This is a genomic window from Serratia sp. 201, assembly GCF_037027545.1.
GTDB classification, from domain to species: Bacteria; Pseudomonadota; Gammaproteobacteria; order Enterobacterales; family Enterobacteriaceae; genus Serratia; species Serratia bockelmannii.
In genome coordinates, this window is record NZ_JAXCHC010000001.1 from 550,325 (window position 1) to 606,309 (window position 55,985).

The window sequence follows — 55,985 nt, forward strand, 5'->3', positions numbered from 1 at the left end:
GCTGGTGATCGGTTACGGCCTGGTCGGGCAGGGGACGGCAGCGGCGGCCAGGGCCTACGGCGGCCAGGTGATGGTGGCGGAAATCGATCCGGCGCGCGCGCTGCAGGCGCGTTATGACGGCTGGCAGGTGGTGGATCTGGCGAGCGCGATCGCGCAGGCGGACGTGATCGCCACCGCGACCGGCGCGAAAAACGTGCTCTCGGCGCAGCATCTGCAACAGGCGCAGGACGGCGTGTTTATCCTCAACGTCGGCCACGTGGCGGAAGAGATCGACGTCGGCTTCCTCAAGGGCTTGCCGCACCACGAGCCGATGCCTTATGTGAACGCTTACCAACTGAATGAAAAGACGGTCTATTTGCTGGCCAATGGCTCGATGTTCAACCTGACCGCCGGCTATGGCGACAGCCTCAACGCCTTCGACGTGACGCTGGCGGTGATGGCGGCCGGCATCGGCCATATCGTCGGCGCCGGGGCGCGGCAAACGCCGGGGCTGTACCTGCTGCCTCAGTCGGCCTGGCAGCCGGCGCTGTAACTTTTTCTACGCGGGCGTTCATCCCAGAGCGCCCGCGGGCTGCGTCGTTTTTCGGCCGACAGAATTTGTCACAAATCCGCCATACAATCCCAGTGCCAAGCGCTGAACCCTCACATATAATTCGCTGAGTTCAAGCCCCCATTTCAGAGTAATGCCTGTGAAAATACGTGTTTTGGTTCTGACCCTGCTCGCTTTGCAGGCGGGCGCAGGCTTTGCGCCGCGCGCGCTGGCCAGCGACAACGCCGCCGCCGTACACGCCACCCAGCCGGAGCTGGCCTCCGGCAGCGCGATGGTTGTCGATATGCAAACCCATAAGGTGATGTACGCGCGCAACCCGGATGAAGTGGTGCCGATCGCCTCGATCACCAAGCTGATGACCGCCATGGTCACGCTGGACGCGCACCTGCCGCTCGACGAGATGCTGTCAGTGGACATCCACCAGACGCCGGAGATGAAAGGGGTGTATTCGCGGGTACGGCTGAACAGCGAAATCAGCCGCAAGGACATGCTGCTGCTCGCGCTGATGTCGTCGGAAAACCGCGCGGCCGCCAGCCTGGCGCACCACTATCCAGGGGGCTACAACGCCTTCATCAAAGCGATGAACGCCAAGGCCAGGGCGCTCGGCATGACCAATACCCATTATGTGGAACCGACCGGGCTCTCTATTCATAACGTGTCGACGGCGCGCGATCTGACCAAGCTGCTGATCGCCACCAAACAATACCCGTTGATCGGCCAGCTCAGCACCACCACCGAGCGCATGGCCAGCTTCAAAGACCCGAACTACACGCTGCCGTTCCGCAACACCAACCACCTGGTGTACAACCCGAAATGGAACATCCAGCTGACCAAGACCGGCTTCACCAACCAGGCGGGCCACTGCCTGGCGATGCGCACCATGATCGGTAACCGCTCGGTGTCGCTGGTGGTGCTGGACGCCTTCGGCAAATATACCCACTTCGCCGACGCCAACCGGCTGCGCAGCTGGATCGAAACCGGCAAGGTGACGCCGATCCCGGCCGCCGCCCGCGACTATCGTCGCCAAAAAGACGCCAGCCTGGCGAAAAACGCCACCGAATGACCCGCCTGGCGGTCCGCCCGTTTGCGGCGGGCCGCTATCGGCCCTCGGGCCGTTTGATGACAAATCCCCGCTCGCGATCGCCGTCGAAGCCCGCTTTCAGGTAGAGCTGGTGCGCGCCGGTGCGTTGCTGCCCCGACAACAGCATCACCTTGTAACAGCCTTTTCGCCAGGCCAGCTGCAGCGCGTATTCGATCATGGCGAGCGCCACGCCGTGGCCGCGGTAGGGCTCCGCCGTCACCACGTGTTCGATGACGCCGAACGGCTGCGCCTGGTGCGCCAGCCCCGGGATCAGCGCCAGCATGCAGGTGGCGATCGGTTGTTCCTCGTCCGCTGCCACCACCAGACGGATCGCCGAATCGTCCAGCAGACGTTGCAGGGTGCGGCGCGCATCGTCGGTGCGCAGCGGCGCGTCCTGCGGGCGCAGCTCGCGATACAAGGCTAACAGGCCGTTGAGATCGTCCGGCTGCGCCAGGCGATGAATGATGCTCATGGTTGCTCCTTTCCGCCGCTTCAACGGTAATCCGCTATCCTCCATTAATACCACAACGTTTGCCGGAGGGGATGTTATGAGTCAGGTTTCGACCTTTGTCATGTTCCAGGGAGAGGCGCAGCGGGCGATCGATCTCTACAGCCAGGTGTTCGAGCGTTTTCGGCTCATGCAGGTACAGCATTACGACCCGACGCCGGACGGCCGGCGATTGATCAAGCATGCTGCCATCGATTTCGATCGGCAGAACCTGGTGTTTATCGACAGCCCGATCAGCCATGACTTTAGCTTTACCCCGGCGGTGTCGCTGTTCATCAACCTGTCTAATGAACAGGCGCTGGATCAGGCTTTCCACCGCCTGGCGGAGGGTGGCAAAGTGCTGATGCCGCTCGACGACTACGGCTTCAGCGCCCGCTTCGGCTGGCTCAACGATCGCTTTGGGCTCTCCTGGCAGCTCAATGTGCCGGCGGGCGATCTGCCCTGATACCAAGTGTAACGACTCGCGTTTGAAATCCCGCCGATTCGCATTTAACCGTTTTTTCGGCTCACATTAGTTGCAAATGAAAAATGCTGCTGGCCATTGTCATTACATGACAATGGCCAGCATTTATCCGCCGTCGCCCACAATAACTGCAAATCAAACTTTCTTCTGTGTTCGCAGCAGAAGCTGCCTTTCTCCTGAACAAGAATGCGACTCAATTAATACTTCGGTCATGATGATGGGGTTTTACGCCTGAAACCTCGAAAATTTTGTCGCTTTTAAACATCAGCCAAATGTTGGGGTTAAGGGAGTATCGGAACAGTAAATGCCGTTAAGTGATTTTTTTTAAAAAATTCAACTAAAATCAATAGATTACATTGTTTTTCCATAAGTCATCAGTTCTTCTTTCTTGTATCATTCACCACACATCAAATGATAGTGATTATCATTTGATATCAATTTCTAATGCGCTTAATTTACTGTTCATACATACAGTTTTTGTGTTTTTTGTCGACATCTTCGCCTTGAATTCACGGCGTCGTTAACTGTCTGTCAAGCGTTAGCATGCGCCATTTCCATGGCAGAAACTTATTAATAAACTGAGGAATTATCATGGCTGAACAAAAGAAAAATGCCCAGGTACAGAGTGGCGTCAACGACGACATCACCGAACTTAAATCACTCACCACCCTTCGCAAACGGGTCGTCAGCGACGGTGAAATCGTCTCAAAATCTGCCAACGGCTTTCGACTGGCCAACGGCAACACCGGCGTGATGTTGCGTAACGACGGCAAGGATTTTTATGCTCTGGTTACACCAACCGGGCAGGCGCAGGACGGGCAGTGGAACACGTTGCGCCCCTTCTCGTTCAATCTGGCTTCCGGTCGGGCGGCGTTGCGCAACGGCGTAGATATCTCCGGCGGAGCGATGGTGTCGCATAATGCCGGCATCTCCACCGCGACCACCGGTCCAGCCCCACTTATTAATGGGCAGGTCTATGATGCGGCTACCGTACATACCGACTTCACCAGCGGTAACGTCACTACGGCCATGCTGATGGGGTCGCGCGTGGTCGCCGGCAAAGAGGATTATGGCCTGCTCTCTTACCGCGACTGGCAGGGAAACTGGAACGAACTCCAGGTCAGGCCGAATGCCGAATTGTCAGTAGGACAACTGATTAAGCGTAATGTTAATGGATGGATTTGGGCGACCGGTAACCAGAATGTAAACAATAATGCAGACCGCATTACCAACGGGATGCATATACAGGGTGCTGGCGACCTGTCAGCCGATTTGTACCATTATGAGCGCATCGGCAAACATCACATGCTCGCGTTGCACGTGGCCAATGGCGGCGCTGATGGTTGGTATGAATTCCGCAATGATGGCCATGCCTACACCAATGGCGTCTGGAACAGCAGCTCAGATGTCCGCATGAAAACCGATATCACAACGATTGACGGCGCCCTAGACAAGCTGACCCATATCGGCGGTTACACCTATCTCAAACAGGGCGTGCCGGAAGCGGGCGTGATTGCACAGGAAGTGGAAGAAATTCTCCCCCAATCCGTGACCCAGACCGAGCTGAAACTTAATGACGGCAGCGTGCTGAAAGATGCCCGCAGCATCAATATCAATGGCGTAGTGGCGTTGCTGGTTGAAGCGCTTAAGGAAGAACGCTCACTGCGCGAAGCAGAACGAGAAACTTTTGAAACACGACTGGCTGCCTTGGAAAAAGGCATTGAACGCGCCTGATTAACAATATTGCAGTGGTTTGCACTGAATACCTCTCAGCGCCTTTACAGGCGAGTACCGCGCTTACAATACGATGACGAAAAGGAACTCAATGATGAATGGATTTAATTACGGTGATGGTAAAGGAAGGAAACGTCAAGGCGGTGTAAATGCAGAAGCTGCTTCCCGGTTCAGTAATGTCTGCGTTATTCGCAGCTCGGCAGCGCGTCGATTACATCGTTCTATTTGAAGAGGGATCGGATTATGACACGATATGAAGATACAACGCAGTATGAACGCGATGTAATGACTTCAATGGGATACAACTGGAATGGACATGGGTGGCAAAGAGGGTTTGACTTATCAGATAGCAATATGGTTGTAGAAGCATGGGTTGGCGAGGATTTACCTGATAGACAGAAGGAATTAAGTAGTATTACCCATATCTGGGATCAAAAAATTTCCGATATTAATAAACCGATAAGTGCTTTTGATCCTGAAGATGATGATATCAGGCCATTCAGCAATGAAGCGAAAGAGAGTTATCGTGAGGATTCGGACAAAGCCATTCAGTTTTACGCTAATAAAGTCAATGAAATTGACAACCAAATTAAAGAAATTCAAAAGGATATTGATGCATTAAGCAAGAAAGCTGAAAGCAGTCAACTTAGTGAATTCGAGAAAGCAAACCTAAAAGCAATTATTAGTAAGTTAAATGTAAGCAAAGAACGTCTTACCATTCTTCGAAACGAAGCTAATAAAAAAAGAGTACATCAGGAATATTTAAAGCTGAATAATGAAAGCTGGTTCTTCTCTAGAGAGAAACCTACACCTTGGGTTAGAGAACAGCAATCATTGACCAGAAAAGAGATGGGTAACAAACTGGAAGAAGAGAAGAGAATACAATTAGAAATTGACGCAGCTAAACAAAATATTGAACATTTAGAAAGTGAACAGCGCGAGAAGGAAGAGGATGTCCGCAACGCTGATGAGGCTCGTAAGGCTGAGGAAACGCGCAAAGCTGAGGAAGCCCGTCGCGCTGATGAAGCTCGCAAAGTTGAAGAGGCCCGTAAGGCTGAAGAAGCCCGCAAGGCTGAAGCAGCACGGAAAGCATTGTTCGCCAAAGCCGGCGTACTGGACGCCCCGGTCTATACACCCGACATGATAAAAGCGGCCAATGCCGCGTTGGCCACGGCCGGGATCATGGTGCTCAACCGCGCGGGCGGTATGGTACAATTATCGACATGGGGCAACAGTGTGATGACCACCGCCAGTGAGCTGGCCGGCTGGGTATCCAGTGCCGTGTGGCGCGGCGCCGTCGAAGTTTCCCGGGTTGCCACGCTCAGTGCGGTAGCTCCGGCAGTCGGCGCCTTCGTTGTCGGATTCTGGCCGGGGAAAGCCGGTGAAAGTCAGAGCGATATTGATAAATTGCTGGGCCGTGATTTGACACAGATGTTTACCGTTCCGGCCAGCCTGGTTGCCGCAGGGAAAACACAGATCCAGCCGGAAATGACCACGGTCGATTTGCCAGTGCGCGGGTTTATTCGCCGGGGGAATAGCCGTCAGCAAGAGGTAATACTGGTCAAAACCGGAACAGGCGGTATCTCCGCTACCGTGCCGGTGTATCGGCCGGTTCGCGATGAAAAAACCGGCCTGGACCGGATAACCTTGCCGGCGGTCGCCGGTGCGCCGGGGCGAATCATTTTGATAAACCCGGGCACCGCCCCGTCGGGTCCGTGGCATACCGGCAATCCTGCGCCTGCAGCGCCGGTAACGCCGGTGAATACCGGTACGGAGATAAAGCAGGCCGACAGTATCGTCACGACGACTTTCCCGGCAGACGACATGCCACTGCAGGATTTTATCTACTGGCAGCCGGACGCGACCGGGACGGGTGTAGAAGCAATTTATGTCATGGTGAGCAGTCCGCGTGACATGCCGGGTAAAGTGAGTGGTAAGGGAGAGCAAGTGGGTGAGGGCTGGTTGAACAAAGCGGGGCAGGAACTTGGCGCGCCAGTCCCCCGTCAGATTGCGGATACATTGCGTGGTCGTGAATTTGCGAACTTTGATTCGTTCCGAAAGGCATTCTGGCAGGAAGTGAGTAAAGATTCTGCATTAAGCAAGCAATTCATTGTTCCTAATCGTAGCCGTATGGCTGTAGGTAAGGCACCGAAAGCACGTAAATTGGATGCCGCCGGTAAGCGAACCTCTTTTGAAATTCATCATGTAAATGAGATATCCAAAGGTGGTGATGTTTACAATATAGACAATTTGCGAGTTATGACACCGAAACGGCATGTTGATATTCATAAAGGAGGTAAATGATGGACCTTAAGAATGATATTACTGAATACAGCGAAGCTGAATTTATTTCATTATTGAAAGAAATCTTCAAAGAGAATGTTGCTGAAACTGATGATCGTCTAGATATTCTTCTGGAACACTTCGAGAAGATTACAGAGCATCCAGAAGGAACGGATCTGATCTATTACGCACCATCGGATGCTGAAGCAACCCCTGAAGCAATAGCTAAGAGAATAAAAGAATGGCGCGCCAAAAACGGCAAGCCAGGTTTCAGGAAAGCCTGAACGCCAAAACCTCTCACTTTTTCAGCCCGGCTTAACGCCGGGCTTCTTTTTTTGGGCACCCAAAACGCGCAGTCTGGTGAGACTGTTTTTCTGTTTCATTTGGGCTGTTTTTGTCTCATCTTGGTTTTACGGTTTCATTCGCGCAGAAAGAAAAAGCCAGTGGCAGCAGCCGGGATGATCGGGCTGAATTGTAACTGTTACTGGATTTTCTGCAGCCAGGCGACACATTGATGGTCACTCGTGTCAATCGGTTGGCTCGCAGTATCAAGGATCTGTAGGATATCGTTCATACCTTGAATCAGAAAAGCATTACCCTCAAGGCAATAGATCGGCGGGATTTCAAACTCGGGTTGTTACAGGTAAGGAATTCTGCCGTGGGAAATACCGACAACATCATGGAAAGGTGCGCTTTGATTGATTTTGACCGCTATGTTGAGCAAGCGAAGTCTTACGGTGAGTGGCCGGGCGGGCATGTGGGCATGTCGTCCGGTCGTATAGATGGGTTGAGCTATCGTCTGTATCGGCACACTGCCGAGAGTGAAGACGTGATCCTGGTCTATCACGGCGGCGGGGTTAACAGCGCCGCCGGGTATGACGTCCTTGCGCGCCAGTTGGCGGCCGAGCCAACGCTCGCGGTGTGCCTGGTCGATATTCGCGGACATGGCGATTCCACGGGAGAGCGGGGAACGGTTGAGCGGCCTGAGCGTATTTGGCGCGATGTCGATGTCATCCTGGCGGAAATGCGCCTGCGTTTTCCGTTGGCGCGCAGGCACCTGCTTGGCCATTCCAGCGGCGCCGGGATGTTGCTCAACTACTTGACCCGTTATCCTTGCGAGCTGCAGGCGGACAGCCTGATCATGCTGGCGCCCGAACTGGGGCCATTTTCCGGCATAGCCCGCGATCTGACGGCGGCGGCCCGTTTTGCTCAGGTGCGCCAATGGCCCTTTGTGGCCAATGCGCTCAGCGGTGGGCGATGGTTCGGGCAATCTCGGGCGGTCAGCCTGAATTTTCCCCCAGCCGTGCTGGCCGCCGCCCCCGATTTTGTCTGTCAATACAGCGTCAATATGGCTAACGCGTTGACGCCTCGCGCCCCGGCCAAGCAACTGGCGGCGCTGCGATTACCGACTTTGCTGCTGGCGGCCGCGCAGGATGAGCTGTTCAGCGCGCAATCCTTGCAGCGTTTCGTCGAACAGCATGGCAGTGCGCATGTTGCCTTTGGCTTGCTTGAGGGCAGTACGCATTTATCGTGCGTTTTTGAGGCCCACGGTCATGTCCTGCGCTATCTCTCGGGCGTATTCGCTATCGCATCCGATTGAGACGTATGCGCGTAGCTGTTTGTTTATTAATCACTTCTTCTCCACCGCTAACTGGACGGAGGAGTGGTGATTAAGATCACGAAATTAGTTAATAAATCTTTATGAATTTGATTGCATAATGTTAACATCCTGCCGCTTTCATTAGGCTTGCTAATGATATTCTTATTGTCAAGGAATGCTCAGGATGGATTACCAAAACGTCTTTCAATTGACGGATCAGGAAAGAAACGAGTTATTTTCGGCATTAGATAAAATTGCTTACGATCCCGCCGGCGGTGATGCGTATATTCACGCCATACGTTCGGCCATGATCACCCACTTACCCCACAGATTAAGCGCCGCATTAGGCCAGCAAAAGGCGTCAATCAAACCACGGCCTTATCTTATTTTAAAAAATGTGCCGGTGGATAAAGAAGTGTTCTTTTCCCCTTGTCCGAACCAATATACGCCTTCGGCCAAATCAGGGAATATCAGTGAAAACCTGTTGGTCGGCATCTCTTCGCTAATTGGTGAACCCTATTCGATGTATTTCGAAGGGAAAGAACTGATTAATAATCTGATCCCCAAACGCGAAGCCAAAAAAGAATATACCGGTCTGGGGTTCGATGTTGAATTGGATTTCCATATTGAAAATGCGGCCCTGAAACACCTGGAGCAGTTCAACGTCTCGCCGATGGGGTTGCTGTTAGCCGGCGTGCGCCGCGATCCGCACAGCCCGATGACGCGTATCTCCGATTCGCGTTTGGCTATCGCTCAACTGAGCCGCGAGGACGTCGAAACGCTGGCCAGCCCGCTGTACAGCATCAAGCTGCCATACCGTTGGCGCCAGTCCACGCAGGCCGGGCGCGAAGAAACCGCGCTGGTGCCGCTGATTTCGCAAAACCATGTTCTGCCGGATGTGAGCGCCGTTTTCTATCCCGGCATGATTGCCGCCAGCACGCCGCGAGCGGAAGCCGCACTGGAGCGTTTCTACGGGCTGGTGAAAGAAAATGCCATCGGCATCGATATTTGCCCGGGCGATTTGGTGTATATCGATAACCGTTTTGCGCTGCATTCACGCGATAAATTCACGCCATCTTTCGATGAAAGAGATACGCCGTTGCGCTGGGTACAACGCGTCTTCATTTCGGCAAGCTTGTGGAATCACCGCAACCTCAATCAGGTTGAAGAGCGCATTTTCTCGATTTAAGGTTATTATTCATGCTGAACGTTTTTCTTTCTATATTACCGATTTTTTTGTTAATCGTGCTGGGCTATTTGTCAAAGCTCTATGTTAAAGACGTTGCCGTATTTTGGGGCTTTTCAGACAAATTCGTTTATTACCTGTTTTTTCCGGCGCTGTTGATATTGGATATCAGCGAGGCGGATTTTAGCGGCGCGGACAGCTTTTATCCCGTTGTGGCGACCATAGTTTCCACGCTGGCCATCGCGTTGATTATTTTCGTTGGCAAACTGTTTTTCAATACGTCGGCCGATCTGTTTACCTCTATTTTTCAGGGCGGAGTCAGATACAACTCTTATGTATTCATCGCGCTGTCGCAATCGCTGTTCGGCAGCGAGGGGGTGGCGCTGTCCGGTTTCTTCGTGGCCTATATGATCATTCTGACCAACATCATGAGCGTGTTGGTGATGAACCATTACGGCACCGGCAGCAAGAAAAGCCTGAGCGGCGCGCTGCTGGCGCTGACGAAAAACCCGCTGATCATCGGCGCGTTGTTCGGGGTGCTGATGAACCTGTGCAACCTGCACATCACTGGCGCGCTTAAACAGCTGTTCGTTTATCTCTCCAACGCCGCCACGCCGCTGAGCCTGATGTCGGTCGGCGCAGGGTTGATCGTCAGCATGCATATTCGCAAGCTGGTTTCCATCTCTTATGCGACCGTGCTGAAACTGGTGGCCATGCCGCTGATTACCATTGCGCTGGTGCACTATTTCGGCGCCACCGGCGTGCCGGCCAGCATCGCCATTCTCTACTCCGCCGTGCCTTGTGCCGGCAACGCCTATATTCTGGCGCGGCAAATGGGGGGCGATCATGAAGCGATGGCCTCCATCATCACCTGGACGACGCTGCTGTCGGTGATTACCGTCACCTTCATCCTGGGCAGCGTAGCGCTTTAACGTCGGCGCCGGGCGGCAATCGCCCGCCCGGCATTTTCCGAGATCCTCCCATATCCTTTCATGATGCTTTACCGCTATGCTAAACATAGAATGGCCCGTGAATATGAAAAGGATGAATCATTTTGGCAGGAAGTAGCTTACTTACCCTCATCGACGACATTGCCTCGTTGCTGGACGATGTCTCGTTAATGAGCAAGATGGCGGCGAAAAAAACCGCCGGGGTGCTGGGGGACGATCTGGCGCTCAACGCGCAGCAGGTCACCGGCGTTAAAGCCGACCGCGAGCTGCCGGTGGTGTGGAGCGTCGCCAAAGGCTCGCTGATCAACAAGGCGATCCTGGTGCCGCTGGCGCTGCTGATCAGCGCCTTCGCGCCCTGGGCGATTACGCCGCTGCTGATGGTGGGCGGCGCCTATCTGTGTTACGAAGGGTTCGAAAAGGTGTTTCACAGCCTGAGCCACGGCAAGGCGGCGCAGGAGGAAAAATCGGACGGGCCCGGCGTCAATGAGGACGCCGCGGCTTATGAGAAGCGCAAGGTGAAGGGGGCAATACGCACCGACTTCGTGCTGTCCGCCGAGATTATCGCCATTACCTTGGGCACCGTCGCCGGCGCCACCTTTAGCCAGCAGGTGATCGTCTTGTGCGGCATCGCCGTTGTGATGACGCTCGGCGTGTACGGCATCGTCGCCGGCATCGTTCGGCTGGACGATCTGGGGCTGTATCTGAGCCGCAAACGCAGCGCAGTGGCGCGTTCCCTCGGCGGCGGCATCGTGCGCGCCGCGCCTTATCTGATGAAAACGCTGTCGATCGTCGGCACTGTTGCCATGTTTATGGTCGGCGGCGGCATCCTGACCCACGGCCTGCCGCCGGTGCATCACCTGTTCGAAGACTGGGCCTCGTACACCACCGTGGTGCCGACGTTTGGCCATCTTTTGCAGGGTGTGGTTCCGGCACTGCTGAACGTGGCGTTCGGGCTGGTGGCCGGCGGCGTGGTGCTGGCGGTGGTGTCGGCGCTGGGCGCGGTACGCGCGCGTTTCAAGGCATGATGAAAAGTCTCGCCCCGGAAGGGGCGGGACGTATGAGACGGATTAAAAGATCAGTTTGAGAACGCCGGTAATCGTCAACAAACCCACGATGAAGATGATGGCGACAATCCACAGAATAATTTTCATTCACTTCTCCCTTACCGGTTAGATGGCGTGCGCGATTGGCGCTAACTCAATGAAATCCCTCTTCACTATAGACGCTAACTTCCTATCGTGCGTCGCCATGCATTCAAGGATGCCGATTGTCGCCGTCACCCAGCGCGCGCTGCATAATCTGCGTGTCACGCCATTCCCCCAGTTTGAACCCCACGGCCTTTAACGTTCCGGCGCTGGTAAAGCCGAGCGACTGGTGCAGCGCCAACGAACCGCGGTTGGCGGCGGAATCACCGACGATCGCCAGCATCTGGCGCCAGGGGCCTTGCTCGCAGCGGGCGATCAGCGCGCTCAGCAGCGCCTTGCCGACGCCTTTCCCCTGTTGCCCTTCGGCGATATACACCGAGTCTTCTACGGTAAAGCGATAGGCCGGCCGGGGGCGATATGGCGTGGCATAGCAGTAGCCCATAACACGGCCTTCGCTTTTCGCCACCAGCCAGGGCAACCCGGCTTCCCGCACCTTGCCTAGCCGCAGCTGCATTTCCGCCAAGGTCGGCGGCTGTTCTTCAAACGAGGCGGCACCGTACAGCACGTGGTGAGTGTAAATTTGCAGCACGGCGGCCATATCGTCCGGCGTGGCATCGAGGAGGCTGAGTACGGGAGCGGAGAGCGTCATGGTAATGCCTGTTTACCTTGGAAATCAGCGGATAAACGCCATTATGCGCGCCGCTCGCCGCCGGGATAAATTGGGTTTTCTTATGGTGAGATAAGAAAACCCTATGGGAACGTTCGCCGCGCATCGGTCAGGGTAGAAAGGCTGAGGGGGCAAGAGCGGAAAGATAAGAAATCGGTAGGCGCCAGAGAGGCAAAAGCCCAGCTGGATGGCTGGGCTTCGCAGGTCCCTGAAAGGGAGGGTATAGCATAAGGGCCTTTATCGGCTACGGCGACAATTTCACCTGATTTGTCTGTTTTGTCAACAACAGCGTACTGGTCAGAACAGCATATTTTTGGCATTGATCGACTTAATGACGGCGCGTTGTATGTCAGCAACAAGCTCGCGCGACAGACACTGGGTAAGAAAGCCTCTCTCTTTACGGGCTCTGTTCAGCCGTTGGCGGCTGACTTGCTGCACCAGATCGCCCTTTGCCCAGCGCGTTTGCGGATGAAGGAATCTCATATCTTCGATGAGTTCACGCGTGATTTCGATGTGCAATCCCAGTTCGATCTTGTTCGAATCTCTGGTGGTCGACAGCGGTACGATAATGCAGGCGTTGCCGTTAATTTTGCCGTTTAACACAACAACTAAACGGTTCTTCACCATTTCTGGTGGAATGTGGCCATCATAAAAGCCGGCTTCATGCGGTTGGCAGACTGATAGGGGATAGTTGCCATAGTTGCACTCGAGAATTTCCCCGACCTTGGGGGCAAATTTGATCGGCATCGATACACTCCTTTGTTGTGAACAATCCGTGTTATGGAGGAATGAGCATGCGGGCGTTTTGCTTTTAGAGAAAGGTGTGGCGTAAGGAAACGGGGAATGAAAGTGAAATATTGCGGATTCGTGCGCAGAATCCGCCTTGATGGTGGCTGAATTTACCAGCCTTTCACCGCGCCGCCGTTGAAGATTTTCTCGGCGGCTTTGGCGACTTCGTCCGACTCATAGGCCTTGATGAAGTTCTGTACGTTTGGCGCGTCCTTGTTGTCTTCGCGGGTGACGATGATGTTGGTGTACGGTGAGTCCTTATCCTCGATGAAGATGCCGTCTTTGGTCGGCGACAGGCCGGTCTGGTTGATGTAGGTGGTGCTGATGACGGCGACGGTGACTTTCGGATCGTCTAACACGTGCGGCAACTGCGCGCCTTCCAGCTCCATGATCTGGTAATGATGCGGGTTGGCGCTGATGTCCAGGGCGGTGGGCAGCAGCCCTTTACCTTGTTTCAGCGTAATCAATCCGGTTTTTTCCAGCAGCAGCAGGGCGCGCCCCAGGTTGGTCGGATCGAGCGGGATGGCGATCACCGCGCCGTCCGGCAGCTCTTTCAGCGATTTTATCTTTTTGGAGTAGCCGGCCATCGGGAACACGAAGGTATTGCCGACCGCCACCAGCTTATAGCCGTGATCTTTGTTTTGCTGTTCGAGGAACGGGCGGTGCTGAAACACGTTGGCGTCCAGTTCGCCTTTGTCGGTGGCGTCGTTCGGCAGCAGCGAACCGCTGAAGCCGACCAGCTCGACGTCCAGCCCGTATTTCTCTTTCGCCACCTGCCTGGCGACTTCCGCCACGTCCTGTTCCGCGCCGTTGATGACGCCGACTTTGATATGGTTTTGGTCGGTTTTTTGATCGCAGCCCTGAAGCGCCAATACGGCGGCGAAGGCCGCCGCCAGAGGGGTGATACGCCAGCGTAAGGTCATCGAAGTCTCCCTGAAAAAAACAATAAAATCAGTTGGTTTTTGTCCTTACAGCTAAGCCTGAACCGCCGGCGAAGTCAAACGCTCGTTCAGCATAAACGGCTATAGCTTATAGCCGTTATGCGGCGGTGATTATCGGCTGAGCGAACGCAGCACCACGATGCCCGGCGTAGCCATCACGTAATCCATAAAGGGTGAGTCGACGACCTGCATGTTGGCCTTGCGCGAGGAGGCGTTGCGCAGCACCGGGCCATGGTCGGTCATCACGAAGATGCCGGTGTGGGTCACGTCCAGCCCGGCGAGGTTGGTGTAAATACCGATGTAGTCGCCGGTGCGCAGCTGGGCCAGCACCTTGTCGTCGACGTTGTCGCTGGGAATGTAGGTGACGCTGCGCTGCACGTTGGGCAAGCCGGGCAGGTAGCTGCTGCCGTCCGCCTTTTGATTGAGGTTTTTCACGAGGCTGACGGCGTGCGGGCTGAGCTGGGCGGTGATGTCTTCGACCACTTTTTTCGGCCGCTGCGCCCAGTCGGTGAAGAAGTGTTTGCGCTGCGGGAAGGCGATGTTGCCGTCGACGTAGCGAATGTCTACCAGGCGCTGAACGAACTCGGCTTCGCTGCGGGCGGTGCTGAGCGCTTCCACATAATCGATGTAGGTGAAGCAATCCAGTCCGCGGAAGTCGATCACCAGCTGCTCGGGCGTGTTCTGCGAACCGATCAGACGGTTGGCGAGATACGGCGTGCCGAGAAACTCGCGCGAAATCAAATCGACGGTGCGACCATGCGGCTGCGCGGCGGGCCAACCGGCGCGCAGCGCGAGGATCTCACGCAGCTTGCTGCGGGTGCTGGCGTCCATCTCCGGCTGCACGCCCGGCGGCGAAACGGTGACGTCGGTCGGCGGCGTCGCGGGGGAGACGGCGGTGGAGCGTTCGGCGCATCCGCTCATAGCGATAGCTAACATCAGTAAAACAGCCTTGTTCTTGTTCATACGGCCCTCCATGGGTGTCGCTGGCTTATCAGAGTAAGTGATAACAGTTCTCATCCGATGGTAGGGGTTAAAAAGTAAACATCACCTCAATGGCAATCGATAAATCAGTAACCGATTTCGCTATTGAACGGCAAATACCAGAACAGCGCGATTTCGTGATCGGCGATCTCCGGTTCGGCGCGGTACAGCAAACGGTCGATGCCGCCGAGGATAAACCCGTAATGCTGGTAACAGCGGCAGGCCGCCAGATTGTTGTTCTGCGTTTCGAGCATCATACCTGAGGTTTCCTGCTGCCGCGCCCACCGTTTGGCGCAGTCCAGCAGTGCCCCGGCGATGCCCTGACGGCGCGCATGAGCGCTGACGGCGATCTCGTCGATCAGGGTGTAACCGTTCCAGTTTTTGCTCAGCGTGATATGGCCAACGGCGTCGTTCTGACGATACGCCAGGAAGGTCACGCTGTCTTCGTTGGCGAACGGCGCCAGCGGATACCGTTTGCGAAATGGCGCCACCGGGCGGGTTGGCCAGCTGTCCACCGGGCTGTCGAACTGCGGCAGGGCGTAACAGGCGATGGTGAAGCTGAAATCGCCGCGGGCCAGATAATCGTCGGGCAACGCCTCAATGGCCGCGATGCGGATGGCCGGGTTCATTACGGCAGCTCCCGCAGCAGACGCGCCGGGTTGCCGGCGTAGATCCCCTTGCGGGTGATATCGCGGGTCACCACCGCCCCGGCGCCGATCACCGCGTCGTTGCAGATCTCTACCGCCAGGATCGTGGCGCCGGAGCCGATGGACACCCGATCGCCGATGCGCGTGCGCCCCCAACTGGCCGGATCGGCGTTGGGCGCGCCTTCCCGGAACAGATCGTTGGCGAAGGTAACGCCGTGGCCGACAAAGCACGCTTCGCCGAGGGTGACGTATTCGCAGATAAAGCTGTGCGACTGAATTTTACTGCGCGCGCCGATGCTGACGTGGCGCTGGATCTCGACGAACGGGCCGACGAAGACATCGTCGCCGAGCCGGCAGCCGTAAAGATTGCAGGGCTCGACAACGGTAACGTTGCGCCCGACGTCGACGTCGACGATCCCCGCCTGACGGGTGGTGATTACGGATGACATGACCTTCCTCGCAGCCTGGTTTTTATGGTGGGAGTATAAGACAAAGCGCTGCGGCGTTGCGCTTTCCGCACGTTTTTTCGCCGAAAGACTATAATTAGTACAGGGGAGAGAGCCCCGTGGCCGCAATCCTCGCACGGGTAGCAGTCCGTCGGAGGTGTGAAATTCGTTCGCCGATCGCGGCCTACGGCGAGATAGGAGGTGTCTCATGGTCAGTCATGTTTGGGGACTTCTGGCGCATCCCAGCGCCGAGTTCGAACAGATCAAAAGCGAGAATGAAAGCGTCTCGCACCTATACACCCATCACGTGTTGCTCTTGGCAGCCATCCCGGTGGTCTGCGCCTTTATCGGCACCACCCAGTTGGGCTGGCTCTCCGGCGAGGGACATGCCATCAGGCTCGACATGTTTACCGCGCTTTATACCGCCGTGGCGTTTTACCTGCTGATGCTGGCGGGCGTAGCGGCCATGGGGAAAGTCATTCACTGGATGGCGCGGCGTTATGAATCGCGCCCCAGCCTGCACCGCTGCATGGTGTTCGCCGGCTATGTGGCGACCCCGATGTTCCTCAGCGGGGTAGTGGCGCTCTATCCGGTCGTCTGGCTGTGTCTGTTTGTCGGCATTATCGGCCTGTGCTATTCGGGCTATCTGCTGAATCTGGGGATCCCGCACTTCCTGAATATCGACAGTAAGGAAGGGTTCATCTTCTCCAGCTCGACCTTCGCCATCGGCATTCTGTTGCTCGAGCTGCTGCTTGGGGTGACGGTGCTGCTGTGGGGGTACGGTTCCTGGTTGTTCTGAGTTAACGGCTGTTGTTGCCCCCGCGCCGGTGGAACGGCGCGGGGGCTTTTGCTTTATACGCGGCGGAAAACCAGCATCACGCCGAGCACGATGCCCGCCATGCCCAGCAGGCTCAGCGCGGCTAGCGCGTGGCCGAGCAGCAGGTAATCCAGCAGGGCGGTCACTGCCGGGATCAGGTAGAACAGGCTGGTCACCTGCACCAGATTGCCGCGCTGGATAAGGCGATACAGCAAGAACGTCGCCAGCACCGAGATCACCACCGCCATCCACAGCAGCGGCAGCACGAACGCCGGCCGCCATTCGACCCGCAGCGGCTCAAACGGCAGTGCCAGCGTACACATCAATAATCCGACGGCATACTGCAGCGGCAAGACCGCCAGCGGCGGCTGCGTCATGCCTTTTTGCAGCAGGGTGCCGGCGGTCATGCAGCCCAGCGCGATAAAGGCGAACAGCATGCCGCTCAGCGAGAAGTGGGCCACCATCAGGCTTTGGTACACCACCAGCGTCAGCCCGACCATCGCCAGCGCCAGGCCGAGTGCCCGCAGCCTGGTGCAACGCCGCTCGGTGATGAACTGGGTGAGGATCGGCTGTACGCCGAGCAGCGTCGCCAGCACGCCGGGCGTAATACCTTGTTCCAGCGCCAGCAGATAGCAGATTTGATAGCTGCCGATCATCAGCACGCCGATCAGCACGACGCGCCAGCGGGTGCCGGGGGCGGGGAGACACTGGCGCTGCCACAGGCCGATGACCAACAGCACCGCCAGCGCGATGGCGCAGCGGAAGAACAGAAAAGCGAAGGCGGAGGCGTGCTCCAACCCCCAACGGGAGAAGATCGCGCCGCTGCTCCAAAGCAGGACGAACAGCGTAGCCAGGCCGGCATTGGCCCAGAGAGAAGGTAATCGCATATCAATTTCACCTGTCGTGAAAATTACAGGCTCCGGCGCGCGCGGCGGTCTACGCCTGAACGCAACAGATCAATAAGCCGGAGGTAAAAGTCGGTGTGGCTTAGCGCACAACCACAATGCGTGGCGGGTAAGCGGCAACCGCTGAAACGACAGAGGAAACGGCGGGTGGGGCAGAGGAAGCACACAGCAAAACGACGGCCGGAGCGGTCGTAAGAGTCGGATCTGTGCTGTGCGCCAACGGAGTCATAGGGGGTCCTGCAAACCGGGAATAAAACTTATCGCTTCAAACATAACCAAGTTCAGCGGGGCGTGCAATCGGAAATCACAATGATTTAAATGATAATGTAAATCATTATCATTAATTAAAAGGTATGCTATGTTGCTTTTGCCGCGCAGTGTTGAAGCAGGGGGGCGCGGCTTGCTCCCTACCTCAGTTCACGCAGCGCGTGCGGCAAAAGAGGTTGCGATTCGCTTTTGCAGAAGGCGCGGAATCGTGGTAAAAATATTGATATGTTATAATATAACAATTGACGCATAATGAATTCAGTTCACGACATCCTCCGCGTTGATGGCGTTAGCCTGACCGGCCACGGCGGGGCATTGATACTCGACAACATCCATTTCGCGCTCCGTTCCAGTGAAAAGCTGGCGGTGATCGGCCCTAACGGCAGCGGCAAGTCCAGCCTGTTGCGTGCCCTGATCGGCGAAACGCGGCCGGACAGCGGCGGCATTTACTGGCGAGGGCGCGCCTTGTCCGAGTGGCCGGCGGCGGAACGCGCCAGAAGCATCGCCTTTCTGGCACAAAACGATCTGCCGGATTTGCGGCTGTCGGTTGAGGACTACGTGGCGTTGGGCCGTTTACCGCATGGCGAACGCTCTGCGACGGGAAAGCGCATTGTTGACGAGGCCATCGGGGAAACCGGGCTGGCGCCGCTCAGGCACCGCCCGTTGGGGCGGCTCTCGGGCGGTCAGCGTCAGCGTGCTGCACTGGCCCGGGCGTTGGCGCAGTCTCCCGATCTGTTGTTGCTGGATGAACCGACCAATCACCTCGATCCGCCCGGGCGCTCGGCGCTGCTGTCGTTAGTGAAAAATAAAGACATTGCCGTGATTGCAGTGCTGCACGATTTGCCCGTGGCAGAGGCGTTTGCCGATCGGATCCTGGTGCTCAACGAAAGCCGCCAGGTAGCCTGTGGTACGCCCGAGGCGGTGTTGCAGACCCCGGTGATTTTGCCGGTGTTCGGCATGAACAGTTTCAAGGTGGCGCACCCCGTCAGCGGGAAAACGCTGCGTATTTTTGACGTTCCCCATTGCGCTTGATAAACCAGAGAGAAACATGAACACACGCGTATTCCCCCTGCTCCTGCTGCTGGCCGGCGGGGCGGCGGCGGCCGAAAAATTTCCCGTCACCGTAGAAAGCTGCGGTACGCCGGTCACCTTCAACCAGGCGCCGCAACGCGCCGTCATCAACGACATCAATATGGCCGAGATGGCCTTTGCGCTCCATTTGCAGGATCGCATTGTCGGGCTGACCGGCATCACCGGCTGGTACAAACTGACGCCCGACTTCAAGGCCGCGATGGGCGCCATTCCCGAACTGGCGCCGAAATATCCTGCTCTGGAAACGCTGCTGGCAGTTCAGCCGGATTTCTTCTTCGCCGGCTGGAATTACGGCATGAAGATCGGCGGTGACGTCACACCGGAGACGCTCGCCCCGTTCGGCATCAAAACGCTGGTGCTGAGCGAGAGCTGCGTACAGGCCGGCGGGCGGCCGCAAAAGGCCGATATGAACCTGCTGTATGACGATGAGCTGAAGCTCGGCAAGATTTTCGGCAAGCAGCAAGAGGCCACCGCGCTGGTTGCGGGCTGGCAGCGCCGGTTGGCTGCGCTTCCCGCCAGGCCGGCGGGCCAGCCGCCGCTTAAAGTGTTCGTCTATGACTCGGGGGAGGAGAAGCCTTTCACCAGCGGCAGATACGCTATGCCGACGGCGATCGTCGAAGCGGCGGGCGGCCGCAACGTGATGGACGATTTGCCGGCGAGCTGGACGACGGCGTCCTGGGAAGCGGTGGCGGCGGCCGAGCCCGACGTCATTATTCTGCTGGATTACCAGACCGGGTCGGGCGCCGATACGCTGCGGCGCTTCCTCGAGTCTCACCCGTTGATGAAATTGACCCCCGCCGTACGGCACCACCGTTATCTGAAACTGCAGTATGCGGAGCTGACGCCGGGGCCGGCCAACATCGGCGCGGTGGAAAAGCTGGCGCGGGCGCTGTACGCGCCGGAGGCTGAATGAATTCGCCGACCCGGCGGTTTATGCTGCTCGCACCGCTGGCGCTGTCAGTGTTGTGCGGGCTAATGATCTGGAGCCTGCAGCTGGGCAGCGTCGCGTTGTCATGGCGACAGGCGTTTGCGGCGTTAGGGCTCGGTTCGGCGCCGCTTTCCGGCATGCTGGACACCATCGTCGTGCAACTGCGGGTGCCCAGGGCCTTGTTAGCGGCGTTAACCGGCGCCGGGCTGGCGATGACCGGCGCGCTGCTGCAGACCACCACCCGCAATGAGCTGGCCGATCCTTTTTTGTTTGGGCTCTCCTCCGGCGCCTCCGCCGGCGCGGTGCTGGTCATCACGCGCTTTGGCGATGCGCTGGGCGCGCTGACGTTGCCGCTGTCCGCTTTCGCCGGCGGTATTTTGTCGGCGATGGCGGTGATGATCCTGTTTCGCGTCAGCCGGGTCAGGCGCGCCGAGCAGCTGATCGTCTGCGGGCTGGCGGTCTCGTTTTTGTTCAGCGCGCTCACCAGCTACCTGGTGTTTTCCGGCGATCAGCGGGCGGCCGGTTCGGTGCTGTTCTGGTCGCTGGGCGGGCTGGGGTTGGCGCGTTGGGATAATCTGTTCATTCCGCTGGCGAGTTTTGTGCTGCTGGCCGGGTTTACGGCGCTGCGTTGGCGGGCGCTGGATGCGCTGCTGGCGGGCGAGCAAACCGCCCATTCGATGGGGGTCAATGTGGCGCGCCTGCGCACCGAGACCTTTCTGTGTTGCGCACTGTCCACGGCGTTTCTCGTTTCGTTGACGGGCGTGATTGGGTTTGTCGGGCTGATGGTGCCTTATCTGGCCCGGCGCCTGGTGGGCGTGCGCCATCGCTTGTCCGTGCCGATGTGCGGCCTGCTGGGGGCGATGCTGCTGACCGGCGGCGACATGCTCAGCCGCAGCCTGATCCCCCATCAGGAGCTGCCCATCGGCATCATTACGGCGGGGCTGGGGGGCGCGTTCATCGTTTCCTTGCTGCTGCGCGCGGAACGATGAACGCCGTCCTGTCTCAATAGAGTTCCAGGTGCAGGCGCTGCTGCTCGATCAGCGTCTGCCACAGATTTTCCGCCCCGCAGGCTTGCTCCAGCGCCGTCGCCACGGCATGTTCCAGATACTGACGATTGCCGCACAGGTAGACATGCGCGCCCCGCTGCAGCAGGCCGCTGACGACATCGGCGCGATCGTCGATGGCGTGTTGCACGTAATACTTGTCGGCGGCGTCGCGCGAGAATGCCGTGATGAGCCGTGTGAGTACGCCCGTCGCGTTCAGCGTGACCAACTCCTCGCCATACAGGAAGTCTTCATCGCGCCTTTTCTCACCGAAGATCAGGACGGTTTCACGCCGTTCGACCTGGGCGGCCATTTCGCGCAGTAAGCCAATCAACGGTGCGATGCCGGTACCGGTACCGATAAGCAGCACCGGCAAGGCGGTGTCGCGCGGCAGGTAAAAGCCGGGGTTGGCGCGGCAGAAAAGGCGGAAAGGACCGGGATGCTTGAGCAGCCAGCCGGTTGCCGTGCCGCGCCGTGTGCGGTCGCCGCGTTCATAACGCACGTCGCGAACGCACAGATCGAGGCTCTCTTCCCGCGTTGCCGAAGCGATGGAGTAGGCGCGCGGTAGGCAAACGGGCAGCAGCGCCAACAGGTTCTCCAGCGTGATCGCGTGCGGCGGGCAAAAATCGTGCAGCACGTCCAGCAGATCGGCGCCGTACAGATAACTCTCCAGGGCTTTGCGCTGACGGATCTTCAGCAGGCCTTTGAGCTCTTCGCTGTCGGCCAACTGCGCCAGCTCGCGCAGCGTCGTTTTGCTGAGCTGGCGCAGCTCCCGGCGCCGCAGCGCGTCGACGGCCTCCGGCCTGCCGAGCCAGTCTGCCAGCCGGGACAATAATCCTTCGTCGTTCTCCGGCAACAGATAGACGGTATCTCCCGCCCGGTAAACGATGCCGCTTCCGGCGATATTCAGCCGCAGATGCCAGGCTTGCGGCGTGCGAGCGCTGAGCGGCCGTCGTTCGAGGAGGGCGGCGCTGAACGCATGGTCTTCACCGTAGGCGGTCACGCGCAGATGCAAGTCGCGACCCGCCTGGGCATCGCCGGCCAGCACCTTACCCAGCGTCGTCAGCCAGGTGGTGAAGAACGGTTCGAAGTTAACGTCGGCGTCGACGCGATTGACGATGGCGCGGGCGCCGTATTGCGTCAGGCGCGCATCCAGCGCCTGCGTGAAGCCGCAGAAATGCGGGTACGCGGTGTCGCCGAGACCAAAGATGGCGTAGCGCAACCGGGGGGGATCCGGCCATTGCGCCAGCGCGTCGGAAAAACGCTCGGCGTTGGCGGGCGGTTCGCCGTCGCCAAATGAGCTCGAGACGATCAACAGGATGTCACGCTCGCCCACATCAGCGGGCTGGATGGCGTTGAGTTCTTTAACCATGGGGCGGTAGGGTTGCAGGCTGCTTTGCTCGCCCAGGCGCATCGCCAGCGCCCGGGCGTTGCCCGACTCCGAACCGTAACCAATCAGGATGCGTTCGATGATGTCGGCCATAGCGGTTACTTGTCGTAGTGGTTGTCGAACTGTTCTTTGGCGAATTCCACCGATTCGAAGTCGGTCATCAGATCGTTGATCACGCGGCGGATGCTGATATAGGCCTCGATATTGCCCTGGGCGTCATACAGCGGCTGCACCGTGGTGTCGACCACGTACAGCACGCCGCCCTTGCCGACGTTCGGAATGATGCCGGTCCAGATACCGCCCGCCTTGATGGTGTCCCACATCGCTTTGTAAACGGCTTTCGGCACGGAAGGGTGGCGCACGATGCTGTGGGGCTGGCCCACCAGCTCTTCCCGGGAAAAGCCGGTCAGCTGACAAAAAAGATCGTTGACGTAGGTGATGGTGCCCTGCAGATCGGTGGTGGAGATCACCATCACTTTATCGAGCGCGGCCAGCAGCTGGGCGGAATCGAGGGTTTGACTCATGGTAGGTTCCTTCTCATTAACTTCGCGGTGAATGCCACGGCGGATGTCATGTATCCGTCATGACAGCTTTGTAATTAATTCTCATTTGCGATGATGGGTGAATGGTAATCGGGAATTTTATAAGTTGCAATAAAAATGCATCTTTAAAGGTGCAGAAAGATCGCGAGGAGGCAGGTAGGGCAGAGGGGGCCCGCGCCGGGTGCGGCGGCGGGCCGATCGTGCGGCGTTTAGCGGGGGTCTTCGGCCCAGCCTTTGCGTTTGCTGGTTTTGCCGATGCCGGGGTTGAAGCTGTTGGTTGGATCGGCGGTGCGGTAGAACGTTTGCAGATCCGGTTTGGCGTGGTACAGGTGGCCAACGTTATGCTCCGCCGGGTACTCGGCGCCGCGCCGGTTGAGGATCTCGAGCATCTTTTCTTTCAGCGCATGGCTGTCCACGCCTTTTTTCACCACGTAGTCCTGATGGAAGACGTGGCACATAAAGTGGCCGTAATACAGCTTATGCACCAGTTGGCTGTCGATTTCCGGCGGCAGCGTTTCAAACCAGTCGGTGTCGTTGCGGCGCAGGGCGATATCCAGCGCCAGAATATCCTCCACCTTGTCGGCGTGCACCGCGTGGTAGCGTACGGCGGCACCGGCGGCGGCGAAGCGGTGCAGGAAGGCCTTTTTGCCTTCGTCAGGCGTGCAGGCGAAGAAGGCGCCTTCGGCCTGGGCGAAATAGTCGGTCAGATAGCGCTGTGCTTCGTCTACGCCGGGGCCGGCCATCTTCAGCAGCAGGTGGTGTTCGAAACGTTCGCGGTATTCCTTCATGCGCTTCGGCAGGTGGCTCGGTGCCAGATGGCTCAGGCCCTGCATCAGCCGATCGGTCAGGTTGTGCGGCAGCAGCGGCAGCTTGTTGAGGCTGGCATCCATGCGGCCTTTCAGGGTGAAGAAGCGCGGCATCTGATCGGTGCCGAGCTTGTCGATCATCATGAAGGTGTCTTTGCCGTACACCTCGGCGATGTCGAAGATATCGCGGTGCATGTATTCACCGGCCACCGGCAGGTTTTCGAATTTGCTCAGCATGTGGCGGCGCAGTTCGGTCAGCACCGCGGTGTGGTTGGTGCCGATATAGAACACCTGCTCTTTGCCTTCTTTCTCGAAGGTGTCGAGCCGCACCGCGAACACCGCCAGCTTGCCGGCGCAGCCGGAAGCTTCGTACAGGCGGCGTTTGTCGGCGTTGAAGCGGGAAGGGGTGTCGGCATCGACGTCGCGCACCCGGCTGGCGTATTCGTTATCCGAGGCGCGCAACTCGCCGTACTCGACGTCTGTCGGGCGATAGTCGCCTTTTTCTAACCGGGTGAGGATCTCTTCCGGCGTGTCGCCAAGCCGGATGCCCAGATGGTTCACCAGGCGCAGCTGGCCGTCTTCCCCTAACTGGGCGTACAGCGCCATTTCGGTATAGGCCGGGCCGCGTTTCACCAGCGAGCCGCCGGAGTTGTTGCATACGCCGCCGATCACCGAGGCGCCGATGCAGGAGGAGCCGATCACCGAATGCGGTTCGCGGCCGTAGGGTTTGAGCAATTTCTCGAGGTGGTGCAGGGTGCTGCCGGGGAAGCCGACCACCTGCTTGCCGTTGTCCAGCACCTGAATATGATCGAGGCGCAGAGTGCTGACGATGACGATGTCGCGGTCATAGTCGTTGCCGCTGGGGGTTGACCCTTCGGTCAGGCCGGTATTGGCGGCCTGCATAATGACGATTTTGTCGGCAGCCACGCAGGCCTGCAAAATGCGCCACAGCTGCAGCAGGCTAGTGGGAAACACCACCGCCAGCGCCTGGCCTTCGCCGGAGCGGAACCCCTTGCGATACCGCTCGGTGTTGCGATCGCCGGTCAACAGTTGCGGGCCGCCGACGATGTCTTTGAGCTGATTGATAAACGTCTGATTGCCTGACTGCATACTGCCTGTCTCCCTGTCATCTCCGTCGCTTTAACCGCGGCGCCGGAGTGCCGCACATAAGCTAAGAGGTTATCAAGTGAATAACTTATTAAGCTATCAGCTTGTTAAGCTAATGGCTTGCGTATTTAGTAGCGTTCGGCGTAGCTGGCGCGGCGCTCTTCGTCGCGCAGCGTCAGAATCTCCACGCCGTCGGCGGTGACCGCCACGGTATGTTCCCACTGCGCCGACAGTTTTTTGTCGCGCGTCACCACGGTCCAGCCGTCCTTCTTCTGCTTGATGCGGCGGTCGCCCTGGTTGATCATCGGCTCGATGGTGAACACCATGCCCTCTTGCAGCACCAGACCGCTGCCGGGTTGACCGTAGTGCAATACCGCCGGCTCTTCGTGCATGTCGCGGCCGATGCCGTGGCCGCAATACTCCCGCACGATGCTGTAGCCGGCCTGCTCGGCATGCCGCTGGATGGCGTGGCCGATATCACCCAGGGTGGCGCCCGGTTTCACCGCGCGAATGCCCTGCCACATCGATTCATAGACGTTGTTCACCAGCCGTTTGGCCAGCGGCGTCACCTGGCCGATGCAGTACATCTTGCTGGAGTCGGCGATGTAGCCGCCGTTTTCCAGCGTGATATCTACGTTGACAATCATACCGGAACGCAGGATTTTGCTGGCCGACGGCACCCCGTGGCACACCACGTCGTCGATTGAGGTGTTGAGCACATAGGGGAAATCATACTGCCCCTTGCTGGCCGGGCGCGATTTCAGTTCTTTGACGATAAACGCCTCGGCGCGGTCGTTGATCTCCATGGTGGAGATGCCTTCGACGATGACCTCATCGAGCATAGCAAACACTTTGGCCAGCAGGGCGCCGGAATGGCGCATTTTGGCAATCTCTTCCGGCGTTTTAATCACAATCTCTTTCACCCGACAATCTCCTTCAGCGTCAGCGCGTTATCTTTCATCATTTTTTTTACCAGTTGCGGGTAAGTCAGTTCCGGATGGAACTCCGCCAGCATGCCAATCTTGATCCAGTACTCGGCCTGCGCGTTGATCGAACGCGTCATGGTCAGGCTGGCAAGGCGCAGATCGTCATGCAGCGCGTCCGAAATTTTTACGATGCCCATCGGCGTCTCCATAAGTAAACAATATATGAAGTGTATACGTTTAGGATGGTCGCGATGTGGCATTCCGTGGCGTAAGAAGATTCTGGCAACAACGATTGCCGCCGCCAGGCAATGCGTTTATTGTGATGAACGACTTTTTTGCCATGATTTTTTCAGAAGGATTTAAGGCGTGACTAAACTACGTGTTGGGGTGATTTTTGGCGGTAAATCGGCGGAGCATGAGGTGTCGCTGCAGTCGGCCAAAAACATTGTGGATGCAATCGACAAAGAGAAGTTTGACGTCACGCTGCTGGGGATCGACAAACAGGGGCAGTGGCACATCAACGACGCCTCCAACTACCTGCTCAACGCCGAGAACCCGGCGCTGATCGCGCTGAACCGCTCGAACAAGAACGTGGCGCTGATCCCGGGCCAGGAAAAACAGCAGCTGATCGAAGCGGGCAGCGCCGGTGCGCTGGGCCAGCTCGACGTCATTTTCCCGATCGTACACGGCACGCTGGGGGAAGACGGCTCGCTGCAGGGGCTGCTGCGCATGGCCAATATGCCGTTCGTCGGCGCCGGCGTGCTCGGCTCGGCGGTCAGCATGGATAAAGACGTGACCAAGCGCCTGCTGCGCGACGCCGGGCTGGCGGTGGCGCCTTTCGTCACCCTGACCCGCGCCAACCGCGCCGGGTTCACATTTGAGCAACTGAGCGAGCGCCTCGGCCTGCCGCTGTTCGTCAAGCCGGCCAACCAGGGCTCGTCGGTCGGGGTCAGCAAGGTGGAAAACCGCGCCGAGTTTGACGCGGCGGTGGCACTGGCCTTCAGCTTCGATCACAAAGTGCTGGTGGAGTCGGCGATCGTCGGCCGCGAGATCGAGTGCGCGGTGCTGGGGAACGACGATCCGCAGGCCAGCGTGTGTGGCGAGATCGTGCTGAGCGACGCTTTCTACTCCTACGACACCAAATACATCAATGAGCAGGGTGCTCAGGTGGTGGTGCCGGCGGCGATCGCACCGGAAGTGAGCGACCACATCCGTGAGGTGGCGCTGAAGGCGTTCCGCGCGCTGGAGTGCTTCGGGCTGGCGCGGGTGGATGTGTTCCTGACGCCGGATAACCAGGTGGTAATCAACGAGATCAACACGCTGCCGGGCTTCACCAACATCAGCATGTATCCCAAGCTGTGGGCCGCGAGTGGCGTCAGCTACCAGGCGCTGATCACGCGCCTGATCGAATTGGCGCTGGAGCGCCACCAGCAGGATCGCGCGCTGAACAGTTCGGTGTTCGATCGCTAAACGCGGCAGGGGGCGGCGGTGCCGCCCCCGTCCATCACTTCACCGTCACGTCGATATCGCCGAAATACTTCTTCGACAGCGCCGCCACTGTGCCTTGCTGTTTCACTTTGGCGATGGCGGCATCCAGTTTCTTCTTCAGCGCCTCATCCCCTTTACGCAGGCCGAAGGCAATGCCTTCACCGAGGATCTTGTCGTCGCGCACCGCCTCGCCGACGAAGGCGAAGCCCTTGCCGTCCGGCTGCGACAGGAAGCCGCTTTGCCCCGACGGTGCCATCACCAGCGTGGCGTCGAGCCGACCGGCCGCCAGGTCAAGGTAAACCTGATTCTGATCCTGATAAGACACCACGTCCACGCCCGCCGGCGCCCAATGGGTTTTGGCGTAAATCTCCTGAATCGAGCCTTGCAGCACGCCCACGTGTTTGCCCGCCAGCGCTTTGGCGTCCGGCAGCAGGCCGCTGTCGGCCTTGGCGATCAGGCGGTTCGGCACCTGATAGATGGCGTCGGTAAAGGCGATCGCCTGGCGCCGTTGTTCGGTCACGTTCATCGCCGAGTTGATGGCGTCGAACTTGCGCGCCTGCAGCGCCGGGATCAGGCTGTCGAACGAGGTTTCCACCCAGCTGCATTTCAACTGTGCGGCGGCGCACACCGCGTCGCCCAGCTCGATGTCGAACCCTTCCAGTTTGCCGCTGGCGGATTTGGATTCGAACGGCGGATACAGCGCTTCCAGGCCGAAACGCAGGCTGTTTTCCGCCGCCAGAGAAGAGCCGGCGGCCAGCAGGCATCCGGCGGCGAACAGCGTTTTCAAAGCTTTCATAGGCAGTGCCCCTTTCCCATGGTCGGACAAAAAATTACACCTGGCTCAGGCGGCGCGCGCCTTCCAGCAGGGTCTCGTTATCTTTGGAAAAACTCAGCCGAATAAGGCCGGTATCGGTGCCGTCGCTGTAGAACGCCGACAGCGGGATCGTCGCCACCTTCGCTTCGCGGATCAAGCGCACGGCGAAATCATTGTCGCTTTCGTGGCTGAAGCCGCTAAAGCGGGCCAGCATGAAGAAGCTGCCGCGGCTGGGCAGCAGCTCAAAGCGCGAATCCTGCAGGGCGCTGGCCAGCAGATCGCGCTTTTGTTGGTAAAACGCCGCCAGCCCCAGGTAGCTCTGCGGATTGGCGAGCGCGGCGGCGAAGGCGTGCTGCATCGGCGTATCGGCGGAGAACACCATGAACTGGTGCACCTTGCGGATCTCGCCCATCAACGCCGCCGGCGCCAGGCAATAGCCAACGCGCCAGCCGGTGACGTGGTAGGTTTTGCCGAACGACGACACGATCACGCTGCGTTCGGCCAGCTGCGGATAGCGCGCCATGCTGTGGTGAATATCGCCGTCGAACACCACATGCTCGTAGACCTCGTCGGACAAGATCACGATATCGGTGTCGCGGGTCAGGGCGGTCAGGCGGTCGATATCCTGCGCGTCGAACACGGCGCCGGTCGGGTTGTGCGGCGTGTTGACGATGATCATGCGCGTTTTGCCGTTGATGGCGGCGGCCACTTCGTCCCAGTCGACGCGAAAGTCCTGCAGCGACAGTTTGATCGCCACCGGCGTGGCGCCCTGCAGGCGCACGATCGGCGCATAGCTGTCGAACGCCGGTTCGAAATAGATCACCTCGTCGCCGGGATGCACCAGCGCGCTGATCGCCGAGTACAACCCTTCGCTGGCGCTGGCGATCACCGTGATTTCTTCGTCGGCGTCATAGCGCGCGCCATACAATCGTTCAGCTTTTTCCGCCAGAGCAGCACGTAATGCCGCCACGCCGCTCATCGGCGCGTATTGGTTATGACCTGCGCGCATGGCTTGTGCCGTTGCCTCGATCAGCTGCGGGTCTCCGGCGAAATTGGGCGCGCCCTGCGACAGGTTGAGGGCCTGATGTTCGGCGCTGAGTTGGCCAATGACGGTGAAGATGGTGGTGCCGACGTCCGGCAGCTTCGAGCGGGGTGAGCAGGCGCTCTGCATGATGGGCTCCAGGCAAACAGGGAAGTGTTGAGCGATTAAGCATCAGCCGGCGTAGGCGGACAAGGGAAAGTTTGTCATACTTGCCATGCACTACGATCATACCTAATCGAGGCACGCTATGCCGATATCCCTGCCGTCGCTCGACGTGTTGAAAACCTTTGTGGTGGTGGCGCAACGCCTCAACTTTACCCATGCCGCCCGGCAGCTGCACCTGACGCAGGGGGCGGTCAGCCGGCAAATTCTCGGGCTGGAACAGCGTCTGGGCTATCCGCTGTTCAGCCGTCAGGCGCGCGGTTTGGCGCTGACGCCGCAGGGCGCGCAGCTGCTGGCGCCGGTGCAGCAAGCGCTGGGGCAGTTGGATGAAGCCCTGACGCGGGCCGCCGCCCCGCCAGGGGCGCTGCGCATCAAATGCCCGACCTGCGCCATGCGTTGGGTGCTGCCGCGCATTATTCGCCTGCAAAATGAACGGCCGGACATGCATATCGAGCTGACCGCTTCGGTGTCGCACGGCCTGGATTTCAGTACCGAGCAGTTTGACGCCGCGGTGGTATTCGGCCGGCCGCCGGGTAAAAAGCTGACCGCGCACCTGCTGTTCGATGAAATCCTCACGCCGGTCTGCACGCCGACATTTCTGCCGCCGACGCCTCGGCTGATGGACTTGACGGACAAAACTCTGCTGCACCCGACGCGCGATCGGCGCGACTGGCTGCGCTGGCTGAAGGCGGCGGGCGCCGATGCGTTGCCGTCCGGCAAGGCCCAGCATTTTGATACCCTCGATCTGGCGATGAGCGCCGCGCTGCAGGGGTTTGGCATCGCCATCGGCGATCTGTGCCTGCTGGAGGAGGATATTCAGGCGCAGCGTATCGTGACGCCGTTCCCGCTCTGCGTCAGCAGCGGCGCGGCCTATTATTTGGTCTATCCTGAACGCACGGTGGCGCCGCCGACGTTAACCGCGCTGGTCGATTTTCTGGCGGCGGAGGCCGCCGACAGCCGCGCCCGGCTACAGAATTACCTGCCGATGACCTGTAATGCTTTGTAAACATTAGCGATGCGAATTCCCTTGGCGATGAAACAGAGTGTGGCAAACTGTTTCTTCACTCCGATTAAACCCCGCGGCTTTAGCGGCGGAAACACGCCTGAGATAAAACAAGATGAAATGGCTTTGTGTGGTGAGTATGTTGTCCGGTCTGGCCCTCAGTCCGGCTTTTGCGCAGGAAACGCCGATAACGCAGGGCATTCACGCCCAGCAGCGCGACGCCTTCGTGTCCAATTTGATGAAGCAGATGACGCTGGAAGAGAAGATCGGCCAGCTGCGGCTGATCAGCGTCGGGCCGGATAACCCGAAAGAAGCGATCCGCGAGGGGATCCGCAAAGGGCAGATCGGCGCCATCTTCAATACCGTCACCCGGCCGGATATCCGGGTGATGCAAGATCAGGCGATGCAGCTCAGCCGCCTGAAAATCCCATTGTTCTTCGCCTATGACGTGGTGCACGGTCAGCGCACCGTGTTCCCGATCAGCCTGGGGCTGGCGGCCAGCTTCGATCTGGAAGCCATCGCGCTCAGCGCCAGGGTCGCGGCACAAGAGGCCAGCGACGACGGCCTGAACATGACCTTCGCGCCGATGGTCGATATCACCCGCGATCCGCGCTGGGGCCGGGTCTCCGAAGGCTTCGGCGAAGACACCTGGCTGGTCTCGAAAATCGCCAAGGTGATGGTCGACGGTTTCCAGAACGGCGATCCGGCCAAACCCGGTTCGGTGATGGCCAGCGTCAAGCACTTTGCATTGTACGGCGCCGTCGAAGGCGGCCGCGATTACAACACCGTCGACATGAGCCCGCTGCGCATGCATCAGGACTATCTGCCGCCTTACAAAGCGGCGGTGGACGCCGGCAGCGGCGGGGTGATGGTGTCGCTCAACTCGGTGAACGGCGTGCCGGCCACCGCCAACCCGTGGCTGCTGAAAGATCTGCTGCGCGAGCAGTGGGGCTTTAAAGGCATCACCATCAGCGACCACGGCGCGATTAAGGAACTGATTAAGCACGGCGTGGCCGCCGACGCGCGCGACGCGGTACGCCTGGCGATCACCTCCGGCGTCGACATGAGCATGAGCGACGAGTTCTACGACAAATACCTGCCGGGCTTGGTGAAAGACGGACTGGTGTCTGAAAGCGATATCGACCGCGCCTGCCGCGACGTGCTGAACACCAAATACGACATGGGGCTGTTCACCAATCCTTACGTGCATCTGGGCCCGGCGGGTTCCGATCCGCAGGACACCAACGCCGAAAGCCGCCTGCACCGCGCCGAAGCGCGGGTGGTGGCGCGCAAGACGATGGTGCTGCTGAAGAACGATAAGCAGACGCTGCCGCTGAGCAAGCAGGCGACCATCGCGCTGGTCGGGCCGATGGCCGACAGCCAGCGTGACGTGATGGGCAGTTGGTCGGCCGCCGGGGTGGTCAAGCAGTCGGTCACCCTGCGTGAGGGGTTGGAGCGGGCGGTGGGCGACAAGGCGCGCATTCTGTACGCCAAGGGCGCCAACGTCACGCAGGATAAAGGCATCATCGACTATTTGAACGAGTATGAGCCGGCGGTGGCGTTCGATACCCGTTCGCCGCAGCAAATGATCGACGAAGCGGTACAGGCGGCGAACAAGGCCGACGTGGTGGTGGCGGTGGTGGGGGAATCGCAGGGTATGGCGCACGAGGCCTCCAGCCGCGCCGACATCACGATCCCGCAGAGCCAGCGCGATCTGATTGCCGCGCTGAAAGCCACCGGCAAGCCGCTGGTGCTGGTGCTGATGAACGGCCGGCCGCTGGCGCTGAGCTGGGAGAGCGAGCAGGCGGACGCGATGCTGGAAACCTGGTACAGCGGCACCGAGGGCGGCAACGCAGTGGCGGACGTGCTGTTCGGCGATTACAACCCGTCGGGCAAGCTGCCGATGACCTTCCCGCGCTCGGTCGGCCAGATCCCAATGTACTACAACCACCTGAACACCGGCCGGCCGTTCGGCAAGGAGAATCCGGGCAAGTACACCTCGCGCTACTTCGATTCGCCGAACGGCCCGCTGTATCCGTTCGGCTACGGCCTGAGCTACACCACCTTCAGCCTGTCGGACCTGAAATTGTCCAGCCCGACGATGGCGCGCAACGGCAAGTTAACCGCCAGCGTCACGCTGAAGAATACCGGCAAGTACGACGGCGCCACGGTGGTGCAGCTGTATCTGCAGGACGTGACCGCCTCGGTCAGCCGCCCGGTGAAAGAGCTGCGCAACTTCAAGAAAGTGACGCTGAAGGCCGGTCAGTCGCAGCAGATTGAGCTGCCGATTAGCGAAGACGATCTGAAGTTCTACAACGCCAGCCTGAAATGGGGGGCGGAGCCGGGCAAATTCAACGTGTTCGTCGGCCTGGATTCCGACAACGTGCAGGCGCAAAGCTTTACGCTGAAGTAACCTTTTCCCCCTCTTTCACTGCGGTGGGAGGGGGGGCATCCATCCCTTTCCGCTAACGTCACCGGAGCTTGCCTCATGAAACGCTATCTGGACTGCAGCGCCAGCGATCTGGCCGATATCGGCAAAGCCGATCTGCTCTATGCCATCCGCGCCAGCGAAGGGCGCATCTTGGTCAGCGAAACCATCGCGGTCACTCAGCCGCTGCTCAATAACGTCACCAACGCCGAACTGGCGGCCAGCCAGGGCGCCGACCTGCTGCTGTTGAACCTGTTCGACGTCGATCGTCCGCATATCGCGGGCCTGCCCGCCGACGTGCCGCCGCAGGAGGCGCTGCGCACGCTGCAGCGCCTGACCGGGCGGGTGATCGGGGTGAACCTGGAGGCCGTCGATCCGGCTTTCGCCACCGAACATAACGACTTCTGGCAGATGACGGCGGGCCGCGCCGCCACCGCCGAGAATGCCCGCAAGCTGTATCAGCTCGGCGCGCGCATGCTGGTGCTGACCGGCAACCCGAACAACGGCGTCAGCAATCAGGCGATCGCCGCCGCGCTGAAAGCGATTCGCGATGAAGTGGGCGACGAGATGGTGCTGGTGACCGGCAAGATGCACGGCGCCGGCATTGTGCGCGAAAGCGGCAGCCAGCTGATCGGCGAGCAGGACATCGCGCTGTTTGTGGAAAACGGTGCCGACATCGTGCTGTTGCCGGCGCCGGGCACCATTCCCGGCATGTCGCAGGAAAAAGTGGCGGCGCTGATCGCCTATGCCCAGCGGCAGGGAGCGCTGGCGATGACGGCGATCGGCACCTCGCAAGAGGGGGCCGACGTGCAGACCGTGCGGCAGATTGCGCTGATGAGCAAAATGGCCGGCGCGGACCTGCACCATATCGGCGATACCGGCTATCTGGGGCTGGCGCTGCCGGAAAACATCTTCGCCTACAGCGTGGCGATTCGCGGCGTGCGCCACACCTACAGCCGCATGGCGCGTTCGGTGAACCGCTAAGCCTGGGTTTTTTGCGCCGTCACGATGCTGTAGTAGCCGAGCGACGGCAGTAATTGAGCAGGCCCGACGCCGACGTCGAGCAGTTGGTCGGCGATATCCAGCGCCGAGCGAGGGGGGGCAGCGCGGCCAAACGCTGGCCGATCCCACGCTCAGGCTGGGTATGGCGTGGGTAAAACGCCGCATTCTGTCGGCGTCGAGCGTATGCGCTTCGAACAGCTCCTGCTCGTCGTAGATCGGCGAGGTATTTTTTCTGATGGCGTTTTCCAGGTTTTTCAGCGAGAAAATCTCGCTGTTTTCAATCATCAAATCCCAAAAATAACCGAAGTAATGCGGGTTGTTTTTTAACAAAAAGGTTTCCGCTTCCGGCTAGAGAGAGAATGTATCGCCGTCTCTGGCGATCAATTTCAATGCCAATAGCGCCATGGCCAACGTTTCCGCTGGGCGTCTTTCCAGATTGGCCTGAGTGCATATATTGGCCAGGCTGCGGGGGGCTGAGCAATAAACTCAAAGATGCCCAAGCGGTACGCAATAAGCACCGCCGGATAAAGATATAAATTCATCGTGATATCGAGAAGGGTTTTATCGTCGCATTGCGGCGGCCGGACGGAAGGGTTCAAGCGAATCCCCTTCCACTATGGCATGGCGCGTCTTAACAGGCTATGCCACGCCGGGGCGGGTTGGCAAAGTGCGGAACGTGATTGACCGCGGGCCAACGATTTCGTTACGAATAATTCCATGATGAGACTATTTTAAATTTGAATTGAGCGCGGTCAATGTCGAACGTAAAAAACTGACGCCGGGAGGAAGTAATAACCCCACCATGCGTTTTTATTTTATTAGGCGCTAACTTAACCACAGTTATTAACGCGTTAGTGTTGTGTTAATCTAGGCCGCCGTTATATCGTAGCGGTATTCACATTTTTTTGTGAATAATTAAAAATTAACTACTTCATTATTAAAACGAGATAACAATGAAAAAGAGCATTCTGACCGGCATGATTGCCGCGACTCTGGGCCTGTTTAACACCGCCAATGCCGAAGGGATGGATCCTGCCGCGTTGAAGAACGTCTATGACATCACGCGTAATACCGCCGGGCTGATGTCCTACTGCGTCGATAAAGGTTTCCTGAAAGCGGAGAGCATCGACAATGCCAAGAAAATGGTGGCCTACGTGGCGGCTATTCCGGGCGGCGTTGATACCCGCGACGGCGACAAGCGTGAAGCGATGGGGCGTGAAGGCAATGTGCTGAACGACGACGGCAAAGTGGTCGCGTTGGAGAAGGAAGCACCGCAGGGGCTGCAGGCGTGGTGCCAGCAGGCTGACGAAGGGATCCGCCAGGGCCTGACGTCTATCGGCCAATAAGCGCTTTTCACGCGCTCGTTCTGGTGCTCAGGATCTGCCGGCGTTCCGGCGGATCCGTTTCTTTCCCATCGTTATCTCCTCGTTTTTCTTCCTGCATACATGGCATAGGGTTTGATCTCGCTGATTGTTTCGCCATGCTCATCGCTATATTATTAGATATATAACGATAATCAACCGGTCACTGCCATGTTTAACTTTCTCCCGCGCCTGATGCTGGCGCTCGCGTTGTTCTCTACCGCCGCCCTGGCGGATCGCCAGGTCACCGATCAGCTCAACCGTCAGGTCACGCTGCCCGATCACATTACCCGTGCCGTGGTGCTGCAACACCAGACGCTGAACCTATTGGTGCAGCTTGATGCGATGCCGCAGGTGGTCGGCGTGCTTAGCAGTTGGAAAAAGCAGCTGGGGCCAAACTACCTGCGGCTGGCACCGACGCTGGCAACCCTGCCGATGCCGGGCGATCTGACTTCGGTGAATATTGAAAGCCTGCTCGGCCTGCATCCACAGGTGGTGTTTGTGGCCAACTATGCGCCGCCGGAAATGATTGCACAGATCGAACGGGTGGGCATTCCGGTGGTGGCTATCTCGCTGCGCCGCGAGGCGGCCGATCAGGCGGGCAAAATGAACCCTCAACTGAGCGATGAAGATCGGGCCTATACGCTGGGGCTGCAGGACGGTATTCGGCTGATTGGCGAGGTGATGGAGCGTCAGCCTCAGGCCGAAGCGCTGATTAAGGACGTCACTCAGCAGCGTGCCCTGGTCGCCGAACGGCTGGGCACGCTGCCGGACGATCGGCGGGTGCGGGTGTATATGGCCAACCCCGATCTCACCACCTACGGTGCCGGCAAATATACCGGGTTGATGATGCGGCACGCGGGTGCGCTCAACGTGGCGGCGAAAGAGATCCAGGGGTTTAAACAGGTCTCTATCGAGGATGTCCTGAAGTGGGATCCGGCGGTGATTTTCGTGCAAGAACGCTACCCGGACGTGGTGAAACAGATCCTGACGTCACCGCAGTGGCAGCCGATTGACGCGGTGAAGAATAAGCGGGTCTACCTGATGCCGGAGTACGCCAAGGCCTGGGGATATCCGATGCCGGAGGCGATGGCGTTGGGTGAGTTGTGGATGGCGAAAAAACTTTACCCGCAGCGTTTTGCCGATATCCATCTGCAGCAGCGGGTCGATACTTACTATCAACGCTATTACCGCGCCACCTGTTGCCAGAGCGGGCAATGAAGCTGGGTTGGTTGGCGCTGCTGACGCTGTGCTGCGCGCTGTTTTCGCTCGGCGTTGGCCGCTTTCAGGTGCCGATTACGCACAGCCTGATGATTTTGCTGGAGCCATTCACCGGGCAGCATTATGCCGGCATCGATGCTGTCCAACGCCAGGTGATCCTGGGGGTGCGCTTGCCGCGGGTGCTGTTGGCGATGGGCGCCGGCGCGGCGCTGGCCCTGTGTGGCGCGGCTTTGCAAGGCGTCTTTCGCAATCCGCTGGTCGATCCGCATATTATCGGCGTGTCTTCCGGCGCGGCCTTTGGCGGTACGCTGGCTATCCTGCTCAGCCTGCCGTTGGCGGCGCTGCTGCTGTCGGCTTTTGTTTTCGGCATGGCGGCACTGCTGTTGATTTTCACCCTCACCAGCGCCATTGCACGGCGCAATATTCTCTCGTTGGTACTGGCGGGGGTGATCCTCAGCGGTTTTTTCTCCGCCTGCGTTAGCCTGATGCAATATCTGGCGGATACCGAAGAGAAGCTGCCGAGCATCGTGTTTTGGCTGCTCGGCAGCTTTGCCACCGCCGATCGGCAAAAGCTGCTGATGCTGTTTTTACCTTTACTGTTGGCCGGCGGTCTGCTGCTGGCGCTGCGCTGGCGCATCAATCTGCTGTCGTTAGGCGATGAAGATGCCGGTGCGCTCGGCATCAACGTTGAGCGTACCCGCTGGCTGATACTGACGCTGTGTGCCGCCATCGTGGCCGCTCAGGTGGCGGTCAGCGGCAGCATCGGGTGGGTCGGCTTGGTGATCCCGCACGTCGCAAGACGGCTGGTGGGGCCGGATCACCGGCGCCTGTTGCCGGCTTCGCTTTGCCTGGGCGCCCTGTACATGCTGTTGATCGACGATTTGGCGCGCACGTTGAGCAGCAGCGAAATCCCGCTGGGCATTTTGACTGCGCTGATTGGCGCGCCATTGTTCGCACTGCTGCTGCGCCGCGCGCAAGTGAGAGGCTGGCATGACTGACACGTTATTGGCCGCCAAGGGCGTGAGTTTTGCCTGGCCTGGCGGGCCCCCGCTGTTCCAACACCTGGATATTCAGCTGCGGCGCGGTGAAGTGCTGGCGGTATTGGGCCCGAATGGGCGCGGTAAAAGCACGCTGCTGCAGCTGCTGTTAGGCAGCCTGACGCCGCAATCCGGCGAGATTGAGCGCCGCGGCGAGATAGGCTTTGTCCCGCAGCACTTTTCGCCGCCGTTTGCCTATCGGGTGCTGGATATCGTGTTGATGGGGCGAGCACGCCATGTTGGCCTGTTCCGTTCACCGTCAGCCAAGGATCATCGGCTGGCCAGAGAAGCGTTGCAGTCGTTGGATTTACAGCACCTGGCAGAGCGTGAGTTTGGCAGCCTATCCGGCGGCCAACGCCAGTTGGTGATGATCGCCCGCGCATTGGCGATGCGCTGCGAGGTGTTGATTCTGGATGAACCGACTTCGGCGCTGGATCTGCACTACCAGGATCGGGTATTGAGTCTGATGGCGCGCCTGGCGCGGGAACAGCAGTTGGCGGTGGTGTTCTCCACGCATCAGCCCAACCATGCACATGCGGTGGCGGATCGGGCTTTGCTGCTGGGCAAGGAAGGGCGCAGCCAGCTCGGTGCCTGCCGCGAGGTGTTAACGGCACATTCCCTGTCACCCTTGTTCGGCCTAGCGATCGAACGGGTGCCGCTGACGGTGGCGGGCCGCCGCTACGCGACGCTGGTGCCGCTGTATCGCAGCCAATTGGAGCGACATGATGAGTGATATCCTGCTGTTTGCCGCCGGCAGCCTGCGGCTGGCGTTTACGCCGCTGCTGTCGGCATTTCAGCGCGACACCGGGCAAAAGGTTTCGGCGGAATTCGGCCCGGCGGGGTTGTTGCGCCAACGGATAGAGAACGGCGAGCGGCCACAGCTGTTCGCCTCGGCCAACGTGGCGCACCCGCAAAGGTTGGCGGATCTCGGGATGGCGGGGGCGGTGCAAGTTTTTGCGCGCAATCGGCTATGCGCCACGGTTCGCAACGTGCCGGCATTAACCGAGCGTCCGCTTCCTGAGGTATTGTGCGATCCGCGCTGGCGGCTGGCCACTTCGACACCGGGAGCGGATCCTTCCGGCGATTATGCGCTGCAGCTTTTTGAACGCTGCGAGCAATACTGGCCAGGGCAGGGGGAAGCGCTACGCCGGCGGGCGTTACCGTTAGTCGGCGGGATAGATTCTGCCCCGGTGCCGGCAGGCCGACTGGCGGCGGAATATCTGATAGCCGGCGGGCAGGCAGATATTTTTCTCGGCTACGCCAGCTATGCGCCGGCGTTGGCGGCCTACCCGGCGTTGGCGGTGCGGCCGCTGGCGCCACCGTTGGATATCGAGGCGGATTATGGTTTATGCCTGTTGGATGACGGTGCGCAGCGGTTGGCCGCATTTATCTTGAGCGAACAAGGGCAGGGCATACTGAGCCGACACGGATTTATGCGGCGTACGGAATGACTCGCCGGGCCTGGCGGCCCGGAGAATCTTACCAGAACAGCGGCGTGGTGTTTTCAGCCAGAAATGCCAGCAGCGTTTCGTTGACCGCCGCCGGGTTTTCCTTGTTACTGATATGCCCGGCGTTGGGGATCAGCACATGTTGGCAGCCGAGAAGATCCGCCATGCGCTGGCCCTCTGCCGGTGGGCGCGGCTTATCCTGTGCGCCGGTAATGACGATGCTGGCGGCGGTGATGTGTTCCAGCAGCGCCAGCTTGTCGGGGCGGCCAAAGATCATCCGGCCCAGCGGTACGATGCTCTCGCGCAGGCGATCGGCAGGCAGGCTCTGGAGCTGACACAACAGCGATTGCAATAAGGCATCGGGGACATCATCGGAATAAAACAGCGACGCGACATGTTCCAGCAGGGGCGACGTGATGGCGCCGGCCTGCTCCACGGCGGCCAACATGCCCATATAGCGCTGCCGCGCTTCTGGGGTTTCGTCGCCCAGGTAGCTGTCCAGCAGCGCCAGCACTTTCACCCGCTCCGGCGCCAGCGCCGCCAGTTCGGCGCCCCACATGCCGCCGACGGACAGGCCGACGATGCCGAACTCTTCGATATCCAAACGATCCATCAGCGCCAAATGGTCGGCGGCGATATCCGACAGGCTGTTTCGCCCGGGCGGCAGCGCCGGTGAATCGCCGTGGCCCCAGAGATCCGGCACGATCAGGCGGTAGCGTTTAGCCAGCGCTTCAAACTGCGGCGCCCACATATTCAGATCGAACAGATAGCTGTGGCCCAGCAGCAACGGAAAGCCCGACCCTACGTCGAGGTAATGGAGGGATTTGCCCATCGTTGGCATCTTATCGGTTCCTTATATAAAGAGAGTCCCGGCTGCTTATATCACACTCATATTCAACCTGCGGTATTAATTTACCTTAAATTACTCAGGTGGAGGCTTATTTTTAATTATCCATTGCTAACAAGACGTCAATGAAAGGTGACATTAAGGATAATATTCTGGTCGATGCCAGAGCCTTGGTTTATGCTGGCGCTCCTTTCGGTATGGAATAGATAAACAGGGCGTCGCGATGAAAAGACTTTTCAGACTATTAATTATTTTGCTTGTCATTTTGCTGCTGGCGGCGGTGCTGTGGTGGTTCTTCGGGCGCGGCAATCCGAATGCGCTGTGGCAAATCGTCAGCCAACAGTGCGTGCCCAATCAGCAGCAGAACCACGATCCGGCGCCCTGCTTAAAGGTTGATTTAACCGAGGATTATGTGCTGTTTAAGGACAGCAAAGGCCCCTATCACGATCTGGTGATGCCGACCGAAAAGGTCAGCGGCATCGAGAGCCCGATATTGCAAGCGGATCGGACGCCGCCTTATTTCTCCCAGGCCTGGAATAATAGGGAACATATATCCGGCGAGCTGGGTAAACCGTTAAAAGACGCATGGGTTTCTCTGGCGGTCAATTCGAAATATGGCCGCTCTCAAAATCAGCTGCATATTCACGTTGCCTGCTTGCGCCAGGATGTCTATAACGCGCTGGGGGAACAGGCGGAGCAATTAGATCAACAGTGGCGGCCGCTGGCGGTGAAATTAGTCGGCCATCACTATCTGGCCAGAAAATTGGCGGGCACCGATTTAACCCAGGAAGATCCTTTCCGCTTGTTGCAAAACTACGTGGTCGAGCAGGGCGACAGCATAGGCAATTACGGCCTGGCGCTGGCGGTCAGCCCGCAGGGCGAGATGCTGCTGTTGGCAAACCGTTTGAAGTTGACCGATCTCAACCTGGGCTCGGCCGGTGAAATTCAGGACTACCGGTGCGAGGTGGCGGGGAACTGAATTTTTCTTATCGCTCCCCGTCGTGGGGGAGCGTATGCCGTGCGATACGAACTAACCAAGTGTATTAACTCGTTTTTACTTTATTTTCCCTCATCTGCTTGATCCTGTTCTCATGTTCGATCTACTATTTGTTTGCACAAGCAAATAAATAATCGAGAGCAATCCGATATGCCACAACCACGTAAACTCCCTGCTGCGCTGGGCATCCATCTGGATGTGACCAATCGCCTGTGGCGCACGGCGATGGACCAGTCGGTGAAAATGACCAATCTGACGCGCCCGCATTGGCTGGCGCTGAGTGCGATTGCCGACTTGGGGGAGGGCTGCACGTTGAAAGACGTTTCGCAGCATTTGAACGCCGAAGTCTCGACGATGTCGCGCGCGCTGCTGTTTCTGGAAAAAAATCGGCTTATCGCTCGCGATGCTCTGTCCGAAGATAAGCGCGCCAAAGGCGTGAGAATGACCGAGGCCGGGCAGGAGATGCTGGCGCAGTTGGATCATTCCAGCCAACAGGCGCGGCAAAAGCTGCTTAGCGGTATTTCGGCCGACGATCTGGAGGCTTTTTACCGCGTATTGTTTGGCATCAAACATAACGCGATAGCGATGCTCGAACAGGACAATCTGTTGCCGGACGAGTTTGCGCTGTTGGCGGAGGAGCGAGCGGGGGCGATGAAGCCGGAAGGTGAAGCGTGAACGGCCGCTGGCGGAGAGCACAACAGCGGTGCGTTATCGCGTTGGGGATCTTCTCCTGCTCGGTCTTCGCCAGCCAGAATGACCAACAGGTCATCGCACGGGGAAAATACCTGGCTACCGCCGCAGATTGCGCGGCTTGTCACCGCGGCAGCGCCCAACAGGACGCCCCCTATGTCGGCGGTTATGCCATCGCTTCGCCGATGGGCGACATCATCGCCAGTAATATCACGCCCGCCAAAGGAACCGGCATTGGCGACTACAGTGAACCGGAGTTTCGCCGCGCCTTAACGCAGGGCATTCGGCGGGACGGTCAACCCTTGTATCCCGCCATGCCCTATACCGCTTATCAGGGGTTGAGCGATGACGATCTGCACGCGTTGTATCGCTATTTTATGGCCGGGGTCGCACCGGTCGATCGTGCGGTGCCTGAGACCCAACTGAGGTTCCCTTTTTCCTGGCGTTATGCGATCCACGGCTGGAACTGGCTGTTTCTGAAAAAAACGCCCGTCGATGCAGACGAGAAGAAGGCGCGTGGTCGCTATCTGGTGGATGTGTTGGGGCATTGCTCGGCGTGTCACAGCCCACGTAATGGGATGATGGCTGAACGCGACGATCGCTACCTGGCGGGCGGGGAGGCAGGCGGTTGGATCGCGCCGAATATCACCTCGGATCCCGTGAGCGGCATCGGCGGCTGGAGCCGGGAAGAATTGGTGCAGTATCTGCGTACCGGGCGCAATGACAAAGCCCAGGCGGCCGGCGGCATGGCGGAGGCGGTGGAGCATAGCCTGCGTTTCCTGAGTGACGACGATCTCGGCGCTATTGCCGATTGGCTTAAACAAACGCCGCCGATCGTCACCGTACAAGGAACGAAAGCGGCCTATCACTATCAGGGAGGCGGCCAAGACGACCCTGCTGGGCAGGCGCTGTATGCCGCTGCCTGCGCCAGCTGCCATCGCCTGGGCGGCGAGGGGGCTTACGACGGCCATTTCCCTTCTTTGACGCACAACTCCACCGTAGGCAGCGAGCAGGCCAATAACCTGATCATGGTGATGCTGCATGGCGTGCAGCGCCAGGGGGAGACGCTGCAGACCTGGATGCCGGGGTTCGCCGATAGCCTGGATGACCGGCAACTGGCCGAGTTGGGCAATTACGTATTGCAGCAATTCGGCAATCCGGCGGTCAGGATAACGCCGGAGCAAGTGGCTCTGCAGCGGGCGGGCGGTGAAAAACCGTTGTTGATTACGTCATTGCCTTATGTGTTCTGGGGCGGCGTATTGCTGGTATTGATCGTCATTGGGGCGTGGGTGAAACGTCGGGTGAAGCATTGATCCAAGAGAGGATGGCATGAAGTTCAATTTGAACGGCCAGGCGGTCGAATTTAACGGCGAGCCGGATACGCCGCTGCTGTGGGTGATCCGAGAACATTTTAAGTTAACCGGCACCAAGTTCGGCTGCGGTATTGGCGCCTGTGGCGCCTGTACGGTACATGTCGACGGTAAGGCAGTGCGTTCATGTTGCTATCCGCTGCAATTGGTGCGCGATCGGCAGGTGACCACCATCGAAGGGCTGTCCCTCGATCGCCGTCATCCGGTGCAGCAGGCCTGGATTGCGGAGGATGTGCCGCAGTGCGGCTACTGCCAATCAGGCATGATCATGGCGGTCAGCGCGCTGCTGGCGGAACACCCGAGGCCGGACGATCGGCAGATAGATGCGGGCCTGACCAATCTGTGCCGCTGCGCCACCTACCACCGGATCCGTGCGGCGGTGCACCGCGCCGCGGACAAGGGAGGATCTTGAGTATGGCGATCACCCGCAGAGCCTTGATAAAAGGCAGCGCGTTGGCAGTGGCCGCCATGCTGCTGCCGATATCGACGCGCAGCCTGGCGGCCGTGGTTTCACAGGACGTGGCGCCACCGGACGGTCAGCATGAATTGAACGATTGGATCTGGATCGATCGCGATGGGCGCATCGTTATCGGCGTGTCGCAATGTGAGGTCGGGCAGGGGATTTACACCGGCCTGGCCGAAGTGGTGGCGGCGGAGATGGATGCCGATTGGGCGCAGGTGACGGTGAAATTCGTCACCGGCCGTGACGCTTACCGTCAGGTTGCCGGGGGCGAGGCTTTCGCACAGTTTGTCGCCGCCTCAACCTCCATGACCAAATTTTATCAGCGTGCCCGGCTGGCCGGCGCACAGGCGAGAGATTTTTTTCTGCGGGCCGGCGCAAAACATTTCGCGCTTTCACCGGCGCAGTGCCGCACAGAGAAAGGCTGGGTGCTTGAGAAAGGCGGACAGCGCAAGGTCGCCTACGGCGATCTGGTGCGCTATGCCGCCGAGCTGCCGTTGGATCCGCAGCCTGGTTTAAAGAGTGAGGCGCAAGAGCGAGAGAGTGTCATTGGCAAGCCGCTGTTGCGGGTTGATACGCCGGAGAAAGTGGACGGCAGTGCGATTTACGGTATCGATATCGACTTGCCGGAGATGCTGATCGGCGTTCCCTGGATGGTGCCCGATCTCAGCGGAAAGCTGGTCGCCGTGCGCAATGAACGGCAGATTCGGGCCATGCCGGGCGTGGTGGATCTGGTGCTGACCCGGCAGTGGTCGATGAACAACATGGTCGGATTGGATCACGATATGTCGCTCAATACGGTGATCGTGGTGGCGGCGAGCTACTGGCAGGCCAAAAAGGCGGCGGATTTGCTGGAGGTCGACTGGCTGCCGGGCGTAGGAAAAGCGCTGACCGATAGCGCGATTGCGGCGGAGAATCTGGCGATGTTGGATGGCGATACGCTGGTGCCGGCGGTCGATCGCGGCGAGGCGTCGGCGTTGATTCGTGGCGCTGAACAAGGTTCACGCTTGCATGAGGCGCGTTACAGCGCACCTTATGTGGCGCACGCCACCCTGGAGCCTTGCAATGCCACCAGCCATTACGGCGAGGGCCGTATCGAAACCTGGGGCCCTTTCCAGGGCCAGGACATGGTACGCAACGTTCTGGCGAAAATGTTCGGGCTGAAGCCGACGGATGTGGTGGTGAATACGACCTATCTGGGGGGCAGCTTTGGGCGCAAATATCTGCCGGATGCCGTGATGCATGCTACCGCCGCCTCCCGGGCGGTGGGGAAACCGGTCAAAGTGATCTATCCGCGCGAGATCGACATGCGGCATGAATACTATCGTCCGGCCTGCATCAGCCATTATCGGGCGCTGTTGGATGAAAACGGCTACCCGCAGGCGCTGTGGGCGCGCTATGCCGGGCAGTCTCTCTTCTGGCAAATGCGGCGCGAAACGGTCAACGAGGCCGGGGGATGGGATGAAAGTATGGTGGAGTGCGTTTACAGCACGCCGTATCGCATCCCACACCTGAAGGTGGAGGCCGGCATCGTCGAACAGCCGATCTCCCTGAGCTATCTGCGCGGTGTCGGCAGCGTCGCCAGCCTGTTCTTTTTGGAAAGCTTTATCAGCGAACTCAGCCATAAGGCCAACCGGGACGAATATTCGTATCGGCGGCATCTGTTGCAAGACAGCCCGGAAGCGTTGCGCGTCCTGGACGCCACCGCGGCGGCGGCCGGTTGGCAGCATGAGCCGCCGCTGGGCGTTTATCGCGGTATGGCGTGCAATATTTGGGTCGGCCGCAATAACGCTTTCACCACCTACGTCGGTTTGGTGGTTGAAATCGCCATCCAGGGGGGGCGACTACGGGTGCTGCGCGCGGTATGTGCGATTGACTGTGGCAAGGTGATAAACCCGAACCTGGTGCGTGCCAACGTAGAGGGCGGCATCGGCTTTGCGCTGACCACCTGTCTGCACAGCGAGCTGCATTTTGAACGGGGCGGCGTGGTGGAAGGGAATTTCGATCGCTATCCGCTGCTCGCGATCGCCGAAATGCCCAAGGTGGAGGTCGTGGTGCTCGATAGCGCGCGTGCACCGCAGGGATGCGGGGAAGTATCGACTGCGGTGGTCGCCCCGGCGATAGCCAGCGCGCTGCATAAGGCCACCGGTAAAACCTATCGTACTATGCCGTTCCCACGCGAGTTCTCGTCGGTGTAACGGCAGCCGCCGGTTTGGCTAGCCGGCGGTTGTCCTGAGGTCAGAGCTTTTTCAGCAGCGCCAGCAGTTGCGCTTCGCTTTTCTCCGCCAATCCGTCGATCGCCAGTTTGATGATGTCGGAACGGGTGATGCGCACGATGCCGTTGCGCGCCGCCTGCACGATCACTTCATCGATAGCCTCAATGTGGTTGTCCGTCAGGCTGACGGAGATCGCCTTATAGGTGCGCTTGCGGCCGGCCGGTTTGGCTTCTGGCGCGGGCGCCGCGACCGGCAGCGTGTGCGAGGTGGCGCTGTTGATGAATTCGTCTTCCGACATGCGGTGGGTGGGGGTGCGTTTTTTCACAGGATCACCTCTTTCACCAGGCATTCAATTTCGCTCTGCGCCTTTTCGTTGTTCGCCTCGTGCACGGTGATGGCTTCACCCCAGGCGTCACGGTAAATCTTGCGGTCGCACAGGCGGTTGCTCACCAGGGTGAACTCCGGGTATTCGCTCAGCACCTGCGCCGCTTCGTTGGCTTCATTAATGAAGATATTGGTCGGGCACATGTTCAATACGATGTAGCCTTTGACCTTCTCGTTGTATTCCTGCGCGGTGGAGAACATCTCCGACAGATAGCCAATGGTGTCGAGATCCATCTGCGAAGGGCGCAGCGGCGAGAGGAACAGATCGGCGGCCAGCAGGCCGGAGCGCAGTTCGGCGCTGTCGCGGCCGGCGGTGTCGACGATCACGTAGTCGTAATGGCGATCGAGCTCCAGCAGCGTTTCCTTGATTTTACCCGACGCGGCCACCACCGGAATGTGCGGCAGCCCCTCGACGTTCTGACGGTCGTTGTACCAGGTCATGATCGACTTCTGGTCGTCGGCATCGACGATGATCGCCGTCTTGCCTTGCTTAAGAATCAGATACCCGGCGATGTTCACCGCTTTCGTCGACTTGCCGACGCCGCCTTTTTGCGAGCCAATCAGGACAATCATGCTGCCATCTCTCAAGTTATTAAGCTGATAACTTATTAAGTTAATATGCTTATTAGGTTGATAATCAAACAGGTTAACAAGAACAACTCGCGAACAATATGCACCAACTGCGGCGGCTTGCCAAGCCAGTATGTTGTTAACTGCGCAGCTTATTTTGCGGTGAATCGGCCGGGTGGGTAAGTAGGAATTCTCTGGGAAGTGGCGATGCGAAGGTGGGTTTTATTAATTTAACAGCTTAATAAGTTAGTGACCCATTAAGCTGTTGCCGACATTATTTCTTCATCATCGCCTTCAGGTTGGCGAACGGGTTGTGGGTGGCGACGCCGATATCTTTCTGAGCGTCTTCACCGGCCACCACCGTTGAACCGTATTGATCGGCCTCGGTGTATTTCGAGTGCTCGTGGTCGTGACAATACAGGCACAGCATTTCCCAGTTGCTGCCGTCTTCGGGGTTGTTGCTGTGATCGTGATCGATATGGTGCACCGTCAGTTCGCGCAGGTTGGAATAGACGAATTCGCGTGAGCAGCGCCCGCACACCCAGGGGAACAGTTTCAGCGCTTTTTCGCGGTAGCCGGTTTCCAGCTTCGCATAGTTTTTGGGGATATAGGCCATGGTGGTTGTCCGTCGTGAATCGCTATGTGGCAAATAATACCACACTGCGTGCGGCTACAACGTGCGGCTCATCTTGCCGTTGTCAAAAGTCTCCACCGCCCAGTCGATAAACGCCCGCAGCTTGCCGCTGAGGTGGCGATTGGACGGGTAGACCACGTACATTTGCTCCGGCGGCGGCTGCCAATCGTGCAGCAGACTGACCAGCTCGCCGCTGTCGAGGTGCGGCTGCGCCATAAACCGATAGATCTGGATGATGCCCAATCCGGCCAGGCTCGCCGCCAGCAGCGCGTTGCCCTCATTGATGCTGACCGGGGAGCGCTGTTGAATGGCGATCTCTTTGCCGTGTTCGGCATAGCGCTGCGGGTGGATGCGGTCGTTAAGCGGGTGGCGATAGTGCACCATCGGAAAACCCTGTTCCAGATCGCACGGGTGGCGCGGCGTACCGTGAAGCGCCAGGTAGGCTGGGGTGGCGCAGCTGACCCAGTCCAAATCGAACAGGCGCCGGGCGATCAGGCTGGAGTCGGCCAACGGACCGCTGCGGATCACGCAGTCGGTGCTGTCGCTGATCAGATCGATCACGCGGTCGCCGACGCTCAGATCGATCTGTATCTGCGGATAGCGTGCCAGAAAGTCGGGCAGTGCCGGCAGCAGTAAGCGACGTGCGGTGCCACCGCCGGTGTCGATACGCAGCACGCCCTGCGGAGAGCTTTGCGATTCGGTCAGGCAGCCTTCCATCTGCTCCAAATCCGCCAGCCATTTCACCGTATTCTGGTAATAGCATTCACCTTCGCGGGTGACCGACACGCTGCGGGTGGTGCGCTGGAACAGCTTGGTCTGCAGGTGATCCTCCAGATTCTGGATCAGCTTGGTGACCGTCGCTTTCGGCATGCCCAGCGACTCGGCGGCGCGGGTAAAGCCGCCGGTTTCCACCACGCGGTTAAATACCCGGATAGCGAGCAAATGATGGTCCATAGGTTCTCAACACCATGCCCCGGCGGTGGCCGGGGCATGTTTCTGCAGATAGATAATGATTAACACTGTTTAGCGCCAATCGCGCCGGAGCGCAAGCTGAGGCCGAACACCAGCGTGGCGGAGAGGATCAGCGCGCCGCCGAACAGCATCGCGCTGCTGACGCCCTGCCAGTCCACCACTTCACCGCCCAGCAGTGCGCCGGAGGCCAGCGCGATCTGGATGACGCACACCAACAGCGCCTGGCCGGCTTCCGGCGCCTGCGGCACGGCGGCGAACATCCAGTTGGTGGCGCACACCGGGACGGCGCCAAAGGCTAGCCCCCACACCAGCACCATCAGCGTGGCGCCGGCGAGGCCGCTGAGCAGCGGCGAAACGATCAAAATGCCCGCCAGCATGGCGGCGATCAGAATAAAGGTGGCGCGCAGGCTGTATTCCCCCAGACGCTCGCCGAGGAAAGTGCCCAGCAGGCCGATGGCGCCATAGGCCAACAGCTGCAGCGAGATCGCCGACGGGCTGAGCACGAACACCTGTTGCAGCAGCGGCCGCAGGTAGGTGTAGGCGGCGAAGTGGCCGATGAACAGCAGCACGATGGCGATCAGGCCGATGCGCGCCATCGGCAGGCGCAGCGGCAGCACCAGATCGCGCGGCGTGACCGGCCGGGAAGGCGGCACCGAGGTCAGCAAACGCAGCTGCGCCAACAGCACGCCGACCGCCAATGCCGCACCGCCGAAGAAGGCGGCGCGCCAGCCGAACAGATCGCCGATCAGCGCCCCGGCCGGCACGCCGCACACCGCGCCGACCGAGATGCCGCTGAGGATCAGCGCGGTGGCGCGGCCCTGGCTGGCTTCCGGCACCAGATGGCGGCCGTAGTTGGCGGCGAACGACCAGAAACCGCCGACGCAGATGCCCAGCAGCACGCGGCCCAGCAGCATCATCGGGAAGTTGACGGCCAGCGCCGCCACCAGGTTGGACACCATCAGCAGCAGCGACAGCCCCAGCATCAGTAAACGCCGATCCAGACGGCCGGAAATCAGGCTCAATGCGGGAGCGGCCACCGCCGCCACGATGCCGGGCATGGTGACCATCAGCCCGGCGGTGCCGGTGCTGACGCCAAGTGAAGGGGCGATGTTGGTCAGCAGGCCGATCGGCAAGAACTCGGTGGTGACCATGACAAAACAGGCGACCGTCAGCGAAAAGATCGCCGGCCACGGGGATGATGCAGAGTTATCTTTATTATTCAGCATAATGCCGCTCGTCTCAGGTGAATGCGCAGGCCGCGCTCGGGGCGCGGCGTGATCAAAGTCACAATCTACGGCAGGCCGAAGGCGCAGATAAATCCATCTGCGGTGGTTACACTGTTTCTGAAGGGAAACAATCGCGGCGGCGAGTGAAAACGCGGCTCGCGCCGCGCCTAAGAGAAAGGAATAAAACGGCATAAGGTTATGACCGAATGCCGCGTGGCGCTTATAGCCCCGGCGCTTTCCACAGCGAGGTGGTCAGGCCGTTGTCCACCAGCGTCAACTGATCGGCGTAGACCCGCCGCCAGGTTTCTTTCTGTTCCTGATACAGCGCGTGGTGGGTCATGTCCGGCTGATGCTCGCGCTCCCAGCGCACCAATCGCTCGCCGGTTTCGGCCAGCGACTCGTATAACCCGGCGCCGACGCCGGCGGCGATCGCGCAGCCCAGCGCGGTGGCCTCTTTCACCACCGGTACCCGCACCGTCAGCCCGGTGACGTCGCTGAGGATCTGACTCCACAGTTTGCCCTTGGCACCGCCGCCGGCGAACACCAGCGAGCGCGCCTGCACGCCGGAGAAGGCGGCGATCTGCTCCAGATTGCAGGCGGAGACGATGGCGGCATTTTCCTCCAGCGCGCGGAACAGCGTCTGTTTGTTGCAGCGCTCCGGATCGATAGACATGTTGATGAACGACGGCGCCGCGTGATACCAGGTTTTGAAATGCATGGCGTCGGAAAAGATGGGCATCACGCCGTAGGCGCCCGGCGGCACTCTGGCCGCCATCTCTTCCAGCAGGCTATAGGCATCGACGCCCAGCCGCTCCGCCAGCAGTTTCTCTTCGGCGCAGAACGCGTCGCGGAACCAGCGCATGGTCAGGCCGGTAAAGAAGCTGATGGATTCTGCCTGCGCCATGCCGGGAATGACGTGAGGGTTGATGCGGATGTTCATCTCCGGATCGATGGCCGGCTCCGGCAGGTTGACGATTTGCTGCCAGAAGGTGCCGCCGAGCACCGCCGTCTGCCCGGCGCGCACGATGCCAAGCCCCAGGCTGCCGAGCTGCACGTCGCCGCCGCCCATCACCACCGGGGTGCCGCGCAGCAGCCCGCTTTCCTGCGCCGCCTGTTCGGTGACGCACCCCAGCACGCTGCCGGTCTCTTTCACCGGCGACAGAATATCGGCGCGCAGCCCGGCCATATCGAGCAGCGCCGGCCGCCAGTCACGGCTGCTCAGATCCAGCATGCCGGTGGTGCCGGCGTTGGAAGGATCGACCGCCAGCTCGCCGCTCAGCATGTTGGCCAGCCAGTCGCTGATCATGGTCAGCGTCGCCGCCTGGCGATAGATGTCCGGGCGGTGGTGCGCCAGCCATAGCAGGCGCGGCATGGCGCTCAGCGCCAGCGTCTGGCCGGAGTATTGATACACCTCGCGTTCGAAGCCGTGGTTGTGCAGCTCTTTCAGTTCACTGACCTCATGGCTGGCGCGCGCATCGACGTTGGCACAGGCCCAGATCGGCACGCCGTTGCGATCGTACAGAACGATGCCTTCGCGCATCGAGCAGCAGGCCACCGCGCGGATCGCCTGAGCGCTCAATCCAGCGCGTTGCATTGCCTGGCGGATGCACTGGCAGGCCAGCTGCCAGTTGCGGTTGAGGTCAAACTCCATTGAGCCGGGTACGCCCGGCACCGCCAGGTGTTGCCACTCCGCCTGGCCGTGCGCGATCTGGTTACCCGCCAAATCGAAGATCACGGCGCGAATGCTGCCTGTTCCTGCATCCAGCGCCATCAAGTAGTTATCCATAGCCTATGCTCTCAGGGGGAGGAGTGTTAACTATAGATGCCGCCGTCTTCCCTCGCCGGGGGTGGGGTGGGCATCGCCGGTGCGATTTGTGAGCCAGGCGGCAAAATTGCCGTTGCGGCAGGGCAATCGACGGGAATGAACCTATGGTTGGAAAGCGCCATGCTACGGCGCGCCGTTCAAACAAGGAGCTGTCATGCACGTCACATTGGTAGAGATCAACGTTAAACAGGACAAAATCGACGAATTTATCGACGTTTTCCGCGCCAATCATCTGGGGGCGATCGAAGAGCCGGGCAACCTGCGCTTCGACGTGCTGCAGGATGAGCATATTCCGACGCGGTTTTACATCTACGAAGCCTATCGCGACGAGCAGGCGGTGGCGGCGCATAAGCAGACCCCGCATTACCTGCAGTGCGTGGAGAAGCTGGAAGCGCTGATGACCGGCCCGCGCAAGAAAACCACCTTTATCGGCCTGATGCCGGAATAAGCGCCGGCGTTTGCCGGTGTCCATGTCCCCGGTTTGGTTGTAATCTGCAAGGTAAAGCGAATTTTCAATGGGATAAGCGGGGCGAGGATGACATTGCGCGATCGGCTGTTGGCGCTGTTGGTGGTGGTGATCTGGGGTGTGAATTTCGTCGTCATCAAGTTCGGTTTACAGGGCATGCCCCCATTTCTGCTGGCTGGGATGCGCTTTTTGCTGGTGGCGTTGCCGGCGATCTTCTTTATTCCGCGCCCGACGATCCCGTGGAAATGGCTGTTGCTGTACGGCATGACCATGAGCTTCGCGCAGTTCGCGTTTTTGTTCGTCGCCATCAAGGTGGGCATGCCGGCGGGGCTGGCCTCGCTGGTGCTGCAGGCGCAGGTGTTTTTCACCCTGCTGTTGGGTGTCGTGCTGATGGGCGAAAAGCTGCGCGTCAACCATTTCGTCGGCATTGCTATCGCCAGCGGCGGCATGCTGGTGCTGGCGCAGGCCAGCCTGCATAAGCCGGGCAGCGGCGCGGTCCCCCTGGCGGGCCTGCTGCTGACCCTGGCGGCGGCGTTTTCCTGGGCGCTGGGCAACCTGACCAACAAGAAGATCCTGGCCGGTTTCCCGCAGCGCAACATTTTGTCGCTGGTGGTGTGGAGCGCGCCGATCCCGGTCGTGCCGTTCCTGGTCTGCAGCTGGCTGTTCGACGGCCCGCAGGTGGTGCTCGCCAGCCTGAGCCATGTGCAGGTCGGCACCTGGCTGGCGATTGCCTATCTGGCGTTCGCCGCCACGCTGTTCGGTTATTCTGTGTGGGGCAGCCTGCTGGGGCGCTACGAAACCTGGCGCGTCGCGCCGTTGACGCTGCTGGTACCGTTGGTCGGGCTGTTTGCCGCCTGGCTGCTGCTGGACGAAGCGCTGTCGCCGGCGCAGTTCGGCGGCGCATTGCTGGTGCTGGCCGGCATGGCGGTCAACACCTTTGGGCTGCCGCGCCGCCGGGCCGTCGCCGTGCGCTAAATTGAACAGGGCAATTCTGTTCAATACGTTGTCGGCGCGGCCCGGCACTCTGGCACCTGTGAATATTTTCTCAGGTGCCCATCATGAATATCTACCTTTCCATGGCCGCGTTCGCGCTGGCGGCCTCCATCACCCCCGGCCCGGTCAACATCGTCGCATTGAGCGCCGGGGCGCAATTCGGCTTTGGCGCGACCCAGCGTCACGTATTCGGCGCCACGCTGGGGTTTACCCTGTTGCTGTTACTGCTGGGATTGGGCATGCACCAGCTGCTGATCCTGTGGCCGGCGCTGACCCGCTTGATTCAGTGGGCCGGCGTGGCCTTCCTGCTGTTTATGGCCTACCGGCTGGCGTTTGACGACGGCAGGCTGGGCAACGGCGCGGCGCAGGCGCCTTCCTGTTGGTACGGCGCGCTGATGCAATGGCTGAATCCCAAGGCATGGTTGGCGTCGGTGGCCAGCCTCGGCGCTTTTGTCGGCGACGGCGACATCCGGCTGCTGTGGCAATTCGCCGGGCTCTACTTCGTGATTTGCTATGCCTCAGTGGCCTGCTGGGCCTATGTCGGTGCGATGCTGCGCGGCCTGCTCAGGCAGGCGCGCAACGTACAGCGTTTCAACCGCGTGATGGCGGCGTTGCTGGCGGCCAGCGCCTGCTATCTGTTGGCGGAGGGTTTTTGATACTGGCCGGGCGTGGCGGCCAGCAGCTGTTTGAAGGTGCGCTGAAAGTGCGCCTGATCGGCAAAGCCGCTTTCGCTGGCGGCCGCGGCGATCGGCAGGCCGCTTTTCAATAGCCGATGGCCGTGCTGCACGCGGCGGTTGACCAGATAGGCGTGCGGCGTCATGCCGTAACGCTGGCGGAAGGCGCGGATCAGGTAAGAGGGCGAGAGCGCGGCGGCGCGGCAAATATCGTCCAGCGTCAGCGGCCGGGTGCAGTGCGCGTCGATAAACGCCGCCGCCGCTTCCAGCCGGGCATGCGGCGGTGTCTCCGGCTGGCGGCCGCTGCCCAGCCCGAGCTGCAGGGCGCTGAAATACTCCACCATGGCGATCTGTTTTTCCAGCGCGCTGCACAGCGGATCCGTCAGCAGCGCATAAAGCCGATTCAGGCCGTGGAACAGCGCCGGATCGCGGCTGTGCGGCTGGCTGAAGGGAACAAAACGCTCGCCTTCGCCCCCGAGCAGCTCCTGCTGCAGCGCGCCGATCCAGGCGAGATCGAGATAGAACATGATGTATGACCAACAGCGGTCGGCGATCGGATTACAGGCGTGCGCCTGCTGCGGGTTGATGACAACCAGATCGCCGGCGCTAACCTGCATGCGCCGCTCGCCGTTGACATAGGTGCTGACGCCGCCGGTGATGGCACCGATGGAAAAGAATTCGTGGCTGTGCAGGCTGTAACACGCCTGGCGGCCATCCGCGATGGCGCGGGCTTCGACGAACGGCAACTGCGGATCGCGCCAGAACTGCGGCGTTTTTTCACTCATACGCTTTCCTTTTCACTGCGGTGGCATCACAGTGTTATAGCCTGAAAGCGACGAGAGGGGGAATGGCGGATGATGATTTTTAACGTGTTCGGCCGTCTGCTGGGCGTGAAGCGCATCGGGGATGAGTGGCGGCTGTTCCGCGTGACGCTGCCGGAGCGCAAGTATGCCCCCAGCCACGATATCGTGCTGCCGGCGGATCTGCACGAAGAGGAGATCGCCGGCTATCTGGGGGATATTTATCACGAGGCCGCGACGCCGCAGCGGCCGGACGTGTTTCGCGTCGAATAGCGCGGCGCGTTACTCTTCCGCGTTGCGCGCCATGATGCGGCGCTGGTGTTCCTCGCTGGCGGCCTGGATCTCTTCCAGCACCGAGCCGACATCGGCGCGCTTCTGGATTTCGCTGAACCGGCCGCTGAGGGCGCTGTCCGGCGTCAGATTGCCTTCCTGATACAGCGCCCAAATCTCTTTGGCGTATTGGCTGTCGCGCAGTTCCGGCGCGAATTGGCCATAATATTCCGCCAAATTGTTGATATCGCGCTCGAACATGCTTTTGGCGTGGTTGTTGGCGGCGGCGTCCACCACCTGCGGCAGATCGATGATCACCGGCCCGTCTTTATCCATCAGCACATTGAATTCCGACAGATCGCCGTGCACCAGCCCGGCGCACAGCATGCGCACCGCGTAGTTCATCATCAGGGCGTGATCGGCCCGCGCCTGTTCCGGCGTCAGGATGACATCGCTCAGGCGCGGCGCCACCAGACCTTCTTCGTCGGTAATTAGCTCCATCAGCAGCACGCCGTCCAGGCAGATATCCGGCTGCGGCACCCGCACCCCGGCCTTGGCCAGCAGATACAGCGCGTCCACTTCGGTGTTTTGCCAGGCTTCTTCCTGCTGCTGGCGGCCGAATTTGGAGCCTTTGCTCATGGCGCGCGCGTCGCGGCTATTGCGCACCTTGCGCCCTTCCTGATAGTGAACGGCCTGCTTGAAGTTGCGCTTCTCGGCCTCTTTGTACACTTTGGCGCAGCGGATCTCATCGCCGCAGCGCACGATAAACACGTCGGCTTCTTTGCCGCTTTTCAACCGGCGGATGACGTCGTCGATTAACCCGTCATCTACCAGCGGCTGGAGTCGTTTTGGAATTTTCATGCAGCCTTGTACCCTATTTAGGCTCCGGTGTGAATGGCTTGCGCAGTTGATAGCGTAAGTTAGACCCGAAAGGCAAACATTAGTTTTGCCGCCGCGTCATCATTGCGCGGCGGCGGGTACTCACAGGCTGGCGGCCGGCACCCAGACGCTGACGCTGCCGGCGTTGACCGGGAAATGGGCGCTGCCCTGGTCGTCGGTGGTGATTTCCTCCTGACGGTTGCCGAGGAAATCGCGCCAGGCGGTGTGCGCCAAATCGGCGCCCAGTGCGACGGTCTTGCCGCTCTCGCCGCCGTTGGTCAGCACCACCATGCAGCCGGGGGCCTCGGCGGTGCCGGCGCGGCTGAAGGCCACGCAGTGGCTGTCATCGAAGTAGTCGGTTTGCGGGCCGTTGGCGAAACGCTGGCGGGCGGCGATCAGCTTCTCCAGCTCCGGGATCGCCGGCATGTCAATCTGGTACTCGCCGCCGTCGCGCCCCTTGTCGCGGTAGCTGGCGCCATACAGGTCGGGGTAAAACACGCAGGGCACGCCCTGTTCGCGCAGCAGGATCAGCGCGTAGGCCAGCGGTTTGAACCAGGGTTCCACCGGCGCTTCCAGCGATTGCAGCGGCTGGGTATCGTGGTTGGCGACCAGCGTCACCGCGTGGGCCGGATCGGCGGCGGTCAGGGTATCGGTGAAGATCTGCGCCATGTCGAAGCCGTCGCCCTGTTTTGACGCCTGATGAAACTTCAGGTGCAGCGCCACGTCGAACAGCATCACCTTGCCGTCCACCAACTCGATGTATTGTTGCAGCGCGCCGAGGTCGTGCGACCAGTATTCGGCAACGATAAACAGATCGCGCTGCGCGCTGTCGCGCACGTGATCCGCCCACTCTTTGAAAAACCAGGCGGGGATGTGTTTGGCGGCGTCGAGGCGGAAGCCGTCGCACGGCAG

At 59.6% G+C, this 55,985-nt stretch carries 58 protein-coding genes and 1 pseudogene (2 of these 59 running past the window's edge); 33 read left to right on the forward strand and 26 right to left on the reverse strand.

The window, feature by feature from the left end; genetic code table 11:
* On the forward strand, positions 1-532 hold the final stretch of the coding sequence (locus tag WA302_RS03080) for an adenosylhomocysteinase (protein WP_025301950.1). 572 nt of this gene lie to the left of the window's left edge; 532 of the gene's 1,104 nt are visible here — the last part of the coding sequence; its start codon lies off the left edge, out of view; its stop codon occupies positions 530-532.
* A gap of 151 nt (positions 533-683) precedes the next feature.
* Entirely contained in the window at positions 684-1,613 is a 930-nt protein-coding gene (gene pbpG / locus WA302_RS03085; protein ID WP_025301951.1) for a D-alanyl-D-alanine endopeptidase, read from the forward strand.
* A gap of 34 nt (positions 1,614-1,647) precedes the next feature.
* Here the strand turns inward: pbpG and WA302_RS03090 are convergent, their stop codons facing one another.
* On the reverse strand, positions 1,648-2,103 hold the full coding sequence (locus WA302_RS03090) for a GNAT family N-acetyltransferase (protein WP_336062785.1): 456 nt from the start codon (positions 2,101-2,103) through the stop codon (positions 1,648-1,650).
* Positions 2,104-2,179: 76 nt separating this feature from the next.
* On the opposite strand from WA302_RS03090, the gene WA302_RS03095 reads away from it, so the two are divergent.
* The 9 genes and pseudogenes from WA302_RS03095 (at position 2,180) to WA302_RS03135 (ending at position 11,380) form a co-directional block, all read left to right on the forward strand.
* Positions 2,180-2,584: a VOC family protein gene (locus tag WA302_RS03095; protein ID WP_060432635.1), complete on the forward strand. Its 405-nt coding sequence runs from the start codon at positions 2,180-2,182 to the stop codon at positions 2,582-2,584.
* Positions 2,585-3,193: 609 nt separating this feature from the next.
* Positions 3,194-4,336 (forward strand): tail fiber domain-containing protein, encoded by a 1,143-nt coding sequence (locus WA302_RS03100; RefSeq protein ID WP_336062788.1) that lies wholly within the window; start codon positions 3,194-3,196, stop codon positions 4,334-4,336.
* A 243-nt stretch (positions 4,337-4,579) separates the two neighbouring features.
* Positions 4,580-6,640, forward strand: a complete 2,061-nt coding sequence (locus WA302_RS03105) for an S-type pyocin domain-containing protein (protein WP_336062789.1) — start codon at positions 4,580-4,582, stop codon at positions 6,638-6,640.
* The gene (locus tag WA302_RS03110) at positions 6,640-6,903 is read left to right on the forward strand and encodes a bacteriocin immunity protein (RefSeq protein ID WP_025301956.1); all 264 of its coding nucleotides are present in this window, start codon (positions 6,640-6,642) and stop codon (positions 6,901-6,903) included. Before WA302_RS03105 ends, WA302_RS03110 begins: the two co-directional genes overlap by 1 nt.
* A 149-nt stretch (positions 6,904-7,052) precedes the next feature.
* Positions 7,053-7,178 (forward strand): annotated as a pseudogene (locus WA302_RS03115) (recombinase family protein); the annotation flags it as partial.
* An 18-nt stretch (positions 7,179-7,196) separates the two neighbouring features.
* Positions 7,197-8,219, forward strand: coding sequence for an alpha/beta fold hydrolase (locus WA302_RS03120; RefSeq protein WP_336062791.1), 1,023 nt, complete (start codon positions 7,197-7,199; stop codon positions 8,217-8,219).
* A 184-nt stretch (positions 8,220-8,403) separates the two neighbouring features.
* Positions 8,404-9,408: a TauD/TfdA family dioxygenase gene (locus WA302_RS03125; protein WP_049208952.1), complete on the forward strand. Its 1,005-nt coding sequence runs from the start codon at positions 8,404-8,406 to the stop codon at positions 9,406-9,408.
* Positions 9,409-9,419: 11 nt separating this feature from the next.
* Complete coding sequence (locus WA302_RS03130; RefSeq protein WP_025301959.1) at positions 9,420-10,337, forward strand: AEC family transporter; 918 nt, start codon at positions 9,420-9,422, stop codon at positions 10,335-10,337.
* 122 nt (positions 10,338-10,459) lie between these two features.
* Positions 10,460-11,380, forward strand: a complete 921-nt coding sequence (locus WA302_RS03135; RefSeq protein ID WP_336062797.1) for a DUF808 domain-containing protein — start codon at positions 10,460-10,462, stop codon at positions 11,378-11,380.
* 42 nt (positions 11,381-11,422) lie between these two features.
* Here the strand turns inward: WA302_RS03135 and WA302_RS25305 are convergent, their stop codons facing one another.
* From WA302_RS25305 to WA302_RS03165, 7 genes are all read right to left on the reverse strand, one after another.
* Positions 11,423-11,506 carry a membrane protein gene (locus WA302_RS25305; protein ID WP_016928643.1) on the reverse strand — a complete coding sequence of 28 codons (84 nt, stop codon included), beginning with the start codon at positions 11,504-11,506 and terminating at the stop codon, positions 11,423-11,425.
* Between the two features lie 103 nt (positions 11,507-11,609).
* Entirely contained in the window at positions 11,610-12,149 is a 540-nt protein-coding gene (locus WA302_RS03140) for a GNAT family N-acetyltransferase (RefSeq protein WP_060432638.1), read from the reverse strand.
* Positions 12,150-12,464: 315 nt separating this feature from the next.
* The gene (locus tag WA302_RS03145; RefSeq protein WP_197827741.1) at positions 12,465-12,914 is read right to left on the reverse strand and encodes a type II toxin-antitoxin system PemK/MazF family toxin; all 450 of its coding nucleotides are present in this window, start codon (positions 12,912-12,914) and stop codon (positions 12,465-12,467) included.
* A 152-nt stretch (positions 12,915-13,066) separates the two neighbouring features.
* On the reverse strand, positions 13,067-13,879 hold the full coding sequence (locus tag WA302_RS03150) for a MetQ/NlpA family lipoprotein (protein WP_141970235.1): 813 nt from the start codon (positions 13,877-13,879) through the stop codon (positions 13,067-13,069).
* A gap of 129 nt (positions 13,880-14,008) precedes the next feature.
* Entirely contained in the window at positions 14,009-14,860 is an 852-nt protein-coding gene (locus tag WA302_RS03155; protein WP_336062802.1) for a DUF1460 domain-containing protein, read from the reverse strand.
* A gap of 104 nt (positions 14,861-14,964) precedes the next feature.
* Complete coding sequence (locus tag WA302_RS03160) at positions 14,965-15,507, reverse strand: GNAT family N-acetyltransferase (RefSeq protein WP_043136785.1); 543 nt, start codon at positions 15,505-15,507, stop codon at positions 14,965-14,967.
* Positions 15,507-15,974, reverse strand: a complete 468-nt coding sequence (locus tag WA302_RS03165) for an acyltransferase (RefSeq protein WP_336062805.1) — start codon at positions 15,972-15,974, stop codon at positions 15,507-15,509. The genes WA302_RS03160 and WA302_RS03165 overlap by 1 nt, the downstream gene beginning before the upstream one ends.
* 205 nt (positions 15,975-16,179) lie before the next feature.
* Between WA302_RS03165 and WA302_RS03170 the strand changes: the two genes are divergently transcribed.
* A complete protein-coding gene (locus WA302_RS03170; RefSeq protein WP_033633836.1) occupies positions 16,180-16,770 on the forward strand; it encodes a Yip1 family protein in 591 nt (196 codons plus the stop codon).
* Between the two features lie 53 nt (positions 16,771-16,823).
* Here the strand turns inward: WA302_RS03170 and WA302_RS03175 are convergent, their stop codons facing one another.
* Positions 16,824-17,675, reverse strand: a complete 852-nt coding sequence (locus WA302_RS03175; protein WP_336062809.1) for a DMT family transporter — start codon at positions 17,673-17,675, stop codon at positions 16,824-16,826.
* Positions 17,676-18,275: 600 nt separating this feature from the next.
* On the opposite strand from WA302_RS03175, the gene WA302_RS03180 reads away from it, so the two are divergent.
* Genes WA302_RS03180 through WA302_RS03190 form a run of 3 tightly spaced genes read left to right on the forward strand, consistent with a single transcriptional unit; the run spans position 18,276 to position 20,969 of the window.
* The gene (locus WA302_RS03180) at positions 18,276-18,992 is read left to right on the forward strand and encodes an ABC transporter ATP-binding protein (protein ID WP_049203840.1); all 717 of its coding nucleotides are present in this window, start codon (positions 18,276-18,278) and stop codon (positions 18,990-18,992) included.
* Between the two features lie 16 nt (positions 18,993-19,008).
* Entirely contained in the window at positions 19,009-19,965 is a 957-nt protein-coding gene (locus WA302_RS03185) for an ABC transporter substrate-binding protein (RefSeq protein WP_049208947.1), read from the forward strand.
* Positions 19,962-20,969 carry a FecCD family ABC transporter permease gene (locus tag WA302_RS03190; RefSeq protein ID WP_060432641.1) on the forward strand — a complete coding sequence of 336 codons (1,008 nt, stop codon included), beginning with the start codon at positions 19,962-19,964 and terminating at the stop codon, positions 20,967-20,969. Before WA302_RS03185 ends, WA302_RS03190 begins: the two co-directional genes overlap by 4 nt.
* Positions 20,970-20,982: 13 nt before the next feature.
* Here the strand turns inward: WA302_RS03190 and WA302_RS03195 are convergent, their stop codons facing one another.
* From WA302_RS03195 to WA302_RS03215, 5 genes are all read right to left on the reverse strand, one after another.
* Positions 20,983-22,506, reverse strand: coding sequence for a sulfite reductase flavoprotein subunit alpha (locus WA302_RS03195; protein ID WP_336062812.1), 1,524 nt, complete (start codon positions 22,504-22,506; stop codon positions 20,983-20,985).
* A 5-nt stretch (positions 22,507-22,511) separates the two neighbouring features.
* Positions 22,512-22,937 carry a PAS domain-containing protein gene (locus tag WA302_RS03200; RefSeq protein ID WP_023447580.1) on the reverse strand — a complete coding sequence of 142 codons (426 nt, stop codon included), beginning with the start codon at positions 22,935-22,937 and terminating at the stop codon, positions 22,512-22,514.
* Positions 22,938-23,164: 227 nt separating this feature from the next.
* Complete coding sequence (gene dld / locus WA302_RS03205) at positions 23,165-24,871, reverse strand: D-lactate dehydrogenase (protein ID WP_025301973.1); 1,707 nt, start codon at positions 24,869-24,871, stop codon at positions 23,165-23,167.
* Positions 24,872-24,996: 125 nt separating this feature from the next.
* On the reverse strand, positions 24,997-25,791 hold the full coding sequence (gene map / locus WA302_RS03210; protein WP_311271907.1) for a type I methionyl aminopeptidase: 795 nt from the start codon (positions 25,789-25,791) through the stop codon (positions 24,997-24,999).
* Complete coding sequence (locus tag WA302_RS03215; protein ID WP_006324220.1) at positions 25,788-25,991, reverse strand: ParD-like family protein; 204 nt, start codon at positions 25,989-25,991, stop codon at positions 25,788-25,790. Before WA302_RS03215 ends, map begins: the two co-directional genes overlap by 4 nt.
* A 169-nt stretch (positions 25,992-26,160) precedes the next feature.
* On the opposite strand from WA302_RS03215, the gene ddlA reads away from it, so the two are divergent.
* Entirely contained in the window at positions 26,161-27,264 is a 1,104-nt protein-coding gene (gene ddlA, locus WA302_RS03220; protein WP_015377061.1) for a D-alanine--D-alanine ligase, read from the forward strand.
* 34 nt (positions 27,265-27,298) lie between these two features.
* Here ddlA and WA302_RS03225 read toward each other — a convergent pair whose 3' ends face one another.
* Both WA302_RS03225 and WA302_RS03230 read right to left on the reverse strand, forming a co-directional pair.
* Positions 27,299-28,078: an ABC transporter substrate-binding protein gene (locus WA302_RS03225; protein ID WP_025301975.1), complete on the reverse strand. Its 780-nt coding sequence runs from the start codon at positions 28,076-28,078 to the stop codon at positions 27,299-27,301.
* Positions 28,079-28,112: 34 nt separating this feature from the next.
* The gene (locus tag WA302_RS03230) at positions 28,113-29,267 is read right to left on the reverse strand and encodes a methionine aminotransferase (RefSeq protein WP_336062854.1); all 1,155 of its coding nucleotides are present in this window, start codon (positions 29,265-29,267) and stop codon (positions 28,113-28,115) included.
* A gap of 118 nt (positions 29,268-29,385) precedes the next feature.
* Here WA302_RS03230 and WA302_RS03235 point away from each other — a divergent pair, with 118 nt between their 5' ends.
* The 8 genes from WA302_RS03235 to WA302_RS03270 all read left to right on the forward strand — a co-directional run bounded on the left by WA302_RS03235 (position 29,386) and on the right by WA302_RS03270 (position 38,803).
* Complete coding sequence (locus WA302_RS03235; protein ID WP_197826226.1) at positions 29,386-30,306, forward strand: LysR substrate-binding domain-containing protein; 921 nt, start codon at positions 29,386-29,388, stop codon at positions 30,304-30,306.
* 112 nt (positions 30,307-30,418) lie between these two features.
* The gene (gene bglX, locus WA302_RS03240) at positions 30,419-32,716 is read left to right on the forward strand and encodes a beta-glucosidase BglX (protein ID WP_336062857.1); all 2,298 of its coding nucleotides are present in this window, start codon (positions 30,419-30,421) and stop codon (positions 32,714-32,716) included.
* A gap of 75 nt (positions 32,717-32,791) precedes the next feature.
* A complete protein-coding gene (locus WA302_RS03245) occupies positions 32,792-33,715 on the forward strand; it encodes a DUF7916 family protein (protein WP_033633822.1) in 924 nt (307 codons plus the stop codon).
* Between the two features lie 971 nt (positions 33,716-34,686).
* Positions 34,687-35,079 carry a hypothetical protein gene (locus WA302_RS03250; protein ID WP_025301979.1) on the forward strand — a complete coding sequence of 131 codons (393 nt, stop codon included), beginning with the start codon at positions 34,687-34,689 and terminating at the stop codon, positions 35,077-35,079.
* Positions 35,080-35,265: 186 nt separating this feature from the next.
* A complete protein-coding gene (locus WA302_RS03255) occupies positions 35,266-36,315 on the forward strand; it encodes an ABC transporter substrate-binding protein (RefSeq protein ID WP_025301980.1) in 1,050 nt (349 codons plus the stop codon).
* A complete protein-coding gene (locus WA302_RS03260; RefSeq protein WP_049295215.1) occupies positions 36,312-37,313 on the forward strand; it encodes a FecCD family ABC transporter permease in 1,002 nt (333 codons plus the stop codon). The genes WA302_RS03255 and WA302_RS03260 overlap by 4 nt, the downstream gene beginning before the upstream one ends.
* Complete coding sequence (locus tag WA302_RS03265) at positions 37,306-38,085, forward strand: ABC transporter ATP-binding protein (protein WP_089180660.1); 780 nt, start codon at positions 37,306-37,308, stop codon at positions 38,083-38,085. Before WA302_RS03260 ends, WA302_RS03265 begins: the two co-directional genes overlap by 8 nt.
* Positions 38,078-38,803 (forward strand): substrate-binding domain-containing protein, encoded by a 726-nt coding sequence (locus tag WA302_RS03270; RefSeq protein WP_089180661.1) that lies wholly within the window; start codon positions 38,078-38,080, stop codon positions 38,801-38,803. The genes WA302_RS03265 and WA302_RS03270 overlap by 8 nt, the downstream gene beginning before the upstream one ends.
* A gap of 28 nt (positions 38,804-38,831) precedes the next feature.
* Here WA302_RS03270 and WA302_RS03275 read toward each other — a convergent pair whose 3' ends face one another.
* A complete protein-coding gene (locus WA302_RS03275; protein ID WP_080350744.1) occupies positions 38,832-39,632 on the reverse strand; it encodes an alpha/beta fold hydrolase in 801 nt (266 codons plus the stop codon).
* Positions 39,633-39,870: 238 nt separating this feature from the next.
* Here WA302_RS03275 and WA302_RS03280 point away from each other — a divergent pair, with 238 nt between their 5' ends.
* From WA302_RS03280 to WA302_RS03300, 5 genes are all read left to right on the forward strand, one after another.
* Entirely contained in the window at positions 39,871-40,626 is a 756-nt protein-coding gene (locus WA302_RS03280; protein ID WP_188016111.1) for a CDP-diacylglycerol diphosphatase, read from the forward strand.
* A gap of 168 nt (positions 40,627-40,794) precedes the next feature.
* The gene (locus tag WA302_RS03285) at positions 40,795-41,319 is read left to right on the forward strand and encodes a MarR family winged helix-turn-helix transcriptional regulator (RefSeq protein ID WP_049208938.1); all 525 of its coding nucleotides are present in this window, start codon (positions 40,795-40,797) and stop codon (positions 41,317-41,319) included.
* Complete coding sequence (locus WA302_RS03290; protein WP_336062864.1) at positions 41,316-42,647, forward strand: c-type cytochrome; 1,332 nt, start codon at positions 41,316-41,318, stop codon at positions 42,645-42,647. The genes WA302_RS03285 and WA302_RS03290 overlap by 4 nt, the downstream gene beginning before the upstream one ends.
* Before the next feature lie 16 nt (positions 42,648-42,663).
* Positions 42,664-43,116 (forward strand): (2Fe-2S)-binding protein, encoded by a 453-nt coding sequence (locus tag WA302_RS03295; protein WP_043136855.1) that lies wholly within the window; start codon positions 42,664-42,666, stop codon positions 43,114-43,116.
* 2 nt (positions 43,117-43,118) lie between these two features.
* Positions 43,119-45,362 carry a xanthine dehydrogenase family protein molybdopterin-binding subunit gene (locus WA302_RS03300; protein ID WP_334671094.1) on the forward strand — a complete coding sequence of 748 codons (2,244 nt, stop codon included), beginning with the start codon at positions 43,119-43,121 and terminating at the stop codon, positions 45,360-45,362.
* A 40-nt stretch (positions 45,363-45,402) separates the two neighbouring features.
* On the opposite strand, the gene WA302_RS03305 is transcribed toward WA302_RS03300, so the two are convergent.
* The 6 genes from WA302_RS03305 to lsrK all read right to left on the reverse strand — a co-directional run bounded on the left by WA302_RS03305 (position 45,403) and on the right by lsrK (position 50,952).
* The gene (locus WA302_RS03305) at positions 45,403-45,705 is read right to left on the reverse strand and encodes a hypothetical protein (RefSeq protein ID WP_033642294.1); all 303 of its coding nucleotides are present in this window, start codon (positions 45,703-45,705) and stop codon (positions 45,403-45,405) included.
* Positions 45,702-46,337, reverse strand: a complete 636-nt coding sequence (locus WA302_RS03310; protein ID WP_025301991.1) for an AAA family ATPase — start codon at positions 46,335-46,337, stop codon at positions 45,702-45,704. The genes WA302_RS03305 and WA302_RS03310 overlap by 4 nt, the downstream gene beginning before the upstream one ends.
* Before the next feature lie 271 nt (positions 46,338-46,608).
* Positions 46,609-46,950, reverse strand: coding sequence for an HNH nuclease YajD (yajD, locus tag WA302_RS03315; protein ID WP_004939576.1), 342 nt, complete (start codon positions 46,948-46,950; stop codon positions 46,609-46,611).
* 54 nt (positions 46,951-47,004) lie between these two features.
* Positions 47,005-47,922 carry a LysR family transcriptional regulator gene (locus WA302_RS03320; RefSeq protein WP_043136865.1) on the reverse strand — a complete coding sequence of 306 codons (918 nt, stop codon included), beginning with the start codon at positions 47,920-47,922 and terminating at the stop codon, positions 47,005-47,007.
* A gap of 59 nt (positions 47,923-47,981) precedes the next feature.
* Positions 47,982-49,166: an MFS transporter gene (locus WA302_RS03325; protein ID WP_089180663.1), complete on the reverse strand. Its 1,185-nt coding sequence runs from the start codon at positions 49,164-49,166 to the stop codon at positions 47,982-47,984.
* A gap of 220 nt (positions 49,167-49,386) precedes the next feature.
* Complete coding sequence (gene lsrK / locus WA302_RS03330; RefSeq protein WP_025301994.1) at positions 49,387-50,952, reverse strand: autoinducer-2 kinase; 1,566 nt, start codon at positions 50,950-50,952, stop codon at positions 49,387-49,389.
* Positions 50,953-51,145: 193 nt separating this feature from the next.
* Here lsrK and lsrG point away from each other — a divergent pair, with 193 nt between their 5' ends.
* From lsrG to WA302_RS03345, 3 genes are all read left to right on the forward strand, one after another.
* Entirely contained in the window at positions 51,146-51,439 is a 294-nt protein-coding gene (lsrG, locus tag WA302_RS03335; RefSeq protein ID WP_033642299.1) for a (4S)-4-hydroxy-5-phosphonooxypentane-2,3-dione isomerase, read from the forward strand.
* An 87-nt stretch (positions 51,440-51,526) separates the two neighbouring features.
* Positions 51,527-52,432 (forward strand): EamA family transporter, encoded by a 906-nt coding sequence (locus WA302_RS03340; RefSeq protein WP_025301996.1) that lies wholly within the window; start codon positions 51,527-51,529, stop codon positions 52,430-52,432.
* A gap of 83 nt (positions 52,433-52,515) precedes the next feature.
* A complete protein-coding gene (locus WA302_RS03345; protein ID WP_043136876.1) occupies positions 52,516-53,106 on the forward strand; it encodes a LysE family translocator in 591 nt (196 codons plus the stop codon).
* Here the strand turns inward: WA302_RS03345 and WA302_RS03350 are convergent.
* Positions 53,082-53,909, reverse strand: coding sequence for an AraC family transcriptional regulator (locus WA302_RS03350; protein ID WP_261456146.1), 828 nt, complete (start codon positions 53,907-53,909; stop codon positions 53,082-53,084). The genes WA302_RS03345 and WA302_RS03350 overlap by 25 nt on opposite strands.
* A 69-nt stretch (positions 53,910-53,978) precedes the next feature.
* Here WA302_RS03350 and WA302_RS03355 point away from each other — a divergent pair, with 69 nt between their 5' ends.
* Entirely contained in the window at positions 53,979-54,197 is a 219-nt protein-coding gene (locus WA302_RS03355) for a DUF7661 family protein (protein WP_049203872.1), read from the forward strand.
* A gap of 9 nt (positions 54,198-54,206) precedes the next feature.
* On the opposite strand, the gene WA302_RS03360 is transcribed toward WA302_RS03355, so the two are convergent.
* Together WA302_RS03360 and amyA are read right to left on the reverse strand one after the other, a co-directional pair.
* Positions 54,207-55,055, reverse strand: a complete 849-nt coding sequence (locus tag WA302_RS03360; RefSeq protein ID WP_025302000.1) for a PA4780 family RIO1-like protein kinase — start codon at positions 55,053-55,055, stop codon at positions 54,207-54,209.
* A 120-nt stretch (positions 55,056-55,175) separates the two neighbouring features.
* On the reverse strand, positions 55,176-55,985 hold the 3' portion of the coding sequence (gene amyA / locus WA302_RS03365) for an alpha-amylase (protein WP_261456147.1). 681 nt of this gene lie beyond the right edge of the window; the window shows 810 of its 1,491 coding nt (coding positions 682-1,491); its start codon lies beyond the right edge, outside the window — the gene reads right to left on this strand; the stop codon is at positions 55,176-55,178.

Coding starts and splice junctions, on each gene's coding strand:
- pbpG (WP_025301951.1), top strand. CDS start 684: ATGCCTGTGAAAATACGTGTTTTGGTTCTGACCCTGCTCGCTTTGCAG.
- WA302_RS03090 (WP_336062785.1), bottom strand. CDS start 2,103: ATGAGCATCATTCATCGCCTGGCGCAGCCGGACGATCTCAACGGCCTG.
- WA302_RS03095 (WP_060432635.1), top strand. CDS start 2,180: ATGAGTCAGGTTTCGACCTTTGTCATGTTCCAGGGAGAGGCGCAGCGG.
- WA302_RS03100 (WP_336062788.1), top strand. CDS start 3,194: ATGGCTGAACAAAAGAAAAATGCCCAGGTACAGAGTGGCGTCAACGAC.
- WA302_RS03105 (WP_336062789.1), top strand. CDS start 4,580: ATGACACGATATGAAGATACAACGCAGTATGAACGCGATGTAATGACT.
- WA302_RS03110 (WP_025301956.1), top strand. CDS start 6,640: ATGGACCTTAAGAATGATATTACTGAATACAGCGAAGCTGAATTTATT.
- WA302_RS03125 (WP_049208952.1), top strand. CDS start 8,404: ATGGATTACCAAAACGTCTTTCAATTGACGGATCAGGAAAGAAACGAG.
- WA302_RS03130 (WP_025301959.1), top strand. CDS start 9,420: ATGCTGAACGTTTTTCTTTCTATATTACCGATTTTTTTGTTAATCGTG.
- WA302_RS25305 (WP_016928643.1), bottom strand. CDS start 11,506: ATGAAAATTATTCTGTGGATTGTCGCCATCATCTTCATCGTGGGTTTG.
- WA302_RS03140 (WP_060432638.1), bottom strand. CDS start 12,149: ATGACGCTCTCCGCTCCCGTACTCAGCCTCCTCGATGCCACGCCGGAC.
- WA302_RS03145 (WP_197827741.1), bottom strand. CDS start 12,914: ATGCCGATCAAATTTGCCCCCAAGGTCGGGGAAATTCTCGAGTGCAAC.
- WA302_RS03150 (WP_141970235.1), bottom strand. CDS start 13,879: ATGACCTTACGCTGGCGTATCACCCCTCTGGCGGCGGCCTTCGCCGCC.
- WA302_RS03155 (WP_336062802.1), bottom strand. CDS start 14,860: ATGAACAAGAACAAGGCTGTTTTACTGATGTTAGCTATCGCTATGAGC.
- WA302_RS03160 (WP_043136785.1), bottom strand. CDS start 15,507: ATGAACCCGGCCATCCGCATCGCGGCCATTGAGGCGTTGCCCGACGAT.
- WA302_RS03165 (WP_336062805.1), bottom strand. CDS start 15,974: ATGTCATCCGTAATCACCACCCGTCAGGCGGGGATCGTCGACGTCGAC.
- WA302_RS03170 (WP_033633836.1), top strand. CDS start 16,180: ATGGTCAGTCATGTTTGGGGACTTCTGGCGCATCCCAGCGCCGAGTTC.
- WA302_RS03175 (WP_336062809.1), bottom strand. CDS start 17,675: ATGCGATTACCTTCTCTCTGGGCCAATGCCGGCCTGGCTACGCTGTTC.
- WA302_RS03185 (WP_049208947.1), top strand. CDS start 19,009: ATGAACACACGCGTATTCCCCCTGCTCCTGCTGCTGGCCGGCGGGGCG.
- WA302_RS03190 (WP_060432641.1), top strand. CDS start 19,962: ATGAATTCGCCGACCCGGCGGTTTATGCTGCTCGCACCGCTGGCGCTG.
- WA302_RS03195 (WP_336062812.1), bottom strand. CDS start 22,506: ATGGCCGACATCATCGAACGCATCCTGATTGGTTACGGTTCGGAGTCG.
- WA302_RS03200 (WP_023447580.1), bottom strand. CDS start 22,937: ATGAGTCAAACCCTCGATTCCGCCCAGCTGCTGGCCGCGCTCGATAAA.
- dld (WP_025301973.1), bottom strand. CDS start 24,871: ATGCAGTCAGGCAATCAGACGTTTATCAATCAGCTCAAAGACATCGTC.
- WA302_RS03215 (WP_006324220.1), bottom strand. CDS start 25,991: ATGGGCATCGTAAAAATTTCGGACGCGCTGCATGACGATCTGCGCCTT.
- WA302_RS03225 (WP_025301975.1), bottom strand. CDS start 28,078: ATGAAAGCTTTGAAAACGCTGTTCGCCGCCGGATGCCTGCTGGCCGCC.
- WA302_RS03230 (WP_336062854.1), bottom strand. CDS start 29,267: ATGCAGAGCGCCTGCTCACCCCGCTCGAAGCTGCCGGACGTCGGCACC.
- WA302_RS03235 (WP_197826226.1), top strand. CDS start 29,386: ATGCCGATATCCCTGCCGTCGCTCGACGTGTTGAAAACCTTTGTGGTG.
- bglX (WP_336062857.1), top strand. CDS start 30,419: ATGAAATGGCTTTGTGTGGTGAGTATGTTGTCCGGTCTGGCCCTCAGT.
- WA302_RS03245 (WP_033633822.1), top strand. CDS start 32,792: ATGAAACGCTATCTGGACTGCAGCGCCAGCGATCTGGCCGATATCGGC.
- WA302_RS03250 (WP_025301979.1), top strand. CDS start 34,687: ATGAAAAAGAGCATTCTGACCGGCATGATTGCCGCGACTCTGGGCCTG.
- WA302_RS03255 (WP_025301980.1), top strand. CDS start 35,266: ATGTTTAACTTTCTCCCGCGCCTGATGCTGGCGCTCGCGTTGTTCTCT.
- WA302_RS03260 (WP_049295215.1), top strand. CDS start 36,312: ATGAAGCTGGGTTGGTTGGCGCTGCTGACGCTGTGCTGCGCGCTGTTT.
- WA302_RS03265 (WP_089180660.1), top strand. CDS start 37,306: ATGACTGACACGTTATTGGCCGCCAAGGGCGTGAGTTTTGCCTGGCCT.
- WA302_RS03270 (WP_089180661.1), top strand. CDS start 38,078: ATGAGTGATATCCTGCTGTTTGCCGCCGGCAGCCTGCGGCTGGCGTTT.
- WA302_RS03275 (WP_080350744.1), bottom strand. CDS start 39,632: ATGGGCAAATCCCTCCATTACCTCGACGTAGGGTCGGGCTTTCCGTTG.
- WA302_RS03280 (WP_188016111.1), top strand. CDS start 39,871: ATGAAAAGACTTTTCAGACTATTAATTATTTTGCTTGTCATTTTGCTG.
- WA302_RS03285 (WP_049208938.1), top strand. CDS start 40,795: ATGCCACAACCACGTAAACTCCCTGCTGCGCTGGGCATCCATCTGGAT.
- WA302_RS03295 (WP_043136855.1), top strand. CDS start 42,664: ATGAAGTTCAATTTGAACGGCCAGGCGGTCGAATTTAACGGCGAGCCG.
- WA302_RS03300 (WP_334671094.1), top strand. CDS start 43,119: ATGGCGATCACCCGCAGAGCCTTGATAAAAGGCAGCGCGTTGGCAGTG.
- WA302_RS03310 (WP_025301991.1), bottom strand. CDS start 46,337: ATGATTGTCCTGATTGGCTCGCAAAAAGGCGGCGTCGGCAAGTCGACG.
- yajD (WP_004939576.1), bottom strand. CDS start 46,950: ATGGCCTATATCCCCAAAAACTATGCGAAGCTGGAAACCGGCTACCGC.
- WA302_RS03320 (WP_043136865.1), bottom strand. CDS start 47,922: ATGGACCATCATTTGCTCGCTATCCGGGTATTTAACCGCGTGGTGGAA.
- WA302_RS03325 (WP_089180663.1), bottom strand. CDS start 49,166: ATGCTGAATAATAAAGATAACTCTGCATCATCCCCGTGGCCGGCGATC.
- lsrK (WP_025301994.1), bottom strand. CDS start 50,952: ATGGATAACTACTTGATGGCGCTGGATGCAGGAACAGGCAGCATTCGC.
- lsrG (WP_033642299.1), top strand. CDS start 51,146: ATGCACGTCACATTGGTAGAGATCAACGTTAAACAGGACAAAATCGAC.
- WA302_RS03340 (WP_025301996.1), top strand. CDS start 51,527: ATGACATTGCGCGATCGGCTGTTGGCGCTGTTGGTGGTGGTGATCTGG.
- WA302_RS03345 (WP_043136876.1), top strand. CDS start 52,516: ATGAATATCTACCTTTCCATGGCCGCGTTCGCGCTGGCGGCCTCCATC.
- WA302_RS03350 (WP_261456146.1), bottom strand. CDS start 53,909: ATGAGTGAAAAAACGCCGCAGTTCTGGCGCGATCCGCAGTTGCCGTTC.
- WA302_RS03355 (WP_049203872.1), top strand. CDS start 53,979: ATGATGATTTTTAACGTGTTCGGCCGTCTGCTGGGCGTGAAGCGCATC.
- WA302_RS03360 (WP_025302000.1), bottom strand. CDS start 55,055: ATGAAAATTCCAAAACGACTCCAGCCGCTGGTAGATGACGGGTTAATC.